The organism is Mucilaginibacter sp. (assembly GCF_964263795.1).
In the GTDB taxonomy this organism is placed as follows: domain Bacteria; phylum Bacteroidota; class Bacteroidia; order Sphingobacteriales; family Sphingobacteriaceae; genus Mucilaginibacter.
In genome coordinates this window covers 229,153-286,823 of sequence record NZ_CAXVWK010000016.1, presented here as the reverse complement: position 1 = coordinate 286,823, position 57,671 = coordinate 229,153, and the positions used below count along the sequence as shown (strand labels likewise).

The 57,671-nt window shown below is 43.6% G+C and carries 49 protein-coding genes (2 of these 49 only partly in view); 24 read left to right on the top strand and 25 right to left on the bottom strand.

Annotation, left to right across the window (positions count from 1 at the left end; translation table 11 throughout):
- From ACE5CV_RS02750 to ACE5CV_RS02715, 8 genes are all read right to left on the bottom strand, one after another.
- Window positions 1–949: the beginning of a DUF2207 domain-containing protein gene (locus ACE5CV_RS02750; protein ID WP_374948622.1), read on the bottom strand. Its footprint begins 956 nt before the window's first position; only the first 949 of its 1,905 coding nucleotides appear in the window; its start codon is at window positions 947–949; its stop codon lies off the left edge, out of view.
- Window positions 949–1,503, bottom strand: a complete 555-nt coding sequence (locus ACE5CV_RS02745) for a LemA family protein (RefSeq protein ID WP_374948621.1) — start codon at window positions 1,501–1,503, stop codon at window positions 949–951. The genes ACE5CV_RS02750 and ACE5CV_RS02745 overlap by 1 nt, the downstream gene beginning before the upstream one ends.
- A gap of 36 nt (window positions 1,504–1,539) precedes the next feature.
- Complete coding sequence (locus ACE5CV_RS02740; RefSeq protein ID WP_374948620.1) at window positions 1,540–2,319, bottom strand: hypothetical protein; 780 nt, start codon at window positions 2,317–2,319, stop codon at window positions 1,540–1,542.
- A gap of 12 nt (window positions 2,320–2,331) precedes the next feature.
- Window positions 2,332–2,817 (bottom strand): hypothetical protein, encoded by a 486-nt coding sequence (locus ACE5CV_RS02735; protein WP_374948619.1) that lies wholly within the window; start codon window positions 2,815–2,817, stop codon window positions 2,332–2,334.
- 59 nt (window positions 2,818–2,876) lie between these two features.
- Complete coding sequence (locus ACE5CV_RS02730) at window positions 2,877–5,066, bottom strand: hypothetical protein (protein WP_374948618.1); 2,190 nt, start codon at window positions 5,064–5,066, stop codon at window positions 2,877–2,879.
- Window positions 5,067–5,070: 4 nt separating this feature from the next.
- Window positions 5,071–5,547, bottom strand: coding sequence for a DUF4280 domain-containing protein (locus tag ACE5CV_RS02725; RefSeq protein WP_374948617.1), 477 nt, complete (start codon window positions 5,545–5,547; stop codon window positions 5,071–5,073).
- A gap of 62 nt (window positions 5,548–5,609) precedes the next feature.
- Window positions 5,610–6,437, bottom strand: coding sequence for a hypothetical protein (locus ACE5CV_RS02720; RefSeq protein ID WP_374948616.1), 828 nt, complete (start codon window positions 6,435–6,437; stop codon window positions 5,610–5,612).
- A 448-nt stretch (window positions 6,438–6,885) separates the two neighbouring features.
- On the bottom strand, window positions 6,886–9,510 hold the full coding sequence (locus ACE5CV_RS02715; RefSeq protein ID WP_374948615.1) for a DUF5686 family protein: 2,625 nt from the start codon (window positions 9,508–9,510) through the stop codon (window positions 6,886–6,888).
- A 228-nt stretch (window positions 9,511–9,738) separates the two neighbouring features.
- Here ACE5CV_RS02715 and ACE5CV_RS02710 point away from each other — a divergent pair, with 228 nt between their 5' ends.
- Window positions 9,739–10,659 carry an EamA family transporter gene (locus tag ACE5CV_RS02710; RefSeq protein WP_374948614.1) on the top strand — a complete coding sequence of 307 codons (921 nt, stop codon included), beginning with the start codon at window positions 9,739–9,741 and terminating at the stop codon, window positions 10,657–10,659.
- A gap of 76 nt (window positions 10,660–10,735) precedes the next feature.
- Window positions 10,736–12,649 carry a beta-galactosidase trimerization domain-containing protein gene (locus ACE5CV_RS02705; protein WP_374948613.1) on the top strand — a complete coding sequence of 638 codons (1,914 nt, stop codon included), beginning with the start codon at window positions 10,736–10,738 and terminating at the stop codon, window positions 12,647–12,649.
- Here the strand turns inward: ACE5CV_RS02705 and ACE5CV_RS02700 are convergent.
- Entirely contained in the window at window positions 12,636–13,055 is a 420-nt protein-coding gene (locus tag ACE5CV_RS02700; RefSeq protein ID WP_374948612.1) for an iron chaperone, read from the bottom strand. The two genes, ACE5CV_RS02705 and ACE5CV_RS02700, sit on opposite strands and share 14 nt — an antisense overlap.
- Entirely contained in the window at window positions 13,013–13,426 is a 414-nt protein-coding gene (locus tag ACE5CV_RS02695) for a VOC family protein (RefSeq protein ID WP_374948611.1), read from the bottom strand. The genes ACE5CV_RS02700 and ACE5CV_RS02695 overlap by 43 nt, the downstream gene beginning before the upstream one ends.
- A 216-nt stretch (window positions 13,427–13,642) precedes the next feature.
- Between ACE5CV_RS02695 and ACE5CV_RS02690 the strand changes: the two genes are divergently transcribed.
- Entirely contained in the window at window positions 13,643–15,850 is a 2,208-nt protein-coding gene (locus tag ACE5CV_RS02690; RefSeq protein ID WP_374948610.1) for an ATP-binding protein, read from the top strand.
- Window positions 15,851–15,856: 6 nt separating this feature from the next.
- Here ACE5CV_RS02690 and ACE5CV_RS02685 read toward each other — a convergent pair whose 3' ends face one another.
- Window positions 15,857–16,423: a biliverdin-producing heme oxygenase gene (locus ACE5CV_RS02685; protein WP_374948609.1), complete on the bottom strand. Its 567-nt coding sequence runs from the start codon at window positions 16,421–16,423 to the stop codon at window positions 15,857–15,859.
- Window positions 16,424–16,628: 205 nt separating this feature from the next.
- Here ACE5CV_RS02685 and ACE5CV_RS02680 point away from each other — a divergent pair, with 205 nt between their 5' ends.
- From ACE5CV_RS02680 to ACE5CV_RS02620, 13 genes are all read left to right on the top strand, one after another.
- Window positions 16,629–18,959 (top strand): glycoside hydrolase family 3 N-terminal domain-containing protein, encoded by a 2,331-nt coding sequence (locus ACE5CV_RS02680; RefSeq protein ID WP_374948608.1) that lies wholly within the window; start codon window positions 16,629–16,631, stop codon window positions 18,957–18,959.
- A gap of 102 nt (window positions 18,960–19,061) precedes the next feature.
- The gene (locus ACE5CV_RS02675; RefSeq protein ID WP_374948607.1) at window positions 19,062–20,594 is read left to right on the top strand and encodes a carboxylesterase/lipase family protein; all 1,533 of its coding nucleotides are present in this window, start codon (window positions 19,062–19,064) and stop codon (window positions 20,592–20,594) included.
- Window positions 20,595–20,826: 232 nt separating this feature from the next.
- Complete coding sequence (locus ACE5CV_RS02670) at window positions 20,827–21,582, top strand: ROK family protein (RefSeq protein ID WP_374948606.1); 756 nt, start codon at window positions 20,827–20,829, stop codon at window positions 21,580–21,582.
- Window positions 21,583–21,603: 21 nt separating this feature from the next.
- Window positions 21,604–23,610, top strand: a complete 2,007-nt coding sequence (gene tkt, locus ACE5CV_RS02665; protein ID WP_374948605.1) for a transketolase — start codon at window positions 21,604–21,606, stop codon at window positions 23,608–23,610.
- A gap of 93 nt (window positions 23,611–23,703) precedes the next feature.
- A complete protein-coding gene (gene rpiA / locus ACE5CV_RS02660; RefSeq protein WP_374948604.1) occupies window positions 23,704–24,399 on the top strand; it encodes a ribose 5-phosphate isomerase A in 696 nt (231 codons plus the stop codon).
- Window positions 24,400–24,493: 94 nt separating this feature from the next.
- A complete protein-coding gene (gene tal, locus ACE5CV_RS02655) occupies window positions 24,494–25,588 on the top strand; it encodes a transaldolase (RefSeq protein ID WP_374948603.1) in 1,095 nt (364 codons plus the stop codon).
- 4 nt (window positions 25,589–25,592) lie between these two features.
- Window positions 25,593–26,222 carry an HAD family hydrolase gene (locus tag ACE5CV_RS02650; RefSeq protein ID WP_374948602.1) on the top strand — a complete coding sequence of 210 codons (630 nt, stop codon included), beginning with the start codon at window positions 25,593–25,595 and terminating at the stop codon, window positions 26,220–26,222.
- Between the two features lies 1 nt (window position 26,223).
- Window positions 26,224–27,663, top strand: a complete 1,440-nt coding sequence (gndA, locus tag ACE5CV_RS02645) for an NADP-dependent phosphogluconate dehydrogenase (RefSeq protein ID WP_374948601.1) — start codon at window positions 26,224–26,226, stop codon at window positions 27,661–27,663.
- Window positions 27,664–27,674: 11 nt separating this feature from the next.
- Entirely contained in the window at window positions 27,675–29,189 is a 1,515-nt protein-coding gene (gene zwf, locus ACE5CV_RS02640; RefSeq protein WP_374948600.1) for a glucose-6-phosphate dehydrogenase, read from the top strand.
- A gap of 4 nt (window positions 29,190–29,193) precedes the next feature.
- Window positions 29,194–29,913: a 6-phosphogluconolactonase gene (gene pgl / locus ACE5CV_RS02635; protein WP_374948599.1), complete on the top strand. Its 720-nt coding sequence runs from the start codon at window positions 29,194–29,196 to the stop codon at window positions 29,911–29,913.
- A gap of 134 nt (window positions 29,914–30,047) precedes the next feature.
- Window positions 30,048–31,676, top strand: a complete 1,629-nt coding sequence (locus tag ACE5CV_RS02630; RefSeq protein ID WP_374948598.1) for an NADP-dependent glyceraldehyde-3-phosphate dehydrogenase — start codon at window positions 30,048–30,050, stop codon at window positions 31,674–31,676.
- 136 nt (window positions 31,677–31,812) lie between these two features.
- The gene (locus ACE5CV_RS02625; RefSeq protein WP_374948597.1) at window positions 31,813–32,358 is read left to right on the top strand and encodes a peroxiredoxin; all 546 of its coding nucleotides are present in this window, start codon (window positions 31,813–31,815) and stop codon (window positions 32,356–32,358) included.
- 94 nt (window positions 32,359–32,452) lie between these two features.
- Window positions 32,453–33,037, top strand: a complete 585-nt coding sequence (locus ACE5CV_RS02620; RefSeq protein ID WP_374948596.1) for a carboxymuconolactone decarboxylase family protein — start codon at window positions 32,453–32,455, stop codon at window positions 33,035–33,037.
- 219 nt (window positions 33,038–33,256) lie between these two features.
- On the opposite strand, the gene ACE5CV_RS02615 is transcribed toward ACE5CV_RS02620, so the two are convergent.
- Genes ACE5CV_RS02615 through ACE5CV_RS02600 form a run of 4 tightly spaced genes read right to left on the bottom strand, consistent with a single transcriptional unit; the run spans window position 33,257 to window position 37,872 of the window.
- Entirely contained in the window at window positions 33,257–34,801 is a 1,545-nt protein-coding gene (locus ACE5CV_RS02615; RefSeq protein ID WP_374948595.1) for a DHA2 family efflux MFS transporter permease subunit, read from the bottom strand.
- Between the two features lie 5 nt (window positions 34,802–34,806).
- Window positions 34,807–35,859, bottom strand: a complete 1,053-nt coding sequence (locus ACE5CV_RS02610; protein WP_374948594.1) for an HlyD family secretion protein — start codon at window positions 35,857–35,859, stop codon at window positions 34,807–34,809.
- A gap of 17 nt (window positions 35,860–35,876) precedes the next feature.
- The gene (locus ACE5CV_RS02605) at window positions 35,877–37,217 is read right to left on the bottom strand and encodes a TolC family protein (protein WP_374948593.1); all 1,341 of its coding nucleotides are present in this window, start codon (window positions 37,215–37,217) and stop codon (window positions 35,877–35,879) included.
- Window positions 37,218–37,242: 25 nt separating this feature from the next.
- On the bottom strand, window positions 37,243–37,872 hold the full coding sequence (locus ACE5CV_RS02600; RefSeq protein ID WP_374948592.1) for a TetR/AcrR family transcriptional regulator: 630 nt from the start codon (window positions 37,870–37,872) through the stop codon (window positions 37,243–37,245).
- Window positions 37,873–38,069: 197 nt separating this feature from the next.
- Between ACE5CV_RS02600 and ACE5CV_RS02595 the strand changes: the two genes are divergently transcribed.
- The 3 genes from ACE5CV_RS02595 (at window position 38,070) to ACE5CV_RS02585 (ending at window position 42,822) form a co-directional block, all read left to right on the top strand.
- Complete coding sequence (locus tag ACE5CV_RS02595) at window positions 38,070–40,574, top strand: PIG-L family deacetylase (protein ID WP_374948591.1); 2,505 nt, start codon at window positions 38,070–38,072, stop codon at window positions 40,572–40,574.
- A gap of 241 nt (window positions 40,575–40,815) precedes the next feature.
- Entirely contained in the window at window positions 40,816–41,007 is a 192-nt protein-coding gene (locus ACE5CV_RS02590; RefSeq protein WP_374948590.1) for a hypothetical protein, read from the top strand.
- Between the two features lie 111 nt (window positions 41,008–41,118).
- Entirely contained in the window at window positions 41,119–42,822 is a 1,704-nt protein-coding gene (locus ACE5CV_RS02585; protein ID WP_374948589.1) for a sodium:solute symporter, read from the top strand.
- A 51-nt stretch (window positions 42,823–42,873) separates the two neighbouring features.
- Here the strand turns inward: ACE5CV_RS02585 and ACE5CV_RS02580 are convergent, their stop codons facing one another.
- From ACE5CV_RS02580 to ACE5CV_RS02570, 3 genes are all read right to left on the bottom strand, one after another.
- Window positions 42,874–43,728, bottom strand: a complete 855-nt coding sequence (locus ACE5CV_RS02580) for a DUF2911 domain-containing protein (RefSeq protein ID WP_374948588.1) — start codon at window positions 43,726–43,728, stop codon at window positions 42,874–42,876.
- Between the two features lie 319 nt (window positions 43,729–44,047).
- Complete coding sequence (locus tag ACE5CV_RS02575; protein WP_374948587.1) at window positions 44,048–44,542, bottom strand: anti-sigma factor family protein; 495 nt, start codon at window positions 44,540–44,542, stop codon at window positions 44,048–44,050.
- Window positions 44,539–45,120: an RNA polymerase sigma factor gene (locus tag ACE5CV_RS02570; protein WP_374948586.1), complete on the bottom strand. Its 582-nt coding sequence runs from the start codon at window positions 45,118–45,120 to the stop codon at window positions 44,539–44,541. Before ACE5CV_RS02570 ends, ACE5CV_RS02575 begins: the two co-directional genes overlap by 4 nt.
- Window positions 45,121–45,378: 258 nt before the next feature.
- Here ACE5CV_RS02570 and ACE5CV_RS02565 point away from each other — a divergent pair, with 258 nt between their 5' ends.
- Window positions 45,379–45,729 carry a DUF6249 domain-containing protein gene (locus tag ACE5CV_RS02565; protein WP_374948585.1) on the top strand — a complete coding sequence of 117 codons (351 nt, stop codon included), beginning with the start codon at window positions 45,379–45,381 and terminating at the stop codon, window positions 45,727–45,729.
- Between the two features lie 206 nt (window positions 45,730–45,935).
- On the opposite strand, the gene ACE5CV_RS02560 is transcribed toward ACE5CV_RS02565, so the two are convergent.
- A complete protein-coding gene (locus tag ACE5CV_RS02560; protein WP_374948584.1) occupies window positions 45,936–46,448 on the bottom strand; it encodes a DinB family protein in 513 nt (170 codons plus the stop codon).
- Window positions 46,426–47,646, bottom strand: coding sequence for a sensor histidine kinase (locus ACE5CV_RS02555; protein WP_374948583.1), 1,221 nt, complete (start codon window positions 47,644–47,646; stop codon window positions 46,426–46,428). The genes ACE5CV_RS02560 and ACE5CV_RS02555 overlap by 23 nt, the downstream gene beginning before the upstream one ends.
- Window positions 47,647–47,969: 323 nt before the next feature.
- Here ACE5CV_RS02555 and gltX point away from each other — a divergent pair, with 323 nt between their 5' ends.
- Window positions 47,970–49,490 (top strand): glutamate--tRNA ligase, encoded by a 1,521-nt coding sequence (gltX, locus tag ACE5CV_RS02550; RefSeq protein WP_374948582.1) that lies wholly within the window; start codon window positions 47,970–47,972, stop codon window positions 49,488–49,490.
- Window positions 49,491–49,546: 56 nt separating this feature from the next.
- Here gltX and ACE5CV_RS02545 read toward each other — a convergent pair whose 3' ends face one another.
- The 5 genes from ACE5CV_RS02545 to ACE5CV_RS02525 form a co-directional block, all read right to left on the bottom strand.
- Complete coding sequence (locus tag ACE5CV_RS02545; protein WP_374948581.1) at window positions 49,547–50,041, bottom strand: GNAT family N-acetyltransferase; 495 nt, start codon at window positions 50,039–50,041, stop codon at window positions 49,547–49,549.
- A 7-nt stretch (window positions 50,042–50,048) separates the two neighbouring features.
- Window positions 50,049–50,789 (bottom strand): ABC transporter ATP-binding protein, encoded by a 741-nt coding sequence (locus ACE5CV_RS02540; protein WP_374948580.1) that lies wholly within the window; start codon window positions 50,787–50,789, stop codon window positions 50,049–50,051.
- Between the two features lie 2 nt (window positions 50,790–50,791).
- Complete coding sequence (locus ACE5CV_RS02535; protein ID WP_374948579.1) at window positions 50,792–52,267, bottom strand: DUF5687 family protein; 1,476 nt, start codon at window positions 52,265–52,267, stop codon at window positions 50,792–50,794.
- 6 nt (window positions 52,268–52,273) lie between these two features.
- Window positions 52,274–52,927 (bottom strand): TMEM175 family protein, encoded by a 654-nt coding sequence (locus ACE5CV_RS02530; protein WP_374948578.1) that lies wholly within the window; start codon window positions 52,925–52,927, stop codon window positions 52,274–52,276.
- A 77-nt stretch (window positions 52,928–53,004) separates the two neighbouring features.
- On the bottom strand, window positions 53,005–54,285 hold the full coding sequence (locus tag ACE5CV_RS02525; protein ID WP_374948577.1) for a replication-associated recombination protein A: 1,281 nt from the start codon (window positions 54,283–54,285) through the stop codon (window positions 53,005–53,007).
- Between the two features lie 145 nt (window positions 54,286–54,430).
- Here ACE5CV_RS02525 and ACE5CV_RS02520 point away from each other — a divergent pair, with 145 nt between their 5' ends.
- From ACE5CV_RS02520 to ACE5CV_RS02510, 3 genes are all read left to right on the top strand, one after another.
- On the top strand, window positions 54,431–56,584 hold the full coding sequence (locus tag ACE5CV_RS02520) for a DPP IV N-terminal domain-containing protein (RefSeq protein ID WP_374948576.1): 2,154 nt from the start codon (window positions 54,431–54,433) through the stop codon (window positions 56,582–56,584).
- A 202-nt stretch (window positions 56,585–56,786) separates the two neighbouring features.
- Window positions 56,787–57,164, top strand: a complete 378-nt coding sequence (locus tag ACE5CV_RS02515; protein WP_374948575.1) for a hypothetical protein — start codon at window positions 56,787–56,789, stop codon at window positions 57,162–57,164.
- 145 nt (window positions 57,165–57,309) lie between these two features.
- Window positions 57,310–57,671, top strand: partial view of an acyltransferase family protein gene (locus ACE5CV_RS02510; protein ID WP_374948574.1) — the 5' portion only. It continues 667 nt past the right edge of the window; only the first 362 of its 1,029 coding nucleotides appear in the window; its start codon is at window positions 57,310–57,312; the stop codon falls past the right edge of the window.

Sequence of the window (57,671 nt, the reverse complement as noted above, 5' to 3'; positions counted from 1 at the left end):
CCATACTAATGCGAATGGCTTTTTTAACCGCAATACTTATCATTGCAACGGCTGTTGCTTTATTATCTGCCGTTTTTTTATAAACGTAGCGTATTACAGCCGGCGACCAATTATTCGGAACCTGGAAGCTGGGTACTATAACTGGCGATTCAGGGTCCTTGCCATATTTACGCCACAAAAGGTAAAAACCTCCTGCGGAAACCAGCACCAAGATTATACCTGCTATAAGGCCAAGGTAATCGCTATATAAACGTTCTGCTGTCCCTGGTCGTTTAATTATACCGCCGGTAAACGCTATAGCTACTGTAAAACCTTGCCCGGTTTCAAGTTTGCCGTCTGTTGCAAACGTTACTGTATGATCAATATTTACCGTGCTGCTGCAATTGCTGGCTGTTGAACCTTCAGCGCCTGTATAACATGACCGGTTGCCAGGTTCCGCTTTTCCCGGTAGCCATACGGTGGCTGATGCCTTTTCTATATCAAAATCCCATTTGTTACCGGTTACATTCCAATACAATTCATCGTAGTTGTCGAAAAAACCAATATGACCTTTGCTGCGGTAAATTATTGTGTAGTCATATATACCGGGTGTAAGAGTGCTGTCAGCGTCGCCTATGTAAATTTTGCGGCTCTGGCTTTCGTCAACAGCTTTAAAGGGGACGGAAACGTTGTCCTTTTTAACTTCAACTATTTCAAAGTCTACTTTTTTATTGCTACCGAATATATCTTTACGGTATAGTGGGATAAAGCGCACAATCCCATGCTGGATGACATCACCCTTTGCGTACACTTTGATATGTTCGGTAATAGATATCAATCCTGTAGTGTCGATAACAATATCAGAATGAAAATTTAGTATGTGCTCACGGGTCGTATCAACCGGCTGCGCGTAAAGGTGCATGCAAAGAATTGTGCATAACACAAGCATAGTATTTCTTATAGCATTCATTAAAATGATACAATAGGATTTTGTTTTTCTTGTTCGTTGTCGATGTTGAAGAACAGCCCTTTTTCAAAATGAAACATTCCTGCTACGATGTTGCCCGGGAAGGTTTCAATAGCAATGTTATTTTCACGAACGGTACCGTTGTAATAGCGCCTTGACATTTCTAATTCGTTTTCCACTGTAGCTAGTTGGCCCTGCAGATCGCGGAAATTTTGACTGGCCTTCAGATCAGGGTAGTTTTCAACTGATACGAACAGCTTGCCTAAAGCATGGCTTAAATCGGTCTCGGCACCTACTTTTTGGTCGATATTTACCGACTGTATAGCTTGAGTACGCAGGGATGTGACCTCTTCCAGCAGTGTCTTCTCATGCGCAGTATAACCTTTTACGATGTTTACCAGGTTAGGTATCAGGTCGTGCCGTTTTTTCAGAAACACATCTATACTACTCCATCCTTCCTGCATCAGGTTTCTTTTTTTAACCAGGTTGTTGTAAAGAGAGACCGATACAACTATAAATAAAAGGACTACTGCCAGAATAATGTATAAGAAAAGCATAGCAAAGTTTTAAGTTTAAAAATACAGTTATGTGATTTACCTGATGACCGTTAATGGCAGCCCGGGCCCTTTACGATAAAACAAAAAAGGGAGCTGATATTCCTCCTTTTCCTTACTGTTCTCAAAATACAACGCAGGATCATGATTCGGCTTAAGCAGCGTTACTACTTTACCGCCGCCACAAATTTGCATATGGGAATCTTTGTTATCAAACTTGATTACCATGTCAGGATGTGCAATATAATTAATCATTTCTTGCCAGTCATCTTCAGATTCTTTGGGAGTTGAATATAAGGCTTTATCTACTTCGCTTATTTTTGCTTCATAAAGTTTCCGGAACGCAGTATAATCTTTATTAATTAATATCTGCCTTATCCGTGCGTATGCCTGATCCAGATCTGAGCGAATAGCCGGATCATGAATTAACGGCATTCCCCCAACCCATCCCTGTGCTTGATATGGAACGTCTGCTTTAAAACTGTAATGCTGCTTTAATTCTATTACTTCTGTTTCGCTTTTAGCCGGCTTAAATTCAGCTACCGGAGTTGATTGCTGTAAATTTAATGCCTCGGCTACAGATACTTTTAATGATAGGCTGCTGTTATTACTTAGGTGTTTGGTACCCTGCATAGGCCGCATTACATAGCTTACACTTTGCTGGCCGCTGTGCAGGATCAAATGGTTTATAGGTACCTGGCTATTGATAGAACCGGTATCGTCATAACTAAATGCTGGCATATCGTTAACTAAAATATCAAATTTGCAGGCTACCCCCTTAAATTCAACTGTATAATATGGCTGGTGCATTACAGGCATTTGATGGCTTTACTAGTTGTTTTGGATAAACTGATATGTACGCAGCAGATCGGGCTCTACACCGTCTTTAAGGGCCTTTAAGGTTGCAATATGAACGAACGATGATATCTGTTTGCCATCGGTTGGAGATTTAACTTCGCCGGACATGAAACGGATAAATAACTGGGGTGTTTTCCAGTAGTACGCTCTTGTATCCCCATCGTCTGTTATTTTGCTGGTTGGCTGGTGATATGTAGCAATAAGATATTTAAGCACTTGATTTGTGCTAGCTGTTTTTTCCGTTTCGGCATATACCGAGGCAACAATTTTATTCTGAGTACCAACGCTAACTGAAAACTCCATGTTGGCACCTGCAAAGCTGCAATGCGATTTGTCTTTTACTTTATAGTGTGCAATGCCATGCTCTGCTGGCGTTTTGTCAATTGCTATTCCGTTAAGCAATACTTCTACGTTTTCGTTGAACTTAACTTTGGACAAATCAACTTTTGGTGGAGCCATTGAGCAGTTAATATTAAAAATGGATAAAAGCAGCAGCGCAGTAAGGCAGCGGTTCATAACTAATGGTTTATGTAAAAATTGTCTTTATTAAATTTGATACTTGCAGGCTTAAGGATAGTTAAAGGATCCGGGCTTTTATCAAACGTTTTTTTCATTACCCCGTATTTCACACTGGCTTTTAATACAATAGTCGCAATAACTCCATTAAATTCAGCACGGGGTAAAATATAAATGCCTTTTTGATCGGCTCCTGCGTCTACTCCGCCAGTAACTCCGGTAGATGCTTTTGCACTCGCCTCTCCTTCAGCAGACCCTTGTATACCAATGGCTGTAAATTTCCCTTTAGCTTGTGCCTTAAGCAACAGATCAATGGTAATTACTCCGAGTGCAGATATTTTGCCTTGCGTAAGTTTAGGATTGTTAATGTTTATTTGTGTTTCGCCTGTAATTTTTATATCCCCGCTCAAAGTTAAGGTGAATTCAAGGTTCAGATTCTCTTTAGCATTATCTCTTAAAAATTTTAATATACGGGCAATAGCAGGCGAAGCGACCTCAGCTCCGGCTGCAATTAGGTCAATTGAAAGCTCAGCACCAATAACCGGCTCAGCGCCCATTTTTATTTCAACAATAGTAGCGGCCTTGCTTACTTCGCCTTCGGTTTGTTCATCACGAAACCAACCCACAGATGCCGCAATAGCGGGCGATTTAATGTTTAAGCTAAATGGCGTTTTAGCACTTACTTGTTTAGTAATTCCTACAACCATTTCTTTGATCTTCACAAACAAGGCAAGCGTTTTGCCAATCTTTTCAGCTATTTTTCCACCATATTCAACGCTCTGTTTCTCTTTATCCCACTTGGCCTTTAACGAAAGTTCAAAGCTTTGAGCCATCTCGCCCCATGCACTTGCTGTACCTGCATCTACTGCGGCACCAATGGCTTTGTCACGGGCATCTTTTAATTTATACGGGCTAAGTGTGTTGGAGTATTTAAAAGCAAATGGCGCATCGTGATTCCACTTGAATTCCAGTTCCCATTTAATATCAGGGTATACTAAAAAATTAACTTTACGTGTATACCTGCAACTATCCAGGGATAACTGATAAATATGCGGTTTAATAAGCGGTGGCCAAATGTATAAAAACGGTGTTACGTTAATAACGGCTGATATGTCTGCCTGAAGCTGTAGTTCAACTTTGTTTCCTTTTACAGTAAGGTTAGGCTTTGGTTTACCATCTTTAGTTAACTCGGCCTGGTGCTTTTTATGGGTACTGTTTTGCACCAGGCACTTATCTGTATTATACTCATCGAGCGTTACAGTAATCTTTTTGATATTGTGAGATTCACCTGCTACAACTTCAAAATCTTTCAGTTTTGCGGGCACGGGCGGCTTTTCGCTAAAAATTTTTAATGTACGGCTGTCTTCTGTAACCGTGATTGCTGTATACTTGCAAAGTTCGTATTGTTTTGCGTTTATCTCCTGCTTACCCAGTTTTACCGGGCTGTTATTAACCGGCAGATCAACCTTTTTATTACTAACTTTATTCTGAACCTTCAAATAAACAGCATGCAGGTTTTGACCAAGCGAGTCCGATACGTAAGCGCCGTCTTGCTTTACCTTAATGTAGAAATTCTCTATAGGCTGCAGCCAGTCTATCTTATCGCGCCAGGCAAATGTATTACGAATAGCCAGGTTCACCTCCCCATTAACGCAGAGCACGTTGTTGTAAACAAATATTTTTTTATCGTCTCCAAGTTGCTGGTTATATACCTCAACAGAAAATATGCTACCATTAAGGCCTTCTGTATCCAGATGTAAATAAACGGCATCACCATAACTAATCGGGCTGCCGTTTTTAATATTATCGCCATTCGGGGTGTTACGCCATTGTGAGCTTGATATGACCGGCTTACAGTATCCTCTGAATAATACACCCGTGTGATGCTTATTTGCTGCATTGGTAGTAGATGCAGCTTCCAGCCTGAAAACCGCCTGACCGCTGTATTTTTTGTTAATGGTTAATGAAAGGCCGGAATTACCCTGGAACGTAAGTATTACCTGGTTGCGTTTAATATCCCGCATTAACCAGGTTACCCTATTTTTCTGAACCGCTGGGGTACCAGGATACCACTCTAAAACCTCGAATTTATTTGGCTTTCCGGCACCTATAACTACCAGTTGGCCGGTACTTAGATTGGGATAATGGCTGCCGCCGGCATACTTGATTCGTTTTACTCCGGTTTCTGACATTGCTTTATGATAAGGTTATACCATCTGCATTAAATTCCTGTTCGGTTACCTGTTTGCTGTCAACAGCAGGATTAAGTGCCTGCATTACTTCTGGTTGCGCATTGTTGAAGTTTTGCTGGCCAACCTGCGCAATTTGCCCATGATTAACAAATTTTACTGACTGCGGGCCGCCTACAGCACAGGTGCCTGTGCTGTCTTCTAACAGTATTTTACCCTTATTTGTAAGTATTGTATGCTCATAAAAGCCTTTCCACTCTGTAATATTTACAGTGCATGGGCTATTGTTTTTTTTAGCGCAGGACCCGAAGTTGTTTTTTTCGAAAGTTGTGCCAATATCTTTAGTACTGGCCACCGGCTTTTTCACACCATCCTTGTCATTAACAAATTCCTGGGTGTGTGTGTTAACCTTTAACTTATCGGGCACGGTGCCAAAATTACATTGGCAAACAGCACCTTGTACAACTAAATGTTTCTCGGCCATCTTAAATTGGTTAAGTTCAATTAAGTGAGCATCTTACTATTAACTCGCTAATAACCATATTATTACTTCCCAAATAATGATTCCATAAAATTTGAGAAAATACCGCTATTACGTTTTTCATCTTTTGCAGTTTCAGTTAACGGGTAGTGCTGCTGATCGGCCGTTGAGTCTGCTAAATCGCTCTTTGACTTCTCTATTTCGAATAACTTCAAATTAAAGGCTTTTGTTTTAGTTAAGTGCAGGGTCCAATGCATAATTGCAGCCTCTATCATATAACTCTGGGCATTAATTATAAATAAACCTTTATATTCTCCAGTGGCCAAAGCTATGTCGTTTTGGTCATTGTGACTTATCGCTAAATTATAGCCCTGCTCAAAATCATCTGCAGACCGGTTATCGGCAAGTTTACCCGCATGCCTGATTTCAATTGAACCAAAATCGTTAAGAACTTGACTTATTTGCTGATCGCAACTATAAGCTGCCTTTAATGACATGCCGGTAAAGGGAAGTACAATATCTTGGCGAATACCTAACGCTGGCGAATAAGATTTGTATAATCCACTGAAGTAAGTGCTGATAAACGGGTCTGAAGCAATTATGGCATTAACACTGCTTTCACTTGCTACAGCGGTATCCATCAATCCAATGTATTTTACTGCCATATCACCTGTAAAGTATTCGAGCAGGTTGTCTCGCCCGGCAATCCAACGTTTTTTTATATCGTTGTAATTAGCCACTCTTAAAAACTTGTTCCGCTCGTCTGTTTCAATATTAAGCGGATAAAAAACTTTTCCTGCTTCATAAGCCAGTTGTTCTGCAAGTAAGTCCGGAATAACACCGTTAACATATACTTCCGAAACACGATCAATCATAAACAACCTGGCACCCATTCGTATGGCTCTTAACTCAACCAATTCCAGCTCGTATTTTATTTCGTTAGTCGCATACCCGTTATCTATCAGGAAAACAACGCCGTATCGTTTTGGATAATTAGCAGGTATAGATTTGAAAGGCAAAGTGTAATCAGCAGATAAAACTATCTTTTTGTCTGAATGGGTCTGATCTTCTATGAATTGCATGTTGCGAACAAAATCTTTTGTTGTGTAACAACCCACGGATTGCTACATCTGTTTTTTTTAAAAGCAATTAAGAAAACCTTTCGTTTAGGATCAAATCCTGTATTGACGATAATGAAGGTGTTCAGGATCATCAATATATGAACGTTAAACCACGCTGATTGTCAGCAATATAATTAAACGAATAATTGCAGGCACTTTGTAACCAGGAAAACGCCAGCAATTAAATGTCGATAATTATTAGCAACTAAAACTTGTTATCCTACAAATCCGGGCGGATGCTTAGCTTTAATCCGTAGGCAGATATGCCGGGGTGATCGAGGTAGTTAAAACGTTTGATCAGATCGAACCGCAAAACCTTGAAAATATTGCCTATACCTACACCGGCTTCTACATACGGTGTGCTGCCTAAACCATATGTGCCGTTTGAATCTTTTGATCCGGTTGGAAACTGGTACAGATCGCCGTTCCGTGCAGGGTCATTCTCAGCTCGCAGGCCACCATACAGCACCTTACCGGACAAGTACTCGCGCCATTTCAGATGTTTGATCAGCGGTACCTTATTCAGGAAAAAGCCATTAAAGCTTTGGGTAAAGTTTATACCTGCGTAATGATCGCTCACAAACTCCAGGTAATACATTTTATTGTATGAGTTGCGGCTGTAAGCAATTGCCTGGTTAGCGGGGCTGATGTTAAGAAGCGGGAAAGGTATTTTACCGGCAATAACGCTTCCCAATACGGTCACATCCATAGTACCCAGCTGTGACAGGTAAAAGCGTTTATAAACATCTACTGTAACGTTAGTATAATTATATGCGCCGTCAAAAACGCCTTTAAGCCCTTGTGTTATCTGCAGGTTGATAATGGGGTAAACACTTTTGATGGTACGCCTGTCGCGCGATCCTTGTATTAACTGCTCATGCGGGGCAAACCGCATGCCCAGGCTAAGTTCGCTGGTGGTAAGGTCATGCACAGGGGTAGATGTAACATCATTTAGCCTGAACCTTAAAGTGCCGGCAGGCTGCTGATTCCAGTAACGGTACGTTACATTATATGAAAAGTGGCTCTCAAAATCTTTAACATAGCCTAATGTGAAAATTTTATTGTAAAGCCAGTAATCGGTGCTACCGGTTTGAAAAGACCGCAATCCAGCTTGCGAAGTGTTGATGGCAAAGCTTTGCCCGGGCAGGTCAACATCGTATTTGTACCCTATCTTAAAATAATCATTAGGGAAACGGTATGGCGAATTTTTATTAAGCGATAAGAACGTAGTAAGGTTGTATTTGACCTGGTTGTCCCTTAATCCATAGGCAGTGTATCCGTCAAGGTAAACGGTGTTGTTAAACTCCGGCGTGGTTCTGCCGCCTAACTGAAAACGGCTGCCTTCTTGTGTATTATATGCGTATAAAGAGCCTACCGGTCCGGCTTGTATCGGTCCAATTGCAGCATAATCGGTTGTCAGGGTTGATGCTATCCAGGTTAGGCGCTTAAATGATGGCATGTTTTGGAGGCGGTTAATGCGTGCGTAAACCTCATTTTGCCTGGCCATCCCACTATCAGCAGGCTGGCGGTTCCATATAGCAGTATCAGGTTGGGCAGTTTTGGCTACAAACTGCAACTCTTTTCCCTCATAAAAATCTGCCGGACGCGGGGCATTCAGAACGTAGTTCGAGTACGTAACCGTACGTTCGCCATACATGGCTATACCTTTATTTTTAAGAATGCCAAAATCGGCCCGCACATTGCTTTGCGACAAATAATACCGGCCGCCCGGAAAGGGCTTAAACTCCAGCCGGATCCGCAAGCTGCGCATAAAGTTGATGTTGATCTGCTTATTCACATTTAGTTCACAACCCTCTACCGCGTACTTTCCGTCAAGTGATACCAGCAGTTTACCTTCAAAAAGCAGGTCGCCCTTAGCGCGGGGTGTAAAACTAATTTCGGCAAGCTTGCCGTTTGCCGTAGTTACCGTATCGGTAATAAAGAATTTATAGTAATTGGGGGCATGATCGGCAATGGGGCTTAAAAATTCATTCACCATCACAAAAATGTTGTTTTTGTAAATATCGATCGTGTTACCGTAAAGGCGGTTAAGGTAAGTATCAACCCCTGTGGTATCCACAAACTTTACAATGTTAATGCCCTTTTCTGCTTGTAAGATCTGGATGGTCTTTTCAGGATCCTTCCTATAATAGTGCTGATATACCTTCTCGTTAAAATAAACCGGCAATGTAGTTTGCCGCACACCGTTAAGCGTGGTAGAAGAATCGAGCATGAACTGGTATTTTCTGAAGAACCCGCCGTTAATAAACTTTTTTGAGATATTGAAAAGCGAAAGCCCTATACGGTCATACTGGTCATACTGAATATAATCGGCATTGGCCATCCGATTTTCATTCTTATGATCTATCACCTGCTGTATCAGCTCTACGGCAGGGTTGCCTTTGTTACGGTATTTTTGGCTGCGGCCCGATACTACCGAAACCTCTTTTAACTGCGTTTGGCTGCTGCTAAGCCGGATAGTGAACTGATTGGCCTCGCCGGGGCGGATGGTTTTAATAACTGTTTGATAACCTACAAAAGAAAAGGTTACACGCGTGTAAGCGCCGGTAGCTGCAAGGCTGTATTTACCCTCTATATTAGTTGAGGTGCCGTACCTGCTGCCGGTAAAGGCTACGTTGATAAAAGATAAGGGTTGGTTAGTTGCCGCATCTAATACAATCCCGGTGACTGAAGTCCTACCCTGCTGCGGGGCGGGTGGTTGCTGCTGTTGGGCCCGCGCCGCGCAAGGATACATCGAAACCAAAGCCCATACAATTAAACTTAGTTTATATTGCCTGTTAAGCCGTTTATCTGCACCGGTCAGAGATTGTGTAAAGCAGGCCACAGCCTTAAAAGGACTTGTTATTAGTGTTAAGAAGGTCAAAGCAGCTATTAAATATTATAAGTTAGTACGTAGCAATAAACGGCAGGTATTAGTATTAAGTACCTTAACCGGTTAAATAACCGTAAAACAGCTATAAAGTTCAAACCAAACGCGCATATTATTATAATAATACTTCTACCACGCTAACCATCCGAAGGTTACCTTTGGCAAAAATGTACTGCTGCTAACGTGAAAGACGCAAAATACTACCTTGCAGCCATTGCTGCATTCACCACCTGGGGCTTTTTTAGTTTAGTTTTAAAACCAATACATAGCTACCCATCTCTAGATATTCTTTTTTATAGGGTGTTTAGCTGCGCCGTGCTTATGCTGGTGATCGCTGTATTGTTTAAGCGCCAAAAACTGCAGGAAACTATTATCATTTACAAAGCCCTGCCTGCAAACAAACGGCGCATAACCCTGCTGCTCAATATTTGTGGTAGTATATTTTTAACTATCAATTGGTTCTCATTTATTTATGTGATGAACCATATCAGCATCAAAGCTACATCACTGGCTTATTTGGTTTGCCCGATTTTGACTACCCTGCTTGCATACTTTCTGCTTCACGAAAAACTCAGTAAATTACAATGGCTATCTGTAGCACTTGGATTAACAGGCTGTATCTTATTATCATATGCAAATATGACGGATATGCTATACAGTATGATCGTAGGGCTTAGTTATGCTTTATACCTCATAAGCCAGCGCAAAAACACAGGGTTCGATAAATTCATTTTGCTCACTTTCCATATCGTTTTATCGGCGCTAATTTTGCTGCCGTTCTACCCGGTATTTAGCGGACCGATACCTGTAACGTTTCATTTTTATTTTTATGTAGAGATCATTGCGGTAGGCTTTACAATTGTACCGCTGTTGCTGAACCTTTATGCATTGAAAGGTATAAATTCATCTACCGTAGGTATGCTGCTTAACATTAATCCCATTATCGCCTTTGTACTCGCAACCGTGGTTTACCGTGAGCCCGTCACACAAATGCAGGCAATAGCCTATTCCGTAATATTTGTCTCGGTAATTGTCTTCAATATTAGGCATATCCGGTTCAGTAAAGCACAGCCGGAGGCTAAGCAGCCGGGCACGCTAATGTAACCAGGCACAAACCATTCATAAAAAATAGAGTTAGTAATGGATGCCGTCTCTAAGTAAACAACAAGCCACGCCAATAATGATCGGCGCCGAAATTTTTATTGAACCGGGCCAAAAGCCCGAGGAAATTGAAACCTGGTTTTTACAGCTTAAGCAAGCCGGCATGAACGTTACCCGCATCCGGTTGTTTGAAACTTATATGCGTAAAAACGATGGCAGCTGGGATTTTACGCTATTTGATACTGCTTACCTGGCTGCCGAAAAGTACGGTATAAAAGTATATGGCAACTTATTCCCGGCGACAGATTTTACCGACCTGGGCGGGTTAAAGTTCCCGCGGGACGACGCGCATTTTGATGCGATTGCCGAGTATGTAAAACAGGTGGTTCCGCATTTTAAGCAATTTAAATCATGCTATGGATGGGTGCCTGTGAATGAGCCAGGGGTTGGTCATTTTCCGCAAGAGCAATTCGCGGTAAGTAAATACGAAGAATGGAAAACCGCCCAAACGATTGCCGAATATAATAGCCAGGGGTACGACAGATTTGATTTTGCTGATGAGCGCTTCCACCTGCATTATAATACCTGGTTTTTACAATGGCTAACAAACGAGATCTTAAAATATCAAACTGATGCCATTATCCACGTTAATAACCACGCCATTTTTAAAAACGTTGCCGAGTATGATTTTACACAATGGCGCGAATTTTTGACCAGCCTTGGCGGTTCTGCCCATGCCAGCTGGCATTTTGAGTATTTCAACAGGCAACAATATGCGCTTGCCGTATCTGCAAATTGTGAGATCATCCGCTCAGGGGCGGGCAATATCCCCTGGTTTATGACCGAATTGCAGGGTGGCAACAATACTTACAGTGGGTTTTTAGCACTTTGCCCAACAGCAGAAGAAATTGCACAATGGCTTTGGATAGCTATCGCTACGGAGAGTAAAGGCGCCATATTCTGGTGCCTTAACCCGCGCTCGTCAGGTATCGAAGCAGGCGAATGGGCTATGCTCAATTATCATAATGAGCCGTCGGACAGGCTAATGGCAGCTACGGCTGTAACTCATGTTGTAAATGAGCATATCAATATTTTCGAAGAGGCCAGAGCATTAGAATCCGGCATAAACATACTATATACCCGCGAATCGTTATGGGTAGAGAAAAAGCTGCAAACCGGCGGCAAAAGCTACCCTGGCCGCGATGAAGGCGGGGTGATGAAATCGGCGATAGCTTATTTTGAAGCCTTAAGTGAGATGGGTATCCAGAGCAACTTTAAAGAAACAAGCGAATTTGATTTTAGTAAAACCGATTACCGGGGTATCACGATCATCCTGGCGCACCAGATCTCGATACCTTCAAAATACTGGCCGCTGCTAACAGGATTTGTTGCTAATGGCGGCACCCTTATTGCAGACGGGCTAACCGCTTACTATGATGAAAATGCCGTTTGCCTGATGCGAATGGGTTTCCCGTTACGTGAGTTGTTTGGTGCGGACGTTTTAGAGTACAAGGCTATCGACAATGCCGAAACCCTGCAGATGGGCAATACACAATTGCCTGCGTATCAATGGAAAGGCCTTTTAAAGCCAATTGTGGCCAAAGCAATCGGCACAATAGGAAACGATATTGCTGCGGTAAAAAACCAACACGGCAAAGGGCATGCGTATTGGTTGCCCACTATGGCAGGCTTATGCAGCCGCATTGTAAATGATTACAGCCAGTTAAATTCATTCTTAAGTGATGTGATCGATATACAAGCTGTCGCGGCCCGGTTCAACGAGCCACAGCCGGGCATTCTTATGAAAACGCTCACCACAACGCAGGGAATTGTTACCGTTATTGTTAATGAATCAACCCATCAAAAGCAATTCGGCATTAATTTAACAAGTCCCGGTAACCCGGTAATATGGTTTGCCAATAAAGGCGGCAAAGTAAACGGTACTACCATCAATATTTCTGCAGAAGAAACGATGGTGATCAGCTGGATTTAGCTCTCTTGGTTTCAGCATCTTCTGCCATCCTAAACAATGTTATTCTCTTGATCAGATCCAAAGGGATGGGTTGATCAAGAGGGAACTGCACAGATCCTTTGGCCCATTTATATCGTTCAATATCCGCCTTAAAAGCATTTATAGCAGCAGCGCCCGGGTAAAAGCCAATGTGCCGCGCATAGCCCGCAAAGTAAACCAGCACCTTATTTACCTTAAAAGCAGGCATGCCATAACTTATAACCTCGATAACCTGTGGTACAGCCTGTTTAATAGTCATTCGCACCTGCTGCATTGCTTCCTGCACGTCTGGGACAAATGCCGATAAATATTCGTCGACGCTGGCAGGTTTACGGGCATCCATCATTACCTGGGCATATTGTTCATATCCATATGCAAAGCATTCCACCGGTGTCCGTCAAGGTCGCAAAACGCACAGCCGTACATCCACCCCTGTATAAGAGATGGCGGAGCGAAAACATTGCCACCGGCAGCTGCAACTTTTTCAGCAATAACATTAACCTCCTGCTCTGTTTCGGCATCGAACGAAAACAATACTTCTGTACCTGTTGCTGTATCTGTAAGCCCGTTTTGGGTAACGGTCTTAAATGCCTCCTCCTGGAAAAGCATGATCATTGTGCCTTTAGTGCCAACTATAAGCGGTGCGGTTACCGGCGAATTCCCCATCCCCTCACCAATTTTAAAACCGATGGCATTGTAAAATTCTTTCGAGCGGGCAAGGTCTTTAACCGGCAAATTCATCCAAAGTTCTTTCGTCATTTTGATCTTAAATTATATCTCAAATATAACTTTTACAACCGTTGCCCGAACGGTATTAATGCGACCAATTAAAGGGCCAATACCGACTAAGCACAAATTGATACTTAACTCTGAACAGGTGTATAATTGCGCGCTAAAGAGATTTGACATTAGTGAGTACGTTAATCGATTTAAATTTTGTCATATTTGTTTAATTAATGACCAAAACCCTGCTCTGTGAACTTTGACTTGACTAATTGCGATAGGGAACCCATACACATTCCCGGGAAGATACAATCGCACGGATTTTTAATAGTGATCGATAGCAGCTATTTTATCCGTTATTACAGCGACAACCTATCTGAATATCTCGGTGAAATTGCCGATGAGATACTGGGGATGAATGTGGGTGACATGCAACCATTGATAGGTAGTAATGAACCGCCGGATTTTATTAATCAATTGATAGCCCTTGGAAAAAGCAACGGCTTTGAGCAAACCAACCCGTTTAATACCGATATACAGGGCAGGCCATTTCACCTTATCATCAATTCATCTGGCGACTATTATCTTTTAGAATTTGAGCCGGCGCAATCTGATAGTAAAACAGATGTACAGCGGATGATCGGCAGGTCGATATCAGAAATGCTGGCCGATAAGAACCTCCAAAATCTTTTAAACAACAGCGCCATTCAGGTAAAAAATGTTATCGGCTATGATAGGGTTATGGTCTATCGTTTTGCAGATGACGGACATGGCGAAGTTATTGCCGAAGCAAAAAATGAAGACTTGCCTTCTTGGCTTGGGCTGCATTATCCTGCGTCAGACATCCCCAAACAGGCGCGCGAACTTTACAAAAAAAACCTTACACGGCTTATTGCCAACGTTAATACAGAGCCATCAGGAATTATTACGGAAGCTGATAATGCAGCCAACCCTTTAGATCTTACCAACTCCGAACTAAGGGCTGTGTCGCCAATACATATCCAGTACCTGAAAAACATGGGAGTATACTCCAGTTTCAGTATTTCGCTGATGTATAAAAACGAGCTTTGGGGCCTTATTGCCTGCCATAGCTACTCGCCCCGTTTTATCGATTTCCGTTCGCGCGAATCGTCTAAACTTATCGGGCAGATCCTGTCGTCGGCATTAGAATTCAGGCAGGACGAAGAAAACCAGCAATTGCAGGAACGCTACAAAGGTGCTGTTGATCAGTTAAGCCGTTTAATGCTCAAAGATAACAGTGTAGACCACGCCCTAACGGGCCACAACGTAAACCTTCTTAACACGGTTGATGCTACAGGCGCAGTATTGCTATTTGAAAATAACATCACCAAATTAGGTGTTACACCTAATGATGCCCAACTTGCAGGCCTGGTAAACTGGATAACAAATAACGTTAACGAAACTTTTTATTACACCAGCAAACTTCCGGCCGAGTACCAGGAAGCTACTATGTTCAGGAATGTGGCATCGGGGATGATGGTATCTACCATTTCTAAAGAAATGGGCGAATATGTAATATGGTTTAAACCCGAGCAGTTAGAAACCATTACCTGGGCCGGTAACCCGGATAAGCCGGTTACGATATCTAACGATGGCTTTGCACATATCTCACCCCGCAACTCGTTCGAAGAATGGTCGCAAACTGTCACCGGGACCTCTAAAAAGTGGAGCAACGAAGAAGTTAAGTCTGTTGTACGTTTACGCAGCGAGATCAATTATGCCATCAACCAAAAGGCTGGTGCCATCCGCTTACTTAATGAGAAACTGAAGCAGGCCTATGAAGAACTGGATACCTTTAGTTATACGATATCGCATGATCTTAAAAACCCGATAAGCACTATTAAAAGCTTCGCGCAAATTTTACTGCGCGATAAGGATCTAAAACCACAAACAACTAAGATTTTAGACCGAATTAATACTGGTGCGGATAAGATGAATAACATGATCAATGAGGTGTTGGATTATTCACGCATTAACCGGTCAGAACTGGTTTTAACAGAAATCGAAACCGGCCCCATCATCCAGGAAATTGTCAGGGACCTGTTGCTGGTTTACAATGTTGACGAAAGTTGCATTACAATAGGCCAGACGCCAAAAATACAAGGCGACCCGGTAATGATATCGCAAGTGTTTGCTAACATTATCAGTAATGCGGTTAAATACTCCATGAAATCAGAGCCCCCTCGGGTCAGCATTTCAGGAACTGAAACCGATATAGAAGTGGTTTACACCATTACTGATAACGGCCTGGGGATAGACATTAAACAACTGCCTAAAATATTCGAACTGTTTAACCGGATGGATAACGTAGGCGATATCGAAGGGTCGGGAGTAGGTTTAGCCATTGTTAAACGCATTATCGAAAAACACAAAGGCAAGATATGGGTAGATAGCGAATTGGGCTTAGGCTCGTCTTTCTATATCTCTTTCAGCAAGTAACCTCAACTAACTGCTACGACTTTTAAACCATTCCCCAAACTTTAAAAACGTTTGGTTGGCTGCTGCAATAACCACAGCTTCCTGCTCGGGATTAGTTGCCTGGTAATTCAGCGCGTCTTTAAAGGCATCCCACATCTGCTCTGTATTATTACCGTAGCTGGTAAAAAAGGTGAGCTCGTTATCCCTCAGCGCCAATTGCTGCTGCATCATTTTGCTAATGATCTTACCGCCCAGGGTCGATCCCTCAATCACATACAACGCGCCAATCGCCTGTAAATGGCTGGTCAAAACCGGCAGGTCATCTCCCGATGCTTTAACCGGCACAGCGGCACCAAGGCTTTGCAGGTCATCCGCCAAAGACTGCGTTTTACGCCTGTCGGCATTATCCGGCAATAGGGATGCGTCTATAACCTTGTTAATCTCCATTTCCAACCCGCCAAAGTAACCGTAAAATAGTTTCAGCACATCGGCGTATTCCTCTTTGGACCGTATTGCGCGTAGCTTGCCTACCATTACCTTTTCTAATTGCTGATGATTACTTTTAGTTTCTTCTTTTAATTTATCAGATAACATATTAGTGGCTGTTGATGTGTAAAGGTTGTAATTTACAGCTTATAGAAAAATAATTTCTGCTAAATGCCTAAACCCTTGTTATTTAAAATAATATTCTATACAATTGTGTAACAATGACACAAAGCCTGTTTGCTGTCATTAACCAATTATCAAGTAGCATGGCCTGCTGGCCTTGTGAACAAACCGCTTAAAGGATAAAGTGTTTATGAAAAAAAAGTATCTGTTGCTAATGGCATTGCTGCCTGCCGCTGCATCGGCGCAAACTAAATGGTCGGAAACCAAGAATGGCGATATCATAACCGTTGCCAATACGGGTGGCCAAACACTTGGCTATTCGGCCACATCCGGAGTAAAAATCTTGACTGTTAACGGCCTGGCATTTAAAGATCATAATAAGAACGGAAAACTGGACAAGTATGAAGACTGGCGTTTGCCGGTTGATGTGCGCGCCAAAGACCTTGCCGCAAAAATGAGCGTCGATCAGATTGGTGGTTTAATGCTTTACAGCAGGCACCAATCTATCCCCACGATGCCGGGTGGCCCGTTTGCCGGCTTTTATAACGGAAAGCCGTTTAGCGAGAGCGGTGCTAATGCCTACGATTTATCTGATCAGCAGAAAAAGTTTTTAAAAGACGATAACGTACGCCATGTGCTGATAACATCGGTGCAAAGCCCCGAAATTGCAGCACGGTGGAACAACAACGCACAAGCCTATGTAGAGGGTATTGGCTTAGGTATCCCTAACAATAACAGTTCCGACCCGCGCCACGGCACCGTTGCCAATGCCGAATTTAATGCGGGTGCGGGGGGTAATATTTCTATGTGGCCGGGCTCGCTTGGATTAGCAGCAACGTTTGATCCCGCAGTCACTCAAAATTTTGGCCATATAGCCGGGCAGGAGTACCGCGCTTTGGGTATAGCAACAGCACTATCACCGCAGGTAGATATGGCTACCGACCCCCGCTGGAACCGTGTAAGCGGCACTTTTGGCGAACACCCACAACTGGCTGCAGATATGGCACGTGCCTATATAGACGGTTTTCAGACATCCACCGGCAGTAAAGAAATTGCCAACGGATGGGGATACAACAGCGTTAATGCCATGGTAAAACATTGGCCGGGCGGTGGTGCCGGCGAAGGCGGCCGCGATGCGCATTATGGTTTCGGCAAATATGCCGTTTATCCGGGCAACAACTTCGCGCAGCATTTTATTCCGTTTACACAGGGTGCTTTCAAACTAAGCGGTAAAACAGGTATGGCTGCGGCGGTAATGCCATATTACACCATCAGTTACAACCAGGATACAAAGAACCATGAGAATGTAGCCAACAACTATAACAAATACATCATTACCGATCTGCTGCGCAACAAATACAAGTATGATGGCGTGGTATGTACAGACTGGCTGGTAACCGGCGATGAGACCGTTATCAACAGTTTCCTTTCTGGCAAATCATGGGGTGTTGAGAAGCTCACCATTGCCGAGCGCCATTACAAGATACTGATGGCAGGTGTAGATCAGTTTGGCGGCAACAATGACCTTGGCCCGGTAGTGGCCGCCTATCAAATGGGAGTGAAAGAACACGGCGAATCCTTTATGCGCGCGCGCTTTGAGCAATCGGCCGTGCGTTTGTTAAGGGGAATCTTCAGAACCGGGTTGTTCGAAAACCCATACCTGGACCCGGAAGCAACTAAAAAAACTGTGGGCAATGCCGATTTTATGAGTGCGGGTTATCAAACACAGCTAAAATCAATTGTGATGCTAAAAAACAAGGGCAACATTTTACCCTTAAAAACCGGCAAAACAGTGTATGTGCCTAAAAAATACACACCTGCTGGCAGAAACTTCCTTGGAATGCCTATAGCCGAAAAAACCGAATATCCGGTCAACATGGATATCGTAAAAAAATATTTTAAGGTGACGGAAAACCCGGACGAAGCCGACTATGCCTTGGTGTTTATCGCCAGCCCTATCGGACGCGGCGGTTACGATGCCGATGACGCCAAAAATGGCGGCAATGGCTACTTACCGGTTTCGTTACAATATGGCAAGTATACTGCCGAAACCGCCCGTGCAACCAGCCTTGCCGGCGGCGACCCGTTAGAAAAATCGGCTAACAGAAGCTACAAGAATAAATCAGAAACATCTACCAACGTAACCGACCTGGCTATGGTAACGGATACGTATACAAAAATGAAAGGCAAACCGGTAATTGTTTCCGTTAACATGAGCAACCCAATGGTATTTGCCGAACTGGAAAAACAGGCCAATGCCATTATTGTGGACTTTGGCGTGCAGGGACAAGCCAACCTGGATATCCTAACCGGTAAAGCAGAGCCATCGGCACTGTTACCTTTACAAATGCCGCTGAATATGAAAGTAGTAGAGGCCCAGTTTGAGGATGTGCCATTGGATATGAAATGCTACACCGACAGCGAAGGCCATGTGTATGACTTCGGCTTCGGTTTAAACTGGAAAGGCGTGATTAAGGATGCCCGTACAGCGAAGTACACGAAAACGGTGGCAAGGCCTTAATTCCTGTTGATGAAATAATATTGACGAGGGCAAAAGTTTTAATTTTTGCCCTCGTTCTTTTTGATTTAAAACCATAAATTGCCTAATAAATCCGCCAATTATATGAAACGCTTCCTGCCATTACTTGTCCTCCTAATGATAGGATCTGCTTCCTACGCCCAATCATTCAAAGTGGTAAAAACGGATGCGGGGCCAATCTCGGGCACGGAAAGCAACGACGGAGCGATACACATATTTAAAGGCGTGCCTTTTGCTGCCCCGCCGGTTGGCAACCTGCGCTGGAAGGCACCGCAGCCGGTTAAACACTGGATGGATGTTAGAGCCTGTACCGAATTTTCTAAAAGCCCGATGCAGGGTAAGCCAAACGAGTTTGGTGTGTACACACGCGAGTTTTTAATAAAGGATGAGCCACTTAGCGAAGACTGCCTTTACCTTAACGTTTGGACAGGCGCAAAATCGCCGGGAGAAAAAAGACCCGTAATTGTATGGATCTACGGCGGTGGGTTTGTAAGTGGCGGCACCAACGTGCCTATTTACGATGGCGAGACACTGGCAAAGAAGGGTGTTATACTGGTAAGTCTAAATTATCGTGTGGGCATATTCGGATTTTTTGCGCACCCGGCGTTAACCAAAGAGTCGCCAAACCATGCGTCGGGTAATTATGGATTAATGGATCAGTTAGCCGCCTTAAAATGGGTGCAAAAAAATATTGCTGCCTTCGGTGGCGACCCTGCCAACGTGACCATTGCCGGGCAGTCGGCCGGTTCTTTCGGGGTAAATTACCTTGTGGCTTCACCATTGGCCAAAGGCTTATTTAGCAAGGCCATTGCCGAAAGCGGGGCGCACATGCTACCGGGAAAAGGCAGCGGCATAACCCTGGCCGAAGCAGAAAAAGGCGGATTAAAAGCAACCGAAGAATTACATGCAGGCACTCTGGCCGATCTGAGAAAGTTACCTGCGGAAGAACTGCTTAAACAAAACAATTTCCGGCCGATTATAGACGGTTACTTTTTACCCCAGGTACCGGCAGATATTTTTACTGCCAATAAAGAAAACCAGGTTCCGCTTTTAACCGGATGGAATGAGGATGACGCCTTTATCGGCGCTATTAAAAATGCCGCTGATTACCGCAGCGGTATACAAAAGCGTTTTGGTGACAGGGCTACCCTGGTGCTTAAACTTTATCCCGGCACAACGGATGCCGAGGCAGAAACATCGCAGGTCCGGATGTCGCGCGATCAAACGTTCGGCGTACACAACTACATTTGGGCTAACGTGCAAAGCGCGAAAAATAAAGCAAAAGTTTACCTGTACCGTTTTACCCGCAGGTTGCCCGCGACTGCGGCTTTCAAAAAATACGGAGCGTTTCACACCGGCGAAGTGGCCTATGTGTTTAATAATCTTAAATTCCTAAACCGCCCGTTTGAACCGATTGATCAGCAATTGGCCAATACAATATCTACCTATTGGGTAAACTTTGCAAAAACAGGCAATCCTAATAGTATCGGTCTGCCGGTTTGGCCTGCTTACGATATAATAAACCATTCTGTAATGCTGCTGGGTGAGCAGCCTGGTGCCAAATCACTGCCGGACAAAGCTGCTTTAGATTTCATGGTGAAGGAGATGACACGGTAACGTTTTGGTTTTTGCAGTGTCATAAAACTTTCTCATTTCAATCCGTAAAAACCTTTTTTGGAGTAAAGGGGTTACTATTGCAATACGGTTTAATTGCGGGGCTTTATCGCGGTTGGCCTGCACTGTTCAGTAAGTGTTTAAATTAAAGCTAAATAATATCTATTTAATATTAAAAATGTGATATTTACGCACTAAACCCGAACAGACGTTCAACATTTTTATCACCGCCTGCATGAAAACTATACCCTCTCAACTCAAGATCCTTTCCATTGATATAGGTGGCTCAAGCATTAAAGCAACAATTTTAAACAGCAAAGGCGAGCTTAAAATGGATTACAACAAAGTTGTAACCCCCAAGCCTGCCACGCCAGAAAATGTCATCAAATCAATAAAGGTTTTAGTGGAAAAGTTTCCCGGTTATGATCGCATATCAGTAGGCTTTCCGGGTTATGTACGCAACGGCGTTGTGAAAACCGCGCCTAACCTGGGCGACAGCTATTGGAAAGATGTTGATTTTCGCAAACTGCTGCAAACTGCGCTGGGTAAAGACGCACAGGTAGTTAACGATGCCGATATGCAAGGCCTTGGCGTAGTAAGCGGCAAAGGGTTGGAGATGGTGATCACTTTGGGTACCGGATTTGGCACCGCACTATTAATGGACGGCCACTTGCTACCCCACCTGGAAGTATCTCATCACCCGGTATCAAAAGGCCGTGATTATGACCAGTATATTGGTGATAAGGCGTTGGAAGAAGTAGGCGAGAAAAAATGGAACCGCCGCATGAGGAAGGTTTTTAAAATATTGAAAACCGTATTTAATTATGACTACTTATACATAGGTGGCGGAAATTCAGACCTGCTGGATTTTAAACTGGATAAGAACATGAAAATTGTAACCAATGCCGATGGCATTAAGGGCGGTGCTAAATTGTGGCAGGAAGATATGCACCCGGTTACACATGTGGCAATGGCCACACCAACAAAATAATTACCTTTCTTAAAAAATACAATGGAGAAACCGAACGAAGAACTGGAAAAATTGGCAATTGATACCGTGAGAGTATTATCTGCCGATGCTGTACAAAAAGCAAACTCGGGCCACCCGGGTACTGCAATGGCTTTAGCGCCAATGGGCCACGTATTATGGACCAAATTTTTAAACTATAACCCTAAAAATCCTGATTTTGCAAACCGCGACAGATTTATTCTTTCTGCGGGCCATGCCTGTATCCTACAATATAATTTTTTATACCTTACCGGTTATGATCTTTCATTAGATGATATCAAACAGTTTCGCCAGTTAAACAGCAAAACTGCCGGCCACCCTGAATATGGTTTGGCGCCGGGTGTTGATGTAACTACCGGCCCGTTAGGCCAGGGTTTTGCCAATGGTGTTGGTTTTGCCATCGCCCAAAAACATTTAGCTAACCGCTACAACAAGCCGGGCTTCGACCTTTTTAATTACAACATTTACACTATCTGCAGCGATGGTGATATGATGGAAGGTGTAACATCTGAGGCTGCTTCATTAGCAGGCCACTTACAGTTGGGCAACCTGATTTATCTTTACGACGATAACCACATATCTATCGAAGGCAGTACTGATATCGCGTTCAATGAAGATGTAAGCGCCCGTTTCCGTGCATACGGCTGGCAGGTGCAGGAAGTGCCTGACGTGAATGATACCCACGCGTTGGAACTGGCCCTGATCAATGCAAAATCCGAAACGCAAAAACCGTCGCTGATCCGCGTACGTTCGTTGATCGCTTATGGTAGTCCTAACAAATCCGGTACTGCCGGTTCACATGGTTCGCCTTTAGGTGCCGACGAGATCAAACTGGTAAAAGAATTCTTTGGCTTTGATCCCGAAAAATCTTTTGAAGTACCTGCCGAAGTATTGGAATACTACCACAAAAAAGGTGCACGCGGCGAAAAAACAGAAGAAAAATGGAATGAGCTTTTTGCAAAATACAAAGAGAAATTTCCTGAATTAGCTGCGGAATACGAGGCAGCCTTTAAAGGCGAATTGCCGCGGGGTTGGGCAGATAAATTGCCAACCTTTAAAGCATCAGATCCTAAAATGGCAACCCGCCAGGCATCGGGCAAAGTGCTTAATGCTGTTGCATCCAGCCTGCCAAACCTCATAGGTGGTTCAGCAGATTTAGCGCCGTCTACAGAAACTAATTTAAAAGAATACGATTCATTTACTTCAGAAAACAGGGGCGGCCGTAACTTCCACTTTGGCATCCGTGAACATGCTATGGGTTCGGCCTTAAACGGCATGGCCTTAACAAAAGGCCTGTTGCCTTTCGGTGCAACGTTCCTGCAATTTGCAGATTATATGCGCCCGCCGATCCGCTTGGCGGCCATTATGAAGATCAGCCCGATATTTGTTTACACGCATGACAGTATTGGCTTAGGCGAAGATGGTACTACTCACCAGCCGGTAGAGCATTTGTCATCGCTTCGTGCAATCCCTAACGTAACGGTTATCCGCCCTGCAGACGCCAATGAAACAGCATTTGCATGGAAAGTGGCTATCGAGAAAAAAGGCGGTCCTACTGTACTGGTTTTTACCCGCCAGGGTTTACCAATCTTAGATCAGGATAAATACGGAAAAGCGTCAGGATTAGAAAAAGGTGCCTATATCGTTTCGAAAGAAAGCAATAACCCCGACCTGATCTTATTGGCAACCGGTTCTGAAGTGGCACTGATAATGGAAGCCCAAACTAAGTTAGAAGCCGAAGGTATTTCTACACGCGTAGTAAGCATGCCATCGTGGGAATTATTTGAAGCGCAGGATGCTGCTTATAAAGAAGAGGTACTACCGAAAGCAAGCCGTAAACGTTTAGCTGTAGAAATGGCATCACCAATGGGATGGCATAAATACACAACAGACGAAGGTGATATGTTGGGCATGACCACCTTTGGTGAATCGGCCCCGGCGGATGACCTGTATAAGCATTTTGGCTTTACGGTTGATAATGTAGTTAACAAAGCGAAAGCTTTATTATAGTATCAAGTAGCGAGTATCAGGTATCAAGATATTGAAACGGATACTCGCTTCACCTGAAGTACTAACATCTTGATACTAAATACTTGATATTAAATGAGTTTAATTGGTAATCTGGAATGGTCGGGCGCTATCATTAACCGAAGCGGTAAAGAAAAGGTAGCGCAGCAAATTGCCGCGATGGTAAAAGATGGCGATATCCTTGGGGTTGGCTCGGGTTCTACAGTTTACCTTGCGCTGCTCGCCATTGCCGATAGGATCAGGATTGAACAATTAAATGTGCTGGCTATACCAACCTCGTTAGAGATCAGTATGTTTTGCAGTAAGCTGGGCATACCGCTAACTACTCTGTTTGAGCACACGCCAACCTGGTTATTTGACGGTGCCGATGAAGTCGGCCCGAATAATAGCCTGATTAAAGGCCGCGGCGGGGCAATGTTCAAGGAAAAATTGCTGATAGCCAGTAGCCCTGTAAATTATATTATTGTTGACGACAGCAAACTGGTTGATAAGATTGGCACCAATTTTCCGGTACCGGTAGAGGTTTTTCCGCAAGCGTTATTGCTCGTAGACGCCGAACTGAAAAAACTTGGGGCAAACAGCATTAAAATAAGGCCGGCAGCAGGCAAAGATGGGCCGGTTATAACAGAGAACAACAACCTTATCTTAGATTGCTATTTTGATACGATCAGCGACACCATGGAGCGCGACATCAAGTCGATCACAGGTGTTATTGAAAGCGGCCTGTTTATTGGTTATAACTTGCAGATATTAATGGCCGTTAATGAGTAGCTAACTTTACATCGCGTTAGCACAATTAGGAGAATGGCATTACAAAATACAGTGAATTAATTAAGACCTTTATTATATAAAACGACATCGAACTATGGAAAATAAAGTAAAACAAATACACAATTTTGGCCAAAGCATTTGGCTGGATTTTATTGACCGCCAGATCATCAGCAGCGGTAATTTACAAAAGCTGATAGATGAAGACGGCATTCGTGGCGTAACATCTAACCCTGCTATTTTTGAGAAAGCTATCTCCAGCAGTGATGATTATAACGATGACATTACGGCATTTGGAAAAGAAGCTGGTACAACAGAAGATATTTTCTTTAACCTGGCTATAAAAGATATACAGGCAGCAGCCGACTTATTTGACCCACTTTACAACGAAGGTGTTGTAGGAGCCGATGGTTATGTAAGTTTAGAGGTGTCTCCTTTTTTAGCTTTAGATGCAGAAAAAACTGCTAAACAGGCAGAAGAGCTTTGGAAAAAAGTTGATCGCAAGAATGTGATGATCAAAATCCCGGGTACTAAACCTGGCTTGCAAGCCATAAGGGAAACTATCTCAAAAGGCATCAACGTTAATGTTACTTTGCTTTTTGGTTTAGAACGCTATGAAGAGGTTACCGAAGCCTATATCTCCGGCCTGGAAGATCATTTGGCAGCCGGCCACAACATTGAGCACATCTCATCAGTAGCCAGCTTTTTCTTAAGCCGTATTGACGTGGTGGTTGATCCTTTGTTGAAGGAAAAAGGCGCCGACGATCTGGTGGGCGAAGTGGCTGTAGCATCTGCTAAAAAAGCATATGAAATTTATAAAAGGGTGTTCAGCACCGACCGTTGGAAGGCCTTAGAAGCTAAAGGTGCAAAACCACAGCGTTTGCTTTGGGCAAGTACCGGCAGCAAAAATCCTGATTTTAAAGACACCAAATATGTTGAGGCGCTGATTGGCCCGGATACTGTAGATACCGTTCCGTTAGAAACTATCGAGGCGTTTCGCGATCATGGCATTGCTGCTGATACATTGATGCTGGGTTTAGACCAGGCAACCGAAACTTTGGGCCGTTTAAAGTCTTTAGGTATTGATCTGGATAAAATCACCCAGGACTTGGAAGATGAAGGCATTGAAAAATTCAACAAGCCTTTTGAAAAACTACTTAAAGCGATAGAAGATCAACAAGCAAAAGGATAACGCTATGTTGGTGAAAAAATCAGATCTGAAGATCCTGTTTTTTGACATAGGCGGCATACTGCTTACCAACGGCTGGGGCCACGAGTCACGGCATGAGGCGTCCAAAAAATTTGGTCTGGATTATGACGAGGTAAACTCGCTGCACAATTTCATATTCAACGTCTATGAAATTGGCAGCATTACTTTGGATGAATACCTGGATACGGTGATAGTTAACCACCCGCGCGAGTTTGCCCGCGAAGATTTTAAAGCATTTATATACGAGCAATCGCTGGAGTTACCCAATATGCTTGCCTGGCTTAAAGAGTGGAAAAAAGATTGCGGGTTCCGCATCATTTCCATTAATAACGAAGGAAAGGAGCTGAATGACTACCGTGTACAAAAATTCAAGCTGCACGAGTGCTTTGATGCATTTATCTCTTCGTGCGAGGTAAAGATGCGCAAACCAGATCCGGGCATATGGCAGCTGGCGATGGGTATTGCGCAGGCATCGCCCAAACAATGCGTTTATTTTGATGATAGGATCATGTTTGTGCGTACTGCCGAAAAATTAGGTATTCGCTCGTTCCAGCATGTCGATTTCGAAACAACAAAGAAAATTTTAAACGATCTTAAGAAAGAAACCCTCAATTGATATGAGCACAACAGATAAATATGCCTTTGGCATGATTGGCTTAGGTGTTATGGGCCGCAGCTTGCTACTAAACATGGCCGATCATGGTTACGCGGTAGCCGGTCACGATAAAGATGCCGGTAAGGTAGATTCATTAAACCAGGAAGGCGACAAAGTTGCTGTAAAAGGTTTTCTGGATGTGAATGAATTTATACAAAGCTTAACCACGCCACGCGCCATTATGATGCTGGTACCTGCAGGTAAACCTGTAGATAGTGTTATTGCCGAACTAAGCCCTTTACTCGATAAAGGCGATATCCTGATCGATGGCGGTAATTCGCACTTTACAGATACTAACCGCCGTGTTGAAGAACTGGAGGCAAAAGGCCTGCATTTCTTTGGTATGGGTGTATCCGGTGGTGAAGAAGGTGCGCGCCGCGGCCCAAGCATGATGCCGGGCGGCGACAAAGACGCCTATGCCGTTATGAAACCCATTTTTGAAGCCATCGCCGCCAAGGTTGATGGTGCACCGTGCGTTACCTACATCGGGCCGGGCGCATCAGGCCACTTTGTTAAAATGGTGCACAACGGTATCGAATACGGTATCATGCAGCTTTTAGCGGAGACCTACGAAATCCTGAAAAAGGGCTTAGGCCTTGATAATGATGCAATACAAAAGGTTTTTGCGGAGTGGAACGCCGGCAGGCTTCAATCTTTTCTGATGGAAATTACCGCAGAGATCTTCACCTATAAAGACAAAGACAGCGACCACCTGCTGTTAGATGACATTAAGGACGAAGCCCGTGCTAAAGGAACAGGTAAATGGACATCGCAGGTAGCAATGGACTTACAGGCACCATCGCCGGTAATTGACACCGCAGTTGCTATGCGCGACCTTTCTAAATACAAAGAGATGCGCGAAAAGGCTGCCGAGAAATACAGCACCGGCGAGCAGTTGCATCTGAATGGTGATAAAGAAGAATTGCTTGCCGCATTAGAGCAGGCATTTTACTTCAACATGATCATTACGTATGCGCAGGGCATGTTCCTGCTTACCAATGCATCAATTGAATACAAGTATGATCTGAAATTGGCTGAGATAGCCAAAATTTGGAGGGGTGGCTGTATCATCAGGTCGTTATTCCTGAATGATATTTACAACGCTTACCAGGCCGATGATAAACTTGCCCATTTATTACTTGATGATGGTGTTCAAAAACTAGTTACCGAAGCATTACCGGGAGCTCGTACAATTGTATCAGCAGCAACCGCTGCAGGTATAGCCGCACCTGCTTACGCCGCTGCCTTAAGCTATTTTGATGCTTTCCGCAGTGCACGCATGCCGTCTAACCTTACCCAGGCCCAACGCGACTTTTTTGGTTCGCATACTTATGAGTTAATTGGTAAAGAGGGCGTTTTCCATACCCAATGGGTGATAAACAAACTGGCCGAAGAAAACTAAAAAGCATTATCATGAGCACAATCACAAAATCCGAGCCTACCATATTTATCATATTTGGCGGCACCGGCGATTTAAATTCGCGCAAGATAGCGCCAGCGCTTTACAACTTATTTTTAGATGGATGGTTACCAAACCAGTTTTCTATAATAGGCACCGGGCGTACTAAATTAACAGACGAGCAGTTTAGGGAAAACCTACATAACGATATTAACCAGTTTTCGCGCAGCGGTAAAGCTGAGGAAAAAAAATGGGAAGAATTTGCTAAAAGCATCTACTACCAGGTATCAGACGCTACGGATGCAGAAACTTACAAAGAATTTGGCAAAAGGATAGATGCGCATAATGCCGAATGGAAGGTCACCGCTAATGTGATCTTTTACCTGGCAGTGGCACCTAACTTTTTCCCGATCATCGCATCAAATATCTCTAAAGCCAAACTGGCTGAAGATAAGAACCGTGTGCGCATCATTATCGAAAAACCATTTGGCCACGACCTGGAAACAGCTAAAGAGCTGAATGAATTGCTTAAAGGCATTTTTGATGAATGCCAGATTTACCGTATCGACCATTATTTGGGTAAAGAAACGGTGCAAAATATCATGGCCTTTAGGTTCGCCAATTCGATTATGGAGCCGCTTTGGAACCGTAACTACATCGAACATGTACAGATCTCTGTTACGGAGCAACTGGGTGTAGAAGACCGGGGTGATTACTACGACGGATCTGGCGCTATGCGCGATATGATCCAGAACCACTTGCTGCAATTGCTTTGCCATATTGCAATGGAGCCGCCGGTTAGCTTTAATGCCGATGAAGTGCGCGACCGTAAGGTGGATGTTTTACGCGCCATGCGCAGGTTTGGGCCGGAAGATGTACGCAATTCGGCAGTACGCGGCCAATACGGCAGCGGATGGATGAAAGGTAAAGAAGTACCCGGCTATCGAGAGGAGCAAAAGGTAAATCCGGAATCGAATACCGAAACGTTTGCAGCCATCAAATTCTTTGTTGATAACTGGCGCTGGCAGGGTGTGCCGTTTTACTTGCGTACAGGCAAGCGCATGCACCAGTCATCATCTGTTATTACCATACAGTTTAAGGATGTGCCGCACCTGATATTCCCTACCGAAGCTGCAGAAAGCTGGCAGCAAAACAGGCTGATCATCAGTATTCAGCCCGAAATGAGCATCCGTTTACAGGTGCAGGCCAAACGCCCGGGTATAGATATGGTTTTAAACGCGGTAGATATGGTGTTCGATTACAAAGGCACTTATACCAACCAGGCACCGGAAGCATATGAAACGCTGATATTGGACACAATGTTGGGCGATCAGACACTGTTTATGCGTGGCGACCAGGTAGAGGCTGCATGGGAATTGGTTATGCCGATACTAAGCACCTGGCAAAATAAAAAAAGCCTTAATTTCCCTAACTATTCCGCCGACTCATGGGGCCCGGAATCTGCCGAGGCGCTGATAGCCCGCGATGGATACAATTGGTTTACTCTTCCCGTTAACGGTAAAAAATAAGGTTATGAAACTGAATATTTTTAAAACCGAGAGCGAAGTTTTAGCCAGTCTTGCCGGTTTTTTTGAAGCATGCGCAAAGGAAGCCATTGATAACAATGGTCGCTTTGCGGTTGCTTTATCGGGCGGTAGTTCTCCTAAAAAACTGCACGAATTGCTTGTTAAAGAATATTGCGATAAAATTGAGTGGGACAAGGTTTACTTCTTTTTCGGCGATGAGCGCGATGTGCCTTTAACCGATGCGCAAAATAACTATTTAATGGCCAAGCAAACCCTTTTTGATCCGCTGGGTATCGATCCGTCACATGTATTCCCGGTGCAAACCAGTTTGGGCGCCGAAGAAGCTGCTAAGGATTATACCCGTAACCTTATCCATTTTTTTGATGGTGAAAGTGCAACCTTTGATCTGATTATATTAGGCCTGGGCGACAACTCGCACACCGCATCGTTGTTCCCACATACAAGCGTTTTAAAAGACGAAACTGCATCAGTGCAGGCCTTGTATATAGACGAGGTTAAAATGAACCGCATAACATTTACAGCACCGCTAATTAACATTGCGCAGCACACGGCTTTTTTAGTATACGGGCAGGGCAAAGCCGAAGCGGTTAAACACATCCTGGAAGATGCTCAGAATTTTCCCGAGTATCCGGCCCAACTTATAGAGGGTAAAGATGTACAATGGTTTTTAGACAAACCTGCAGCCAGTAAGTTAGAAAATAAATAAAATGAAGCCTCCCTTACGGGGGGCTTTTCTATACATGCGTTTTTTGGCTTTGCTGGCATATTCAAGATTTGTCAAACCTGTTAGATGCTTTGTAGTTTACTAAGTAACCGCAACCATATTTAAATGATATATCCATGAGCGACATCAAACAACAATTACAGGCGATGTTTGTGCCCGGGAACCAGATCCCGGCAGAGCATCGTATAGATGAAATTCATCAGCGAGAATACCTGGTTAATGGCGAAATGCGCCAGTGGACAGGCGAAGTGAGCGAAGTATATTCGCCGGTTTGCCTGCCTGATGCCAACGGCGAGCTTAAACGTAAGCTGATAGGCACGTACCCCGTTTGCACCGAAACGGAAGCTATGGAGGCGATGGAAGCCGCCCTAACCGCCTATGACAACGGCCGTGGCGAATGGCCTACCATGAGTGTTGCCGACCGCATTAAATGTATGGAACGCTTTGTTTACAAAATGAGCGAGCAACGTGCATTAGTAATCAAGCTGTTGATGTGGGAGATAGGTAAATCTTTAACAGACTCGGCTAAAGAGTTTGACCGCACAGTTGAATATATCAACGCCACCATAGACGGACTAAAAGATATCGACAGGCAATCGTCACGCTTTGAAATGGCCGAGGGTTTGGTAGCACAAATAAGACGTTCGCCGTTGGGAGTGGTGCTGTGTATGGGTCCGTTTAATTATCCTTTAAATGAAACTTTTACCACGCTGATCCCGGCGCTTATTATGGGCAATACCATTCTATTTAAACCACCTAAGCACGGTACACTACTGCATTACCCGTTATTGACCGCCTTTCGCGATTCATTTCCTAAGGGAGTAGTAAATACCGTTTACGGCCGGGGTGCAGTTGTTACGCCGGGGCTAATGGCAACAGGTAAGATCAATGTACTGGCCTTTATTGGCAGTAGTAAAGTAGCTAACGACCTCAAGAAACGCCACCCTAAGGTTAACCGTTTGCGGGCGGTACTGAGCTTGGATGCTAAAAACGCTGCCATCATTACCAAACACGCCGATCTTAAACTTGCTGTAAGTGAATGTATCCTTGGCTCGCTATCTTTTAACGGGCAGCGCTGTACGGCTATCAAAATAATTTTTGTGCATAAAGATGTGGCAGATGAGTTTAACAAATTATTTAGCGACGCCGTTAATGCATTAAAACCCGGCCTTCCGTGGACAGATGGCGTAAAGCTAACCCCTTTGCCAGAGCCACACAAACCGGATTATCTTAAAGAATGTATTGACGACGCAATAGCCAACGGCGCAAAAGTGATTAATGAAAACGGCGGCTCTACCATTGGTTCATTTGTGTTCCCGGCGGTAGTATACCCGGTTAACGAAAAGATGAAACTTTACCGCGAAGAGCAGTTTGGCCCGGTGATCCCGATAATACCGTTTGAGAGTATCGAAGAACCGATAACATACCAGATAGATTCGCCGCATGGCATGCAGGTGAGTATCTTCAGCAACGATGCAAAAGAAGTATCGTCATTGATCGATCCGTTTGTAAACCTGGTGAGCAGGGTAAATATTAACACGCAATGCCAGCGGGGGCCCGACGTGTTTCCGTTTACAGGACGCAAGGACAGTGCGGAAGGTACGCTGTCAGTGCATGATGCCCTGCGTTCATTCTCTATCAGGTCTTTAGTAGCAGCGAAGTTAAACGACACAAATAAACAACTGATAAACGAGATCGTGAATGATAACGATTCCAACTTTTTAAGTACAAAATTCATCTTGTAACAATCACGTTGCATAGTGTAACTCAATATCAGCATCTTACATTATAGACGACGTCTATAGCATATAGAAATTTACAATCGATTCGTATGCTGGAAAGATGTACATTTGTTGCATAAATAACAACAAAACAATCACTATGTTAACAATAGGACAACAATTTCCACAGTTTTCTAAAATAGCTGTAACAAGTCTTGAAAAAGGCAAAGAATTTGAAACCATCACTTCAGATTATTTAGTTAATGACGATAACGTTTGGACGGTAATGTTCTGGTGGCCAAAAGATTTCACTTTTGTATGCCCTACAGAAATTGCTGAGTTCAACAAAAACTTTGGCGAATTCCGTGATCGCGAAACCCGTTTAATTGGCGCATCTACAGATAGCGAATTTGTACACGCTGCATGGAGAAGAGACCACGATGATTTGCGCGACCTTAAATTTCCAATGCTTGCTGATACTTCAAAATCATTAGCTGAAGACCTGGGCATTTTAGAGCCAAATGAAAAAGTTGCTTACCGTGCTACATTTATCATAGATCCAACCGGCATTATCCGCTGGGTATGTGTGAACGATTTAAGCGTAGGCCGTAACGTTAAAGAAGTTTTACGTGTGTTAGATGGTTTACAAACCGACGAGCTTTGCCCTTGTAACTGGGAAAAAGGCCAGGAAACCTTAACAGCATAAGTATTTTAACCTCCTTATAACCACAAAGAACACAGAGCTTAAACTTTGTGCCCTTTGTGGTTTTTTTTATCCATACATTATATATCTCCCCATCATGAACGAGAGCACCGAAATTATACAAGAACTACTGCAAGCCATTGGCGTTGATACAGCCTACCGTACATCGAGCCTGACCTTGTTAGAGAAGGGCGAATCGCGCTACCTGCGCGATTTTAAGCTGAACTTTACAAGCACTCTTACTTCGGCACATTTGGATGCTAAGGAATGCGCTTTACTGGGCCTGAGCACTGCTGTAAATAACACTAACGAGCCGCTGATAGCTTATTACACTAAATATGCCGAGGAACAAGGCGCTACCGCTGCAGATATCGCGGAAGCTGTTGGCTGCGCGTCGTTACTGGCATCAAACAATATCTTTTACCGTTTTCGACACTTTACGCAAAAAGAGAAATACACGCAGATACCGGCACGTATCCGTATGCAGTTAATGATGAAGCCAGTAACCGGTAAAGAATTTTTTGAACTGATGAGCCTTGCGATATCGGCTGTGAACGGTTGCGAAATGTGCGTGAACGCACACGAGGATTCGCTAATAAAATTGGGTACAACAGAAGAGCGCATCTTCGATGCAGTACGTATCGCATCATTGGTAACTGCAACCGGTAAAGTGATTTTTTAACTTGTTGTAAAATATTACCCCGATTCTGTAAAACAATCTGATATAAAATTTGGCTTTGTTAAATTAAAACCATTAATTTTATAGCTTAGATTATAATTAACCCCTGTTACATAATATCTATACCTAAACTTTTGTGAACCCAGGGGGGATTTACAAATTTAATTGTTGATTTTTTTGGAAAGAGCCGTTCCGCTTGCATTAGCGGAACGGCTTTTGTTTTTAGTGTGCGTCTGCAACGGCCTTCATATTCTTACGGAAGGGCTGCAGGTACAGCAGTGGTATCGAGAACAGCATAACCAAACCAGAGATCCAGTAAGCATCATCATAAGTAAGCAGCATTGTTTGCCTGATAACGGTACCTTCAACAGCGGCGTAAGCCATATGGGTAGCATCAAGTACAGATTTGCCACGGGCTATAAAACCTTGTGTAAGCATGTGCAAACGATCTGTAAACAACGGATTGTACGGATTGATGTGCTCGATCAGCGTACTGCGGTGAAACCCCTGGCGAATGTGGATAATGGTTGTGAGGGCAGCAATACCGAATGAACCGCCCAATTGGCGCATCATGTTATTTAACCCCGACCCTTGCCCAATTTCCGGGCCTTTCAAATCGGCCATAGCAAGGGTGGTCAACGGCACAAATAATAAGGCCATACCCACACCACGAATCAGCAATGGTATCAAAACATCTTTCTCGCCGGTTGCCAGGGTAGAGTTGCTTAGCATCCATGTAAACACAAAGAATAGGAACATACCCCCGGTTGCCATAAACTGCGCCGGTATACCTTTGTTTAACATTTTACCAATAAACGGCATCATAAATATCGTACACAATCCACCCGGGAATAAGAGCTGCCCCGTTTGCTGCGCGTTAAAGCCAAGCAAGTTTTGACAGAACACCGGGAACACGAATACCGAGCCGTACAACCCAAATCCCAATATAAACGAGGTGAACATCCCCACGGAGAAACTTCGATGCCGCATAATGGCAAAGTTTACGATGGGGTGGTCGGTACTTAGTTCACGCCATATAAAGAGCAGGGTTCCAATTACCGCGGTAACCGTTAGTATGGTGATATAAGTAGTAGCAAACCAATCTTCCGACTCACCTTTTTCCAATATGGTTTGTAAACTGCCTACAGCAACTGCAAGCAAACCAATTCCCCACCAGTCAATGGGCCGCTTCTCGGCCTTTGGTGTTTCATGGATAAATGTATATGCCAGGAATGCTGCAAGCGCACCTACGGGTAAATTCACGTAAAAGATCCACGGCCATGAGTAATTCTCTGTGATCCAGCCGCCAATGGTTGGGCCTACAGTGGGGCCTACCACTGCGCCTAAACCAAACAGCGCCGTAGCTGTCCCGATTTGCTCGCGCGGCCAGGTTTCAATCAGGATGGTTTGCCCCGTAGAGATCAAACCACCACCGGCAATACCCTGCAGGATACGGAAGATAACCAACTCATCGAGCGTAGTAGCGTTACCACACAGGAAAGAGGCTATCGTAAAAACGATGATGGATGTTAAGAAGTAAGCCTTACGGCCAAAGCGCCCGCCTAACCAGCCCGACATGGGCAGGATAATAACGTTTGCCACAGCATAACCGGTTACCACCCACGCAATATCCTCAAGCGTGGCACCCAGGTTACCCTGTATGTGCGGTATAGCTACGTTCACAATGGTGGTATCGATCAGCTCGAGCAGCGATGCCATAATTACCGTAATGGTAATGATCCATTTTTTAAAGCCAGTTTCAGCCATTTTATTTAGTCTTTTGTAATTACCGAAACGTCAACGCTCATGCCCGGGCGTAGTTTCGCAAGTTCTTCTTTGCTGCCTGATAATTTAATTTTTACAGGCACACGTTGTACAACCTTAACAAAGTTACCGGTAGCATTATCCGGTGGCAATAAAGAGAATTTAGCACCTGTAGCAGGCGAAAAATTGTAAACTGTACCGTCAACTTTCAGGTCGGGGTAAGCATCAACTTTAAGGTCAACCTTCTGGCCATTTTTGATTTTGTCCAGTTGGGTTTCTTTAAAGTTGGCAGTAATGTAAATGCTATTATCGTTAACTACCGAGAATAAGGTTTGACCGGCCTGTACCAGCTGACCTACCTGTACGTTCTTTTTGGCAACTACACCGGTTGCCGGCGATTTTACATTGGTATAGGATAATTGCAGTTTTGCATAATCAATATCAACCTGCTTTTGGCTCACACCTGTATTTACAACTGTTAACTGGCTGCGGCTGGTGGCAATTTGCTGCGCAGCGGCTTTGTACTGATCCTTTGCAGCATTGTAATTTGCGCGGGCTACAGCAAGATCTGCCTTGGCCTGCTCAAATTGTTGCTGGGTAACAGAACCATCCTTAACCAGGTTAGCGTAACGAGCGTAGTCTTTCTCTACTTTTTCTAACCTTGCAGCTGCAGATGCAACCTCTGCCTTAGCACTTGCCGAGTTAGCAGCCGCAGTAGTGATCTGCGATTGGCCAACGCCGGTATTCGCACTTGCGCCAACCTGTGCGGCTTGTGCCTGCTCTAATTTCACTTTGTAATCGCGGTCGTCAATCTTAACCAGTAGCTGGCCGGCATTAACATGGGTGTTCTCTTCAAACATGATGCTATCCACATAGCCGCCAACACGGGCTACTACCGGGCTAATGTCGCCGTCTATCTGGGCGTCATCGGTATCAACGTGCTTGCTGAAGTATATGTATTCTTTAACACCAAAAATAATACCCCCTACCAGGATGATCCCGAGGATGATCGGCAGGACTTTATTTGGTTTCTTTTTGGTTTCTGTTTCTTGTGTTGCCATTGCTGTATGTATTGTAATTATTTGTTAAGTTTTCCTGTTGATTTGATTAATGTGTAATATGCCAGCCCTGCATCAGCCTTAGCTAACTCCAGGTTTATCTGGGCCTGATACAGCAAGGTTTGCGCATCGGCACGGTCTGTAGCCGACGATATGTTGCTGCGGTATTTTGATTCCAGGATCCTGTTGTTTTCCTGCGCCTGGTTAATAGAGGTTTGTAATAAGTTTATCTTATCTACAGCTGCCTTGTAATTCTGGTAGCTTTGGTTAACCTCGTTCTTAACGTTATCTGTAGTAACACCTTTATTGATCACCACTTCCTCACGTTGCAGACGTGCTTCATTAACCTTGTTTTTGTTTGTCCAAAGGTTGCCGAAATTCCAACCAAGCGTTACCCCTAATGATATAGGTGTAATAAAGTTACCGCTCTTTGGTAACGGGTTGCCGGAGATCCCTACATAGTAAGCGCTGCCCGATGCTGATAAAGTAGGCGATAAATTTGCCTTGATACTTTTGATATTGGTTTCGGCAGCCTGTGTGCGCAAGTCAAGTTGTTGCAGTTCCGGCCGGTTAGCCAAAGCGGTATCAAGGTAAGCCGCTAATGGCAATGCATCACGGTTAGGCTCGGTTATTTGTGAAATATTCAGCTGCGTGTTTTCTGGCAGGCCCAACAGGATGTTCATGTTGTAGTTAATGATCTTGCGGTTGCTCTCCAGGTCGATACCATTCAGCTCGATGTTTGAGCGCTGTAGTTGAAAGCGCAGCACATCATTCTTAGTAACCAATCCCTGCTCAAAAAAGCGTTGCGACTGTTTAATTTGAGCATCGATAGTAGCAAGGTTGGCATCAACTACTTTTTTACTTTGCAGTACTTTGTACAAGTTGTAATAAGAGTCGATCACCATATAAGCGATCTGGTCACGGTCGTTCACTGCATCCAGGCGGGCAACCTGTGTAAGCAGGTTGGTAGATTCGCGGGCGTAACGCAAACGGTTACCGGCCCAGATAACCTGGTTTACCGATACGATTCCTAAGTAAGCATTTGCGCTGGTTGGCAGCACAAGGCTCTCTTCGCCAACGTTTAATTTGTTGGCCGGGATCTGCGCGCGATTGTAACCAAAGCTGGCCGATGCCGAAGGCAACGCCTGATCTTTAGCTTGCTCGAACCGGGATACTGCCTGGTCAATACGCGATTGCGAAAGTTTAAGTGTTTTACTGTTGTCGAGGCCAAGCTTCACAGCTTCGTCAAGGGTTAGGGTCCTGTCCTGGGCGGCGGCGGGTTTGGTAAACAGCATAGCTACCAGTAACATAGCAATACTGCCCGCGGCCCTAACAGTTTTGTGTGTTAGGTAAGGTTTCAAAGGGCTATTATTAATTGTTGTCATTTTAGTTTTGTAAATAAGCTTTTAACAGTTTTTTCAAATATGTTTTTAAGCGGGGTTTAAGCTTTTCGTCCTGGTTATCTTTATCCAGTACATCGTAACCAATTACGCGTGACGATATATGAGGCGTGTTAATGATATAGTTTTTAGTGCCGAATATGGTTGCAACCAGCATTTCGCGGTCAACATCTTTACTAAAGTCGCCCGATTTGACCCCGGCGGAAATGATGTCCTGAAATACCACGACATTTCTCATAATTATTTCCGTTATCTTATCAGTAAGCTCTGTTTTTTTTGATTTGGAAATTTCGCGGTTAAGCATAATATGGAAGCAATTATTATTTACAACCTTGTCAATGTAGCTGTCTATATACCTGTCCAGCTTGTCCCAGGCATTGATGCTGTCATCATTACCTATTCCTAATAACAAAGATTGGAAAGTACTGATGCGGCGTTCAAAAATGGCCAGGAACACACCTTCTTTAGACCCGAAGTAATAATTAAGCATGGCCATATTTACACCCGCCTCGCCGGATATTAACCGGATAGAAGCACCATCGTAACCTAATTCTGCAAAAACTTTTTCAGCAACATCCAGAATATGATCTTTCTTATCTGTCTTATCTTTTTCCATTGTCTGATTCATTGCGGCACAAAATTAATCAAACGATTGATTAAAATAGATTTCAATTGTCAGTAATTTGTAAGACCTTGACACACAAAGCAAAATATTTAATCGATCGATTAAATATTGTCCAAAAATAGTTTTGCATGATATAATATTATGGATTACCGTATTTGCATACCCATCTTTACAATATATTTGCTGGTATGAAGCGTTTTTTACCCTCACTTATCTTAACCATACTTTGTCATGTAGCATTTGCGCAAACTGCGCCGCCAATGGATATTGGCACCATACAACAAAACCTTAAAAAGATAAATGTATTAGGAAGCGTGCTGTATATAGCGGCCCATCCCGATGATGAGAATACACGGTTGCTAGCTTACCTGGCTCAGGAAAAGCATTACCGTACCGGGTACTTAAGCCTGACCCGCGGCGATGGAGGCCAAAACCTGATTGGCACCGAACAGGGCGAGCTGTTGGGGTTAACCCGCACACAGGAGTTATTGGCTGCCCGCCGGATAGATGGTGCCGAGCAATTTTTTAGCCGCGTAAATGACTTTGGCTTTTCAAAAACTCCTGAAGAAACCTTAAAATTTTGGGATAAGGATAAAGTACTGGGCGATATGGTTTGGGTAATACGCAAATTCAGGCCGGATGTGATGATCTGCCGTTTCCCTACAACGGGCGAGGGCGGCCATGGTAACCACACCGCATCGGCAATATTAGCGCAGGAAGCGTTTAGCGCCGCGGCCGATCCTAACAAATACCCGGAGCAATTAAAGCATCTACAGGTTTGGCAGGCTAAGCGCCTGCTTTGGAACACCTTTAACTTTGGCACCACCAACACCACCGCGCCAGATCAGTTCAAAATTAACGTAGGCGCCTTTAACCCGTTATTAGGCAAAAGTTACGGCGAAATTGCTGCCGAAAGCCGAAGCAGCCACAAAACACAGGGCTTTGGCAGCGCCAAACAACGTGGCGACGCATTTGAATATTTTAAAACTATTTTGGGCGACGCCCCAAAAACCGACCTGATGGATGGTGTGAACACTACCTGGTCTCGTGTCCCTAGAGGTGAAGCATCGACCAGTGAGATCAACGCAATCAGCAAAAACTTTAATAGTGATGCGCCGCAAGCGTCGGTACCTGCTTTGGTAGCACTGTTAGATAAAGTAGATCTTACTATTGGCACAGACAAAGCTTTGCAAACAGTGCGCCTTACCGCCACCGCCGCTGCAGATTATGAGTACTGGCACAGGCAAAAAACTGCTGAACTGAAAGATCTAATAGCGCAATGTGCGGGCTTATGGTTCGAAGCTTATACCGCCGATCAGTTCTATGCCCTGGGCGACAGCGTTACCGTACGGGCGCAACTTATTAAACAAAGCAATATCCCGGTGGCTTTTAATAAGGTAAGCGCAGTTGTTACTGCTAACGCTCCGTCGGCAGAACTGCCAGAAAACGAGTTACAAACAGTAACATTTAAAATAAAGGCCGAAAAGATAACCCAACCTTACTGGATGGAATCGCCTCACGGCATCGGCAGTTATAAGATCAACGACGATATGAAGGTGGGCAACCCCGAAAACCCCGACGCGCCCGAGGTTACTTATACCTTTACTATAAACGGCAAACAAATAAGCTACCTGCGCAAAGTGGTATTTAAATATACCGACCCTGCCCGCGGCGAAGTTTACCAGCCGCTGGTTATAGCACCGGCTGTAACTGCCGATATTCAAAACAAAGCGTACATTTTTAATAGCCTGCAGCCGCAAACCGTACAGGTTAAGTTAAAAAGCTTTATCAATACCAATGGCAGCATAAGCCTTAAACCGGTTGATGGCTGGAAGATAAGCCCGGCAAAAATTGAATTTTCAGGCAAAAAAAAGGGCGATGAATGGTCGGTTACTTTCAGCGTAACGCCTGCCAGCGGCAAAACCAGCACAGCCGTACTGGAAGCCGTAACAACGGCAAACGGACAGCAGAACGCTTTAGGGCTGCACAGCATCCGCTATCAGCATATCCCTACTATTACTTTTTTCCCGCCGGCGCAAGCCAAACTGGTTAACCTGGATATTAAAACCGGAGGCAAAAAAATAGGCTATATAGCCGGCGCCGGCGACCTGGTGCCTGAAGCGTTAGAGCAGGTAGGCTATGAGGTGCACCAGCTTAGCGAAAATGAAGTATTGAACACTAACTTAGCATCTTACGATGCTATAGTAGTTGGTGTACGGGCATATAACGTAAACGAGCGGCTGGCGGTAGAGCAGCCACGGCTTTTAGATTATGTTAAAAACGGTGGCAACCTGGTAGTGCAATACAACAATAACAACGGTTTGGTTGCGCAGCAATTAGGCCCTTACCCTTTCAGGGTTGTTAACGAGCGGGTTACTAATGAAGATGCACCGGTTACCATATTTGACAATACCAACCCGGTACTTAACTATCCAAACAAAATTACCGCTGATGATTTTAAAGGCTGGGTGCAGGAAAGAAGTGTATATATGGTAAATAATATTGACCCTATGTACAAAGCACCGTTAAAAATGAACGACCCGGGGCAGGCTCCGCAAAATGGCGCTTTGATTGTTGCTAATTATGGCAAGGGGCGCTACATTTATACATCGCTGGTATTTTTCAGGGAATTGCCTGCAGGGGTACCGGGCGCTTTCAGGCTGTTTATAAATTTACTAAGCAACCCTAAATAATGAGATAAACAGGTGGTTTCAATCAAAAAACATGTTAACCCACTATTTTCGCAAATTATTGATTAACAGTTATTTAAAAATATTTTTTTGAAAAAGTGTAAACCTTTGTTAATAGTTAGCATAAAATTAAAGCCTGGAATCAACCGGCTACAACATCATAAAACATATATAACAACTGCATAAATACTTATTGGTATAAATCAATTAATCCCCTATTTTTGCTGACATATAACTAAAAATCATGGCACATCATCATCACGAAGAACAAAAGAACTTTGATTATATTTTTTACCTTGTGGCATTGGTTGCCGGCATGTTTGTAGGCGCCATACTTGAGAAAGGTTTTATATGGATACCTGTTGGGGGTGTTTTTGGTTTACTTACAGCTGCGGTTTTCATTAAGTTTTTAGTGAGAGGCCGTGAAGAGGTCTGAAGATAGCAGCCTCCCCTCATTTATACGTAACTGGAACCAGTTTTACGGCATCGTTGTCGTGTGGCTGGTTTTTTTAATTTTAGTATTTTGGCTCATTACCAAGTCATTTGAATGAGCTTAACCGATTGGATAGTTTTAGGCGGCACCCTGCTGGCCATTGTGTTATACGGCGTTTTTAAAAGCGGCGGTAACAAAAACATCGATCAGTACCTCGGCAGCCGCTCTTTGCCATGGTATCATGTAGGCCTTTCGGTAATGGCCACTCAGGCAAGCGCTATTACCTTTCTTTCTGCCCCTGGCCAGGCTTATAGCGATGGGATGCGGTTTGTGCAGTTCTATTTCGGCCTGCCGCTGGCCATGATCGTACTGTGTGTAACCTTTGTGCCCATCTTCCATAAACTTAAGGTTTACACTGCTTATGAATTTTTAGAGCAACGGTTCGATCTGAAAACCCGCGCGCTTACCTCGTTGCTTTTTTTGATCCAGCGTGGGCTGTCTACCGGTATAACCATCTACGCGCCGTCTATAATCCTATCGGGCATCCTGCACATCAATACCACTTACACCACGCTGTTTATCGGTGGGTTAGTATTGTTTTATACCGTTTATGGCGGGGCAAAAGCGGTGTCGTACACTCAGCTGCTGCAAATGACCATTATTTTTTCTGGGATGTTTTTAGCGGGGGTGTTTGTAGTACTGCTAATGCCGAAGGATATTGGTTTTATTAAATCCATTAAGATTGCAGGCAACCTGGGCCGGATGAACGTTATCGACTGGAAGTTTGATCCGGATAACCGTTACAACATCTGGAGTGGTATCATAGGCGGTTTCTTTTTACAACTGTCTTATTTTGGCACCGATCAAAGCCAGGTAGGCCGCTACCTTACCGGCAGTACCGTTGGCCAAAGCCGGCTGGGGCTGATCATGAACGGATTGTTAAAGATACCGATGCAGTTTTTGATCCTGTTAGTAGGTGTGCTGGTTTTTAGTTTTTACCAGTTTAACCGGCCGCCGGTATTTTTTAATAACTATGAAGTAGAGCAGGTCAAGAAAAGCACTTATGCCCCCCAATTTAACTACCTGGAACGGCAATACACCGAAGCCTTTAAACAGAAGCAACTGAAAGCCGACGAGTTATCTAAAGCTTTAGACAGCAATAAACCGGAGCAGATCGCACAGGCGCAGGGGGCGCTGAAGCTGGCTAATGTGCAATCAGGCATTATCCGGCAGGATGCAATAGCGGTTATCAAAAAGAACAACGACAAGGCTAATGTTGATGATACCAACTACGTATTCCTCACCTTTGTTACTCAGTACTTGCCTAAAGGGTTGATAGGATTGCTTATTGCCATTATTTTCCTGGCATCAATGGGGTCAACCGCAAGCGGGCTCAACTCTTTGGCATCAACCAGTGTAGTTGATTTCTATAAGCGCATTATCAACTCTACCGCTACCGACAAGAATTACGTATACGCATCCAGGCTGGCAACTGTTTTCTGGGGATTGGTTTGCATTGCCATGGCGCTTTATGCCAGTAAAATTGGCAACCTTTTAGAAGCGGTTAACCAATTAGGGTCATACATCTATGGTACCATATTGGGCGTATTTATTGTTGCTTTTTACATGAAATACATCAAAGGAACACCTGTATTTATCGCAGCTGTTATCACAGAACTGATCATATGTATAATGGGCTACTATAATGTGGTAGCCTATCTTTGGCTTAACGCCATAGGCTGTATTGGGGTAATTATCATCGCGTCAGTTTTAAATTTATTCATCAAGCCGAAAGAGGTACAGACCATTAAGGCTTAAACAGTAAAGGGCGCAATTGCTTGCACCCTTTACTAAGATTATTTATACAGATCAACTTTTTGCCTGCCTTATAACAGCTTCATTTAAACGAACATACTCGTCGTCATTACTTTCTTTAGCAAGGCGTACACCTTCCTGGGCTGTGGCAATTGCTTCAGCCTTTTTTCCCATTTTTAACTGGATGCGGGCTTTCCATAATTTGTACCATGGGCCTTTAGGCTCCAGCTTTTCAGCTTCTAAAACCCAGGTCATGGCTTTGTTTAAATCCTTATCATTTTCGTAGTAGTACTGTATAGCGTTAAAGTACGGCCGTTTTTTAACGTCGCCCTGCATCAGTTTATCAATATTGGCGGTGATTTGCGCATCATCATCTGTTTGCATGTGTATAGGCACAGCAGTGTGGTCCCAAACAATATACAAGTCTGTGCTTTTAGTGGTTGAGTTAGCAAACTGCATAGTAAATGTTTCGCGCTTTTCTTTAACCTCAACAGCAGTTACTCTAAAGCGCACCAGGTCGTCGGCTTGTTTGTAACTATAGGCTCCCCATTGTTTGGCTGTTTTGTTCAGAATAATTGTCCACTGTTTTTCACCGGGTATGCTAAATAATGCATATGTACCCGCTGGCACCTTATTACCTTCAATGACAACGTTTTCACTAAAAGTAATGGTAGTTGCATTGTTTGCCCCCGTACGCCACACATCGCCGTAAGGATTTATGCCGCCGAATATTTTACGGCCTTTAACATTGGGACGCGAGTATGTAATGGTGATCTTGCCTAAGCCAAAATCCTGAATGATGGTTTGTGTAGAACTTGCTTCGGGTATTCGGGGTTGTTCCTGGGCAAAAGTAGTGACGCTGCAGCAGGCCATTATTATGGTGCACACGTATCGAAAATATAGCTTCATTTAGTTTTTAATTTACCACTAAGGTAATAATTGTTGAATGAATTTTAAATGAAATGGAAATGGCAGGAAATACCTTAAAAAATAAAAGCCCCCCAGACTTGCTCCGGGGGACTTTCAACCTAAACCTTATCACAATTAACCGGTAAGTTTACCGGTCCGAACTTACTAATACAAATACTATACCAATTCATATTAAAAGTTTAAACTTGCATTAAAAGGCATTTAATTAATGCAGAGGCGGTTAGTAAATTTTTGTGTTGAGTGTCAATAAGACACATTTTGATTTGTTGTAAGCTTTGGTGTACAACAAACGCAACACTTAAGGTTGCTTAATTACCGACTTACGACGCAGGTATGTATCTAACAGAAAAAGGCCCATCACCAAATCAAAAAACAGAAATCCCTTCAAAACAGGGGCGGTAAACAAATTGTTTACTTGCTTAACATTCACTTCAGGCATGGTAATGCCGTCATCAGGCGTGTTCCAATTTACGTTGCTCAACGTCATGACCATCAAGGCAGCTATCGTTATAATAAAAAAAGCTCCTATGGCCAATATGATGCGCTTGTTTATAGCCGACTTTAAAGGCTGCATAGCCTGCTCCGCACGGATGTTTTCCATCACACTATAAGTAAATGCCATCGATGGTTCATCAATCTCCAAGCTGGAAAAATGCTGGTTAAGCTTAAGTAACTCCTCATATTTAACCCGGCAGGCCTCATCAGTTTCAATGAGCATGGCAATGGCCTGGCGTTCCTGCTCTGTGCAGGCGCCATCGATGTAATTCCAAAGCTTTTCTTCAATGCTGTTCATATCAGTTCATTAACTTCGTGTTTCAAATTACGCTCCAGCCGTTCTTTTAAACGCTGGCGCGCCCTAAATAGTTTTACTTTAACGGTGTTAGCCTCAATGCCCAATACCTGTGCAATCTCCTCAAGCGATTGTTCGCCTTTATAAAACATGCTTATTATAATTGCATCATCGGGCAATAACTGGCTTATGGCTTGATTTAAATAATAAGACCGCGATTTATTTTCCACATTATGCTCATCATACCCGCCCGGCCTGTGCGCTATCTGCACATACGATGCATCATCGTCAATCGATGTGGTATCTACCCTTTTCTTTCTCAAAAAAGTCATCGCTGTGGTATAAACGATGGTGTACAGCCAGGTACTGAATTTTGATTGCTGGTGAAATGCACTTAAAGATCTGTAAGCTTTAATAAAGCAGTCTTGTGCAATCTCTTCTGCATCCTCTCGGCTTTTAGCAAATCGCAAAGCGAGCGTAAACACAAAACGCTGATGCCGTTTAATCAGGTCGGCATATGCCGATTGATTACCTGCCACTGTTTGCTCTATCAATTCGATATCCGAAAGCTTGTTCTGCATATTATACATCACCTCTGACTACATGCCGCTGTAATAGGTTACAGATGAATCATGAATATTCGGAGCAATGAGCTAATTAAATCTACAATCGTGTAACATCATTATAAATCTACTGATTATAACAGCTATACCCAATCCGGCAAAAGTTTGAAATTATTTTAGCCGCGGGTGTAACCTCATTAAAAGGCATGTGGTCATAGCTTACAAATACATCAAGGTGGTGTAGTAAACAAAAAATCACACTTAAAATTTTATATCATGGAAGGCAAAGCATTAATACCTATTCTCGTATCCCTTGGATTATTTGCGATGGTATTTGGAATTGTTTATTTAAGAAACCGCGAACGCATGGCAATGATCGAGCGCGGTATGGACCCCCGCAGTTATAAAGCGCAGCCCGCGCCTTATCAAAATCTTAAATGGGGTTTGTTGCTGATCGGATCGGGCCTGGGGCTTTTCCTGGCATACTTGCTTGATCGTACAGTGTTTGTAAATAGCCGTAACGAAAACGAAGCCATCTATTTTGGTTTGATAGCAGTATTTGGCGGTTTGGGCCTTGTGCTTTCTTACAACATCGAAAAAAAGGAGTTGTATAACGACAATAAATAATCGCCTAACAGCTTTAAAAAGGGTTTTTGCTTAGACGTAAAAACCCTTTTTTAGAAATTGGACTGGATATAGGCAGCTAACCTGATCAGCTATAGAAAATTAATCTTACCAGGGAAAGGTACGCTTTAAGGCGTATAAGCAATTGCTGACAAAGGCACACGCTAAAACTGGCAATAGAATCGCATGCGATTTTTGACGCATCTTCTTTATAAATAGCGTTCTTTTAAAATTTGAAGGTGGTGTAATTCATGGCCGGCCGCCATGTAAACTAATGCCTTTACAGATACAGGGTTACCGCTTGCGGTGCCCATTCTATCTAACTGATTGGCGGTAAGGTTACCAAATAAGTATAAATTCGATTCGCGTGTGGCTCTTAACTCGGTGGCAAGGCTTTGTATGGGACGTGAATTGAAATCTGTGTTGTTTACATACACATCCTGATCAAATCCCGGCAGTACAGCGTTCTCTCTTGAAAAACAAAAGGCGCGGAAGGCGAATACCCGCTCGGTATCTATTATGTGACCCAACACCTGCTTTATGGTCCACTTACCCTTTGCGTAAGCATGTTCCGATTGCATTTCGGTCATGTTACTAAATAAATTGTAGGTAGTGGTTTGCAACTGCTCTAACAGCTCCATTACATCAGCACCTCGCGGTACTTTTGATACATAGGTTTCAAAGTAAGCCTGGTATTCGTTAGGCTGTGGTGGATTTATCATTGTTTAAACTTTTTAATACGATCCGGAACGTTGTACCCTTGCCCAATTCACTCTCGCGTACAAAGATTTGCCCGTTATGGTAATTTTGGATCATCCTTTTAGTAAGCGATAGCCCAAGGCCCCAACCGCGTTTGCGGGTTGTATATCCGGGTTGAAAAACAGTATCAAATTTCGACCGCGGGATACCTTTCCCAGTATCGGTGATATCAATATAAACTTGCTTCTTTGCTCGGCTGCCGGTAATGTTCACCTTAATGCTGCCTGTACCATCAATAGCGTTCACAGCGTTTTTCAGCAAGTTTTCTATCACCCAGTCAAATAGCGGTATATTGAGCCCGGCTACAAGCCGGCGGTTACCGGTAAGCTCGAAACTTATCTTATTGCTTACACGCACTTTAAAATAGTCAACAAAATCTTTCACCACTTCGTACACCGAGTGTTCGTCCAGTTTAGGTTTTGAGCCAATTTTAGAGAAACGGTCGGCAACAATCTCCAGGCGGCGCACATCATTTTCCATCTCAGCCATCAGTGGGTCATCCTCGGCGTTGAACTTATCCTTAATTAGCTCTATCCAGGCCATTAACGATGATATAGGCGTACCCAACTGATGAGCGGTTTCTTTAGCAAGCCCCACCCAAACCTGGTTCTGTTCAGACTTGCGCGATGAGCTGAAAGCGGTATAAGCCACCATTAAAAATATGGCAATGACAGTTAACTGAACATATGGAAACAATTTTAGCTGCGTCAGCAACGGCGAATCCTTGTAGTAAACGAATGATGGTACATTAAAAAGCGTAAGCTTAATAGGCTCGTGCTGTTTTTTCATGTATTCCAATTCGTCCTTAAAATATTGCGGGTCGTAAGTTTGTTTGGTTAACTTTAACTCTTCAGCGCTCAGCTTAATGTAGGTTCTAGTAGTATCTAATCCACGCGAAGTAGTAATCTCGCCTTTATCATCAATTACAATGGCAGGCACTGCAGAGCTGTCCCGCACGGCCAATACATAGTTTAAAAAGTCGTTATCGTCTGATGCGGTAACCTGCTTCATGCTCAGCGCCCAGATCTGCGCCCGGGTACGCTCAGATTTCGCTATATTTTTAACCAGGTAACTTGTATAAAATAAAGATCCGCTGGCTATTATTATAGCAAAGCTAAGGAGCAGGTATTTCCATCGGCGTTTTTGTTGGTATGGGTTCATGCTTTGTAAGGGGTTCCGCAGTTTGGGCAAAATACGCAAATGTTTTTAGTTAGGGGTAAGTGCCGGGGTAAGAAAGCTAACGCAATGTTTTTATATTCAGCATTACCAATATTTTAAACCAGGGCTCCAGATTTTTGACATTCGTTCCGCTGCTTTGATGCGAGCGCCTGTAGGCAAGTATAAAGCTGCTAAGGTATTTACCAAAGTCAATTTGCATATCGAAACACTTTTGCTCGTGTTTTACCACATTTTTACGCTTTGCTGAAACTGTTTAAAACCGTTTTAAACCTCACCTGCATTCGAAAGCTTATATTTGCCCTGCAATGTCAGATAAAAAAGTAAGAGTTCGTTTTGCGCCAAGCCCAACAGGTGGTTTACATTTGGGTGGAGTGCGCACCGTGTTGTTTAATTACCTTTTTGCCAAAAAGCACCAGGGGGATTTTGTTCTGCGTATTGAAGATACCGATCAAACACGGTACGTTGAAGGTGCAGAGCAGTATATTTTAGATTGTTTAAAATGGTGCGGCATTACACCGGATGAGAGCCCGGTTGCAGGAGGCCAGTATGCCCCTTACCGCCAAAGCGAACGCAAACCAATTTACCGCGAATACGCTGAAAAACTGGTTGCCGAAGGCCATGCTTATTATGCCTTTGACACGCCGGAAGAATTGGATGCTAAACGTAAAGAAGCGCCTAACTTTCAGTATGGCCATGCACATAGGTACCAATTACGAAATTCGCTTAATCTGCCTTTGCACGAAGTCGAAGCTTTACTACATGCCAATACTCCGCATGTTGTCCGCATCAAGATGCCGGAAGACGATACCATCAGCTTTCATGATATGATACGTGGTTATGTAAGTTTTGACACTAACCAGGTTGATGACAAGGTGCTTTTAAAGGCTGATGGCATGCCTACCTATCACCTAGCCGTAGTAGTTGATGATTACCTGATGAAGATAACCCACGCCTTTAGAGGCGAGGAATGGCTGCCATCGGCACCCGTGCATTTGTTGCTATGGGAGTATTTAGGCTGGAAAGCTGATATGCCGCAATGGGCCCACTTGCCATTAATATTAAAACCCGACGGCCATGGTAAATTAAGTAAACGTGATGGTGCCCGCCTTGGCTTCCCGGTTTATGCTATGAACTGGTTGGATAATAAGACGGGCGAGCTCACGCCTGGTTTCCGTGAACTGGGTTTCCTGCCAGAGGCCTTTCTTAATTTACTGGCAATGCTGGGTTGGAATGACGGTACCGACCAGGAGATATTTTCATTAGATGAACTGATCGAAAAATTTTCTATCGACCGCATTAGTAAAGCCGGCGCTAAATTTGATTTTGAAAAAGCGAAATGGTACAACGCCGAGTGGATAAAACGCACCCCGGCTACAAATCTAAAAACCAAGGTTTGGGAAGTATTGCGCGCAAATGGGTTGAATGTTACTAATGAGGCCTACCTGCTAAAGGTGATAGATATTGTTAAAGAACGCTGTGTTTTGCTGCCCGATTTTTACCAGCAATCCGCTTACTTTTTTCAGCAACCTGTTGATTATGATATCAATTCCGTTAAGCCCAAATGGACGGATGCCAAAACTGATTTTTTCAACAGCCTTGTAACCGCTATACCGGAGTTAGACACCTTTGAACCCGCGGCGTTAGAAACCCGGTTCAAAGCTCTCGCCGAAGAAAAAAGTTTAAAAGTTGGGGATATAATGCTGCCTTTCCGGATCATGCTGGTTGGCGGAAAATTTGGCCCACATGTTTTTGATATTGCTGCCCTGCTTGGCGAAAGTGAAACGGTGATAAGGATTGAAAAAGCACTGGAAGCGTTTACGGCCTAAGGCAAACAAATGCGAGCGTAGGGAGTCATAGCCTCCGTGGCTCTATAGCGAACAACCTATAGCTCCTTCCGCATCACGCAATCGTTCATCCAGTATGGCCCGATGGCGATATCTTCCTGGTAAGCTATTGTAAAGCCCATTCGTTCGTAAAAATCTTTAGCCTTGTTGTGGCGGTTGACGTTTAGCTCGAGGATGTGCTTGCCTGCTTGCCTTGTTCTGTCGGCAACCGTATCAATTAATATTTTCCCATAACCTTTCCCCTGGGTTTTGGGTAGGCAATATAATTTGTGGAGTTTGTAAATTTCGGCATCTTCGTCACGCGGCGAGTATGCTGCAAAGGCAACCGGCTCGTTATCCTCCAGCAAAAGCAAAAAGGATTGCCCGCCATTTTTTACCTGCTGCCGTATCTTCTCCGGTGCATAAATGGCAGCCAGCATGTAGGTAACCTGATCTTTTCCTAACAGCGGCGCGTAAGTTGGCCACCAGGTATCATTAGCTATCTGCAAGATAGCGTCAACATCGTTAACCGTAGCTTCCCTGATCAAATACATTGTTGCCTTAGTGGTTTTCTTCGCTGTCTATCTCAAACGATGCTGTGCTTTGGCCCACACCAAAGTATTCTTCCAGTTCAGATAACGTTGATGAACTTGTAGCGATATCTTTAATGATCCTGCCTTTCTCCATCAACAAAATACGCTCGCAAACATCGGTAACGTGGTTAAGGTCATGACTGGATACAATAGTGGTAACGCCATGCTTTTTATTTTGTTCTTTCAGTATATTTTTTAGCCTGAATTGTGTACTCGGGTCAATATTGGCAAAGGGTTCATCCAGCATTAACAATTGCGGCTTCTGCAGCAGACAGGCACCAACCCCAACCTTGCACTGGTTACCTTTACTTAAATCACGTATGTACTTACCTTTTTTAAGGATCTCGCCGTTGAAAAAATCCGTCATCCCCAACAGGTCCTGATCTACCTCGCCTTTAGTTTTGCCGTGCAGGCCACCTATAAAATACAGGTATTCTTCCGGCGTAAGATAATCTATCAGGAAACCTTCATCCAGGTAAGATGCGGTGTAATCTTTCCATTCTTCGCCGCCAGCAACCGGCTTACCGTTAGACAGCACTTCACCGCCTTCCGGGCGTATCAAATCAAGCACCATTCTAAACAATGTGGTTTTTCCGGCGCCGTTATTACCAACAAGGCCAATACTTTCGCCTGCCTTAATTTCCAGTTCCGGTACATTTACAACAATTACACCGTTGTAAACTTTTTTGAGGTTGTTTATCTGTATCATGGTTATTTGTTTCTGAAGCCTTCGGCTATTTTAAATCGTTTGCTATAAAAATCGGCTTCCAGCTTTTTGATCCAGAAGTTACGGGTAATAATAAAAAAGATGCCTACAACGGCTAATGCAGCAAAGCCCATATCCGGCTGCTTTAAAAATTTAAAGGGCAGATAGACAACGTAAGGCAATAATAAGAGCGGGAACGACAATAGCAATTGTGTTGCGCCAACGCCCTCCCAGTTAAATGATGCACCTTTAGACAGGTCGATGCGCTTATAATTGCGGTTGGCAAAAAACAGTACAATGGTAGTATTTACACCCAGGTTCCATACGTACATAATAAAGTGTATCAGTACCACTTTCCATCCAAAGTAAGCGTAAGGTACGGTTAGCAAAAATGCCACAGTTGATACAATTGTAAACAGCAGGTATTTAGCTTTTAAAAAGTCGGAGAATTTTATCTTGCTTACCAGCAACCCATCGAAATGTGAAGCCTGCCAGCTAAACATAAATTGCCCGTAGTTAATAATGAATATACCTGTCATAAACATCCCTACAAACACTTTCATACCATCCCCATAAATAGATTGGGTGTAAAATATTAATCCGTAAAACATGAATACCAGCCCCATGATCAATGCCGAGCGCGAGCGCTTGTTACGCAGGATTAATTTGATCTCGTTAGCCGTCAGGTCGCCAACGCTGCCAAAGCGGTCAAGTAGCGGAATTTCGGTACTGCTTTTATAGGCTGTAACTTTTTTAGAGCTTAGCTCCTCCAGGTAAAGGTTGCCCTTAAGATAGATGAAGTTGATATAGTACATGGCTACAGCCAGCACCAAAGGGATAAGTGCTAATACCGGTATGGTTATCACCCTACCAAAAAAAGCATAAGAAACCTGGCGCAGCGAGTATAAGTGCCAAACATAGTCGGCTGAAGTGATCAATACCAACACCGCGCCTGCGGCTAAAAACACCCAGCCGTTTAAGTTTGCCTTGCGCTTAATATACATGGCCAGGTAATTATTAAACAAGGCCAATGCTATAATTGATATAAAAAACGCCAGGGCTACCAGCGCTCCGGATGCCGGCAAGATAACTTTCAAAATAAAAGGCCCAAAGACAACAATTGGCCACAAGTTAAAAAAAGATAGCAGGGCGGTAAGCGCCAGGTAGCCTACCACTGTATTACGTTTTACCGGTAAATGTAAATAAGGCTGCACCTTTAATGTTGGCAGCTCCTGTAATTGCATGCGCATGAGCAAATCAAACAAATAGTAAACCAGCAAAATACCGCAGAATGATGCCGTAAGATCTACGCCGGGGAATGCTTTATATAAAATTTTATCTAAAAACACCCCGAGGGCCAATACATATAAAAACAGTATAAAGATGAGTATCCCCATCACTATTTTTATGGCAACGCTTTTACCTGTGTTGGTGGAGCGCCAAAAGGATTTTAATTCGTGATTAAAAAAGGTTGATATCATTTTAGGTTAGTTGAAAAAGTCGGAGTGATGTTTACGATAGTACCGGTTGATGATGATTGAAAATACCGGAATAAGCAAAAACGCTGCGTAGGCCAGGTAAAGATTAAGGAAGGATAAAATTGCCGCGAACAAAAAAACGGCCGGTGCAATAGCCGACCGCTGCTGATAAAACCTTACTATTTTAGTATTACGCAGATCGATGCTGAGTTTGTATTTAGGGTTGCTTACCACCGTAAGCAGCCGGTTATTCATAAAACCGGTAAAGCAGATGTTCAGCACATAAAAGATGAGCGGGATACGCAAACCGTTTACATAATATTCGCTAAAAAATGCCGAGCTGAACGGCATCAATACAATGGATAGTAAAAACCAAAGATTTACCCAAAGCAGCTTTCCATTATAATTGGTAACATAACCAAACAAGCGGTGATGAAAGATCCAATACCGGCCTATTACAAAAAAGCTTACCAGCAACCCTATAAATTTACCTATCAGCAAGCCTAGCGCCTCGAGCATTTTGCTATCCGTATAGGGATGCTCAATTTCGGGTACTTTAATTTCAATAATAAGTAAGGTGATAGCTATAGCGAAAACAGCATCACTAAACAGCGCAATCCTGTCCAGTTGGAACTTTTTGTGATGAGAATCGTCCTTGATCATGTAATAGGGTTTCCGTATTGGAAAATTAGCCTTTTTTAAACATCGACGCAAGCGTTAGTTAAAATTTAACCCATAGGTTAATACTTATAACGGTCGCCCCAAAGTTTTTTAAGCTTTTCTTTTGATTCATTCTCGCGCGCGTTGTTACCGGGTTCGTAAATTTTAGTTCCGCGGATCTGTTCGGGTAAAAAATCAAGGTCGGCGAAGTTGCCTTCGTAGCTGTGCGCGTATTTGTAATTTTTACCGTAACCAATGTTCTTCATAAGTTTGGTTGGTGCATTGCGCAAGTGCAGGGGCACAGGCAGGTCGCCGGTTTGCTTAACTAAAGCAATGGCAGCGCCAATTGCAGTTGTAGCAGAGTTACTTTTTGGGGATGTGGCTAAATAGATTACCGTTTGCGATAAAATGAGCTGCGACTCTGGCATACCTATTTTATTTACAGATTCAAAACAAGCCTGCGCTAGTAGCAGGGCGTTAGGGTTGGCGTTCCCTATATCTTCTGATGCCATTATTAACATGCGCCTGGCAATAAACAAGGGATCTTCGCCGCCTACAATCATACGTGCCAGCCAGTAAACTGCGCCATTAGGGTCACTGCCCCGCATAGATTTTATAAAGGCCGAGATAATATCATAATGCTGCTCTCCAGTTTTATCATACAAAGCCATGTTTTGCTGTACGTGCTCCAACACTACATCGTTGGTTAGTGTTATTTGCTTACTATCGAACGCATTTACCAGCAGCTCGAAAATATTGAGCAACTTTCGCGCATCACCTCCGCTTAAGCGTAATAGTGCTTCATGCTCTTGAAGTACGATATCTTTGTCTTTCAGCACCACGTCTTCTTTCATGGCTTTATCAAGCAAATCTAAAAGGTCCTGCTCGGCCAGGTGCTGCAAAATGTAAACCTGGCAACGCGACAGCAATGCTGAGATCACTTCGAAAGAAGGGTTCTCTGTAGTGGCACCAATCAATGTGACGATACCCCTTTCTACTGCGCCCAAAAGGGAATCCTGTTGAGATTTAGAGAAACGGTGGATTTCATCTATAAACAAAATAGGCAGCGTTTCGCCTTGCTCTTTTAATAATGATGCCTTTTCTATTACCTCCCTTACATCCTTCACACCAGAATTTATAGCGCTTAGTGCAAAGAACGGCCTGTATAATGATTGCGATATGATGTAAGCAAGTGTAGTTTTACCAACCCCCGGCGGCCCCCAAAACAGCATGGATGGTAATGTGCCGCTTTCAATTGCTTTACGCAGTACGGCTCCCGGGCCAACCAAGTGTTTCTGGCCAACATAATCGTCCAGCGATTTGGGGCGCATGCGTTCGGCTAAAGGAGGCAGGTTATTCATAAAGTAAAAATGAGAGATTTAGAGGCAACTTCCTAATAAGCTAAACGAGATTATGCTTTTGCCACCTGCTGAACCGTAAAAAATACATGACATCAGCCTAATGCCATAAATTTTTTTAAACTTTAGCTTTTAATCAAGTTCAAGTATGATATTAACTTTACCTCGTAAAACCCTATGGGTGGCGCTGGCTATAACGGCGTTCTCGGCACAGGCACAAAAAAAGCAGCTCACCACCGGGCAAATGCTTAAAAACGAACCCAATAAGGTTGTAGCCCCTATTCCTGCCATTAACGGTTGGGCCGACGATACCCACTACATAAAAGCAGCTGCAGGTCGCCGTGGCGGTAACGGCACATCGGTTGATGTACTTACCGGTGCAGAGACACCATATACACCGCCGCCTGCTAAAGGTACTACGGTATCTGTACATGATAAGGACGTTTATCTTAAAGCGGTTGACGGTACGGAAACGCGCCTTACTAAAACTGCTGATATTGAGCAAAACCCTCAGCTATCGCCCGATGGTAAAAAGGTTGCCTTTACCTTTGGCGGCAACCTGTACCTGATAGATATTGCAGGTGGAAAGACATCGCAGCTAACAACAGATGGTACAGATGTGATCTACAACGGTTACGCTTCATGGGTTTACTATGAAGAGATCCTTGGCCGCCCTACCCAGTACAGGGCATTTTGGTGGTCTCCGGATAGCAAGCACCTAGCCTGGATGCACTTTAACGATACCAAAGTGCCCATGTTCCCTATATATAACTCTGAAGGGCAGCACGGCTTTACCGAGCTAACCCGTTACCCCGAAGCCGGCGACCCCAATCCGGAGGTTAAAATGGGCTTTTATAATCTTGCTAACAACAAAATTAGCTGGGCTGATTTTGATGAGAAGGCCGATACCTATCTAGGCACACCATTTTGGTCGCCCGACGGCAGTTCATTGTGGATGCAGTGGATGAACCGGGATCAGAATAATCTTAAGATCTACACGGTTAATCCAACCACTGGCGCTAAAAAAGAAATCTACGACGAAACGCAAAAAACCTGGCTTGATTGGTTTGATGATATCAACTTCTTAAAAAACAATCAAGGTTACATTGTTAAAAGTGATAAAAGTGGCTGGATGCAATTATACTGGTATGGCATGGATGGCAAATTGAAAACGCCTATCACAAAAGGTAATTATACAGTTACCAACTTAACTTATATTGATGAAGCCAATAAGTTAGTTTACTTTACTGCCCGCAAAGAGAATTCGGCCCGGGTGGATTTTTATAAAACAGGCTTTAATGGAAAAGGCCTTGCGCGCCTAACTGCCGGCGATTATAACCACACTATCAGCCTGTCGCCTAATGGCAGTTATTTTACCGATAGCTATTCAAATGTATCTACACCTACCAAGCTGGCGGTTTATGATAATAAGGGCAAGCTCATTAAAGAGATTGCCGACGCTAAAGGTGCTGAGTATGCTGACTACGAATTAGCTACCACGCAATTGATACGTGTAAAAACCACGGATGGGTTTGATTTACCAATGACCGTTATGCTGCCTACCAATTTTGATGCGACCAAAAAGTATCCGGTCATCATCAGCATTTATGGCGGCCCTAACGCGGGTACGGTGATGGATACCTGGCGTTTTAGCGGCCAAAGCCAGTGGTGGGCAAAAGAGGGTGTAATACAGGTTGCAATGGATCACCGTGCATCCGGCCACTTTGGTAAAATGGGACAAAACTATATTTACAAAGACCTAGGTAAATGGGAAATGGCCGATTATATCACCATGGTTAAAGAATTGGAAGCTAAATACAGCGTTGATCCGGCAAGGGTGATGATAACTGGTGGCAGCTATGGTGGCTATATCACCGCTTACGCCTTAACCTATGGTGCCGACGTATTCACGCACGGAATTGCCAATTTTGGAGTAATGGATTGGAGCCTTTATGATTCTCATTACACCGAGCGCTATATGGGTACGCCTAAAAATAATGCTGAAGGTTATAAAACCAGTTCTGTATTAACCTATGCTGATAAGCTAAAAGGAACACTGCGCATTGTTCATGGAACTATGGATGACAACGTGCACATGCAAAACAGTATTCAGCTGATCTCGAAATTGCAGGACCTGGGCAAAAATTTTGAATTTATGCTATATCCAGGCCAACGCCACGGCTTCCGCGATCCAGCAAAGGCAGCACACAGCACTTTAGAAAGCAATAAGTTCATCTACAAATACCTGCTAAATAAGCCGTTTCCTGAAGAGGAGTTTAAACGTCCGGCAGCAGCAAGATAATGATTAAAACCCTCTTTAACCGGAGGGTTTTTCTTTTAGCATTATTAGATTAATTTTAAAATCACCTTCAACTTACCTTTATTCAATATTTTTATGTTGACCATTTGCAATTAATCAAAATTAAATTTGGTTTACTGAAACAAAACAGCCAAATTTACGTAATATAGATAATTAACAGATTGTTCACTTAAAACACATTGCTATGTTAAAGTCGTATCAATCCATGTATGTGCTAATGTACAGGTGGAGCTTTAAAAATTTCGGACAAGGGAAAAGTTTGCCCCAGTTTAAATCAATGTTCAATGTGAGCTTTCTGCTTGTCGTAGTATTGGCCAATACTATGGTACTAACCAAGCTAATGATAAAAGCTAATTGGATAGTTATGGACCAATACTCTTACCTGGCTATAATTTTTGGTGCTGTATTATTTATGCTGCTTAACCATTTTATGCTGCTTAACAACCGTTGGTTAAATTCAATTAACACCAGGCTCGCTACAGTTAGCCGTCGCAATATGAATATGTTCTCTGTCCTGCTGTTAGTAAACGTAATGTTTGCCTGCAGCCTGTGCTTTATATAATTTTGAAAGTTTTAGTCAATCAAAAGAGATAGCCGCTGGCTATCTCTTTTTGTTTTGTAAGCCGGCTTAGTCCCTTATAGTATTCCGCATCCAATATCAGCCGAATAAAATCTATATTCGCTTTGGCAACCACCAGGGTCCTTTTATGAGGGGAGATAAAGAATTTAAGGTCAATAATTTCGATTTACTAAGGCTGTTGGCGGCTATTGAGGTGGTGTTTGATCATTACTTTCAGCACCTTCGCATCCCGATTACTCATACTGCGTTAAAGGTTCTTTACCTGTTCCCTGGCGTGCCGGTGTTTTTTGTGATCAGTGGATACCTTATTTCGGCGTCGTACGAACGAAACAATTCTTTAAAGACCTATATGCGCAATAGGGTATTGCGGATCTACCCGGGATTATGGGGCTGCCTGCTCATTACACTGATCATTTTCTCTTTAACCGGAGTTAATTTTCTGAACCGGCAAACCCTTGGCTGGCTGCCCGCACAGTTACTCGGCTTTAT

Bases quoted from the DNA above. Each gene is read 5' to 3' on its own strand.
- ACE5CV_RS02725 (WP_374948617.1), bottom strand. From the start codon at position 5,547: ATGGCCGAGAAACATTTAGTTGTACAAGGTGCTGTTTGCCAATGTAAT.
- ACE5CV_RS02625 (WP_374948597.1), top strand. From the start codon at position 31,813: ATGTTAACAATAGGACAACAATTTCCACAGTTTTCTAAAATAGCTGTA.
- ACE5CV_RS02745 (WP_374948621.1), bottom strand. From the start codon at position 1,503: ATGCTTTTCTTATACATTATTCTGGCAGTAGTCCTTTTATTTATAGTT.
- ACE5CV_RS02515 (WP_374948575.1), top strand. From the start codon at position 56,787: ATGTTAAAGTCGTATCAATCCATGTATGTGCTAATGTACAGGTGGAGC.
- ACE5CV_RS02735 (WP_374948619.1), bottom strand. From the start codon at position 2,817: ATGGCTCCACCAAAAGTTGATTTGTCCAAAGTTAAGTTCAACGAAAAC.
- ACE5CV_RS02540 (WP_374948580.1), bottom strand. From the start codon at position 50,789: ATGATACAGATAAACAACCTCAAAAAAGTTTACAACGGTGTAATTGTT.
- ACE5CV_RS02695 (WP_374948611.1), bottom strand. From the start codon at position 13,426: ATGACGAAAGAACTTTGGATGAATTTGCCGGTTAAAGACCTTGCCCGC.
- gndA (WP_374948601.1), top strand. From the start codon at position 26,224: ATGAGCACAACAGATAAATATGCCTTTGGCATGATTGGCTTAGGTGTT.
- ACE5CV_RS02520 (WP_374948576.1), top strand. From the start codon at position 54,431: ATGATATTAACTTTACCTCGTAAAACCCTATGGGTGGCGCTGGCTATA.
- ACE5CV_RS02615 (WP_374948595.1), bottom strand. From the start codon at position 34,801: ATGGCTGAAACTGGCTTTAAAAAATGGATCATTACCATTACGGTAATT.
- ACE5CV_RS02590 (WP_374948590.1), top strand. From the start codon at position 40,816: ATGGCACATCATCATCACGAAGAACAAAAGAACTTTGATTATATTTTT.
- ACE5CV_RS02535 (WP_374948579.1), bottom strand. From the start codon at position 52,267: ATGATATCAACCTTTTTTAATCACGAATTAAAATCCTTTTGGCGCTCC.
- ACE5CV_RS02730 (WP_374948618.1), bottom strand. From the start codon at position 5,066: ATGTCAGAAACCGGAGTAAAACGAATCAAGTATGCCGGCGGCAGCCAT.
- ACE5CV_RS02595 (WP_374948591.1), top strand. From the start codon at position 38,070: ATGAAGCGTTTTTTACCCTCACTTATCTTAACCATACTTTGTCATGTA.
- ACE5CV_RS02680 (WP_374948608.1), top strand. From the start codon at position 16,629: ATGAAAAAAAAGTATCTGTTGCTAATGGCATTGCTGCCTGCCGCTGCA.
- ACE5CV_RS02685 (WP_374948609.1), bottom strand. From the start codon at position 16,423: ATGTTATCTGATAAATTAAAAGAAGAAACTAAAAGTAATCATCAGCAA.
- ACE5CV_RS02530 (WP_374948578.1), bottom strand. From the start codon at position 52,927: ATGATCAAGGACGATTCTCATCACAAAAAGTTCCAACTGGACAGGATT.
- ACE5CV_RS02675 (WP_374948607.1), top strand. From the start codon at position 19,062: ATGAAACGCTTCCTGCCATTACTTGTCCTCCTAATGATAGGATCTGCT.
- ACE5CV_RS02620 (WP_374948596.1), top strand. From the start codon at position 32,453: ATGAACGAGAGCACCGAAATTATACAAGAACTACTGCAAGCCATTGGC.
- ACE5CV_RS02705 (WP_374948613.1), top strand. From the start codon at position 10,736: ATGATCGGCGCCGAAATTTTTATTGAACCGGGCCAAAAGCCCGAGGAA.
- ACE5CV_RS02670 (WP_374948606.1), top strand. From the start codon at position 20,827: ATGAAAACTATACCCTCTCAACTCAAGATCCTTTCCATTGATATAGGT.
- ACE5CV_RS02560 (WP_374948584.1), bottom strand. From the start codon at position 46,448: ATGATAAATCCACCACAGCCTAACGAATACCAGGCTTACTTTGAAACC.
- ACE5CV_RS02580 (WP_374948588.1), bottom strand. From the start codon at position 43,728: ATGAAGCTATATTTTCGATACGTGTGCACCATAATAATGGCCTGCTGC.
- gltX (WP_374948582.1), top strand. From the start codon at position 47,970: ATGTCAGATAAAAAAGTAAGAGTTCGTTTTGCGCCAAGCCCAACAGGT.
- ACE5CV_RS02565 (WP_374948585.1), top strand. From the start codon at position 45,379: ATGGAAGGCAAAGCATTAATACCTATTCTCGTATCCCTTGGATTATTT.
- ACE5CV_RS02600 (WP_374948592.1), bottom strand. From the start codon at position 37,872: ATGGAAAAAGATAAGACAGATAAGAAAGATCATATTCTGGATGTTGCT.
- ACE5CV_RS02630 (WP_374948598.1), top strand. From the start codon at position 30,048: ATGAGCGACATCAAACAACAATTACAGGCGATGTTTGTGCCCGGGAAC.
- zwf (WP_374948600.1), top strand. From the start codon at position 27,675: ATGAGCACAATCACAAAATCCGAGCCTACCATATTTATCATATTTGGC.
- ACE5CV_RS02575 (WP_374948587.1), bottom strand. From the start codon at position 44,542: ATGAACAGCATTGAAGAAAAGCTTTGGAATTACATCGATGGCGCCTGC.
- ACE5CV_RS02525 (WP_374948577.1), bottom strand. From the start codon at position 54,285: ATGAATAACCTGCCTCCTTTAGCCGAACGCATGCGCCCCAAATCGCTG.
- ACE5CV_RS02585 (WP_374948589.1), top strand. From the start codon at position 41,119: ATGAGCTTAACCGATTGGATAGTTTTAGGCGGCACCCTGCTGGCCATT.
- tkt (WP_374948605.1), top strand. From the start codon at position 21,604: ATGGAGAAACCGAACGAAGAACTGGAAAAATTGGCAATTGATACCGTG.
- ACE5CV_RS02720 (WP_374948616.1), bottom strand. From the start codon at position 6,437: ATGGGTGCCAGGTTGTTTATGATTGATCGTGTTTCGGAAGTATATGTT.
- ACE5CV_RS02555 (WP_374948583.1), bottom strand. From the start codon at position 47,646: ATGAACCCATACCAACAAAAACGCCGATGGAAATACCTGCTCCTTAGC.
- ACE5CV_RS02650 (WP_374948602.1), top strand. From the start codon at position 25,593: ATGTTGGTGAAAAAATCAGATCTGAAGATCCTGTTTTTTGACATAGGC.
- pgl (WP_374948599.1), top strand. From the start codon at position 29,194: ATGAAACTGAATATTTTTAAAACCGAGAGCGAAGTTTTAGCCAGTCTT.
- ACE5CV_RS02545 (WP_374948581.1), bottom strand. From the start codon at position 50,041: ATGTATTTGATCAGGGAAGCTACGGTTAACGATGTTGACGCTATCTTG.
- ACE5CV_RS02740 (WP_374948620.1), bottom strand. From the start codon at position 2,319: ATGCCTGTAATGCACCAGCCATATTATACAGTTGAATTTAAGGGGGTA.
- rpiA (WP_374948604.1), top strand. From the start codon at position 23,704: ATGAGTTTAATTGGTAATCTGGAATGGTCGGGCGCTATCATTAACCGA.
- ACE5CV_RS02610 (WP_374948594.1), bottom strand. From the start codon at position 35,859: ATGGCAACACAAGAAACAGAAACCAAAAAGAAACCAAATAAAGTCCTG.
- ACE5CV_RS02570 (WP_374948586.1), bottom strand. From the start codon at position 45,120: ATGCAGAACAAGCTTTCGGATATCGAATTGATAGAGCAAACAGTGGCA.
- tal (WP_374948603.1), top strand. From the start codon at position 24,494: ATGGAAAATAAAGTAAAACAAATACACAATTTTGGCCAAAGCATTTGG.